Genomic DNA, 47,596 nt, shown 5'->3' with positions numbered 1-47,596 from the left:
TTTTGGGTTTTTTCCATCGGTGGGGGTTTCGGGCTTTTGCGGTAGGCTTTGCGGAGCCGTTTTGGGTGGATTGGGCTCGGGAACTGGATGGGGATCGTCCGTTTTCGGGCGAAGAATGTGCTCTTGGGATGGGTTTGGTTTGTACTGTATATAAATATACTTTGCTAAAATGGAATGTTGACTATACTATATATGGGGACCTGGTGGGTGGGAGCGTTAGGGATGGCAGTGGAAAGCCCACAGCGGGGCACCGCGAGGACTTGCAGCGGAAAGCCAGACCCGATAGGGAACGCCAAAAAAATTTTATAAAAAGAAATTCCAAACGAGACCAAAACGCACTGTAAAGTCGCGATATGGATTGTTGGGTGCTGAATAATAATCGTATCCTGTGAACGATGAATTGAAATGTTCTGCTTTTAAATACAGCCTAGTTTGACGTATTTTTGCATTTAAAAAGAAATCCAACCTTGGGAAGTTCCCAAATTCACGATCGGTTTGCACATAAAATTCTGCCAATAATGGATTGTATGCATTCATATAATACTTTGTAAAGTAATTCAAGGTTATACCCGTTTGCAGGTACATGGCTTTTTTGAATACGTGACTTGAAAAGTATAAGGTGTTTCGTGTTGTGAGTTGCGGTACATTTAAAACGCTGTTGCTGTCTTGCATGTTTTGATACAACACGGTGTTGTTTAAGGCAAACTTGCCTACTTTTATTTCATTCTCGAATTTAGCTCTTAAATAGGTAATGGTCGTATTGTTTTGAAATGGTTTTACTTGTTGTGATGTTTCATCTTTTTTAAAATAAACATAATCGTTTATAGTATTGAGGTCGACCGTTATATTGGCTAAGTTTTTATATTTTAAGTTAAATGCCAGTTGCTGGGTTTCGATATTATTAAAATTATTTCGCCAGTTATATGCTAAGTAATCACTTTGGTATAGTAAGGTATTGTAATTTGGTGCTTTTGAACTGTGATTTAATGATGCGGATGCTGCTATATCATTATTTAATTTGAACGTTGCTGTTCCTTTTAAAAAGTTACCTTCGAAATCTCCAGATATATTTATACCAAATTCTCCGTTTAGCTCAAAACCTTTGTATTGCTTGCGGTATTTCCCGCCTGTTGAAAAGATATCGCCTTTTAATCTATTTGTTATAGTGCTCCCATTCAATACTACCAGCTTATTGTAACCATAATTATAATTGTTGTTGCTTACATTGAATTGTAAATCACCTATTATATTGTTACTATAATTTAATTGAAATTGATTGTAAAAATTTTCGAGCGTTGCTCGATCTTTTATAATACTTTTAAATGAACTTCTAAAATAAGTAGTATCTGCCTTTGTTTGATCGTATTGATAGTATTTATCTTCAAAAGCTATGATATGTCCTATACTAAGTTTATTCTTAGATAATGAATCTCTTTTCCTTATTATATGATAGGTATGATCTAAATAAAAACGTTTTGCTCTCAACATGCTCTCAGCGTTTTCAAAATTAACCTCAAGGATAGAACGGTCTAAAAATTCGGGATCACCGGTTTCAAAATACTCCACATTATCATCTCGTAAACCACCGTTTTCTTGATTCAATAAATCTTGCGTTACAATATGTCCTTTTGCATGGTATCTATTATTTTTGGATTTATAGTTTGACGTAAACCTAAAATTACCACTGCTCGTTAATATGTGTTGGTATTTACCCAAAGAACGTAATCCTTTATATGCTATTGAAAAATTGAATTGCGGCGATGTGTTTACGGTAAAAAATGCATCTGTTTGTTGGCCTTGCTCGAAAGCAGTTTTAAAAAACAGTTCGGTAAAGGGTGTTGGTACACGATAATAGTTAATATCTTCAACTTCCATATAGAAAAAATGCTTTGCTTGCGCACCAAAACCTGGCATTAAACTAGTGTTTTGAAAGTTATAGGTAAGACTGTTATAGGTTTGTCCCATATTTGAGAAGGGCATCAATCCAAAATTATCTTTTCTTAAGTAATTAAATTTATACTCTTTTTTAATGGACAACGTTGTATCTACATAGGTTGTATCGTTAACATGCGAGATAATTAAGTAATCTTTTATTTTAGGGAGCTTATCTTTTGCAAGTGAGTCCTTAGGTTGTACTAAACCTAACTCTCTACCTAATCGATTAGACCTTTTGGGTTTGTCTTGAGCAAAAAGTTGGCTGCATTGTAGTATTAAAAAAAACACCAAAACCAAGTTTATTTTTAAATGATAGTTCTTTATTGCTTTAAAACCTAAATATAAAGTCATAGTAATACGTTTCGAAACTAAGTTAAATGATTAGAAATGTATAATCATTTTTAACGATGCAAATGTAAATACAAAATATGATAACGTTATAAAATGGAAAAATTATTTAATAAATAGTTTATATTTTCATCTGTTTATATTTATTATTTTAATTCGGTCTGATGGAATACTCTAAATAATCATCCTCAAGTGTGTGAATGCCTTTCTCAATGGGTGTTTCATAATCACAAAAGTTCATATAAGGAAGTCTTAAATTATTTTCATTCTTAGACAGTCTCTTAGAGACTATTTAGTTTTATCCTTTGGTTCTTTTATGTGTCTTTTTCCGCCATACTTTAGCTATTTTTCGGTTCGTAGCTATGTACCTCTCCCTCGCGGCAGCCTGGCTCCTTCGCTAAAAAGGTCTCCCAGACCTTTTTTATACGCTCGGCCCTGTCTGACGAAAAAATACCCTATAAAACATTCCAAAAACAAAATTTAAACAGGCTCTTAAAATGACAAAATAAAATTATAGATTTGACCATATTATTATTTAAATGTTATTAAAAAACTATTCGAATTTTGCTTTAGAATGTGGTACGGATGAGGCTGGTCGTGGTTGTTTAGCAGGTCCAGTTACTGCTGCTGCCGTTATGCTATCTTCAACTTTTAATAATTCCATTTTAAACGATTCCAAGCAACTAAGTGAACGTAAAAGAGATTTATTAAAGCCTATTATCGAATTGGAAGCCCTAACTTTTGGTGTATCACATGTGTTTCAAGATGAGATAGACCAAATAAATATTTTAAATGCTTCTATTTTGGCCATGCAACAATCTATCGCACAATTAACCTCCAAGCCAGAATTTATAATTGTTGATGGCAACAAGTTTAAACCTTACGGTGGTATTCCTTTTGAAACCATTATCAAAGGTGATGGTAAATATTTAAGTATTGCTGCTGCTTCGGTTTTAGCAAAAACGTATAGAGATGCATATATGAATACCATTCATGAAGAATTTCCTATGTATAATTGGAAACAAAACAAAGGCTACCCCACCAAAGAACACCGAGAAGCAATACGAAAATATGGAATCACTAAATATCATAGAAAGTCGTTTCGATTATTACCCGAACAATTAAAGTTAGATATTTGAGGGGTACTAGATTCTAGGTATTAGGTTCTGGGTTCTGGTTACTGATCACTGGTTACTGAGTTTTGGTGAAAAATAAAAAAATAGCAGATTACGTTGTTTTTTTAAGCTATGATTTCAAAAATATGTAGGTTTGTATAAATTAATTCGTTTTATGAGATTCTTTGGTTTCACACTCTTATTATTTGTTGCTTTTAGTTGTTCCAACGTTGAAAGAAATCGCACTAATCTTATCGATTTTGTTCCAAAAAATACATCTATCATCATAAAAACATCTAATCTTGAAGATTTAAAAAGCATTATTAAAAACAGTGGTTTTTTAGATAAGTTTACTAAAACCTCAGCTTATAAACATTTAGAAACCAATCTAGATCATTTAAAGCTTTTAAAACCAAGTGGCGAATTGCTTATTTGTTTTTCAAAAGACCAAAAAGACAGTCTTCAATTTACCATAATAACAAAATTCACCCCTCAACTATTCAAAAGAGATTCAATTAAAAATTATGTTGAAGAAACGCTTACTTACGAAAACCAAACACTCACAAAATCCACTTATAATAAAAACACCTTTTACAGTACGGTAATAGATAGCACTTTTTTTGCAGCATCATCTAAAGACATCATAAATACTGCTTTTACAAATTCTGTTATGAATGAAGAATTGGTAAAAATTTACAATTCTACCAGTAACGATAAAACGTTTTCTATTATTATAAATGCCAACTCACCTTTTATAAAATCATTTTTTATTGAAGAATCTTTAAACCTAAAGGCTTTTACCAATTATATAGCTATTGATGTGGAGGTGAACCAAGACGATATATATATTAATGGTATTGCAAAAGCGACAGATTCCACTAAAATTCTGAGCAATGTATTTAGAAATACTATTCCGCAGGAAAATCAAACCCAACATATAACCCCTTATGATAGTGATGGCTTTATGAGCTTCACTTTTAAGAATTTCAAAACTATTGAAGGTAATTTAAAAGCTTTTAAAAAGAAAGATTCTATTACTAACAGTTCACCTATTTTCGATAATATTGTAGAAGTTGGCATTATTTACCAAGCCGACAATCGTGCCCTTGTGTTAAACTCCACCGATTTTATTGCTACCGAAGATGCACTCATTAGCGAACAAACTGTTATCGAAACTTATAGAGGTATAGAAATATATAGTTTTAGCCAACCTGAATTATTTACCAATACGTTTTCGCCTTTAATTAAAGACATCAACCCTAGCAAGTATTGTATTTTAGATAACTTTTTTGTGTTTTCCAGTCATTCAGATTTATTACAAAACATAATTGCTAACTACCAAAACAAAACAACATTTAGTGAGTTAGAAACTTTTAAGAAAGTCAAAGAACAATTAAGCAATGCGTCTTCGTTATTGCTAGCCGTTAATAATACATCTTTAAAATCCATTATAAGTAAAAATTTTAAAGACGATTTAGACGATTCTTTTAATAGTTACAGCACTTCGGCATTACAATTTATTTACGATTCAAATTTTGCTCATGTAAATGCTATTATAAAAAAGAGTAAAACCAGAGCTTCTCAAAACTCGGTTTCAGAGGAATTAAACATTAAATTAGCTTCTGATATTTTAAACAAGCCTCAATTTGTAACCAATCATCTTACTAAAGAAAAAGAAATAGTGGTGCAAGACATTAAAAACAACCTCTATTTAATTTCCAATAAAGGAAAAGTTCTTTGGAAAAAACAACTTGAAGGTGCTGTTTTAGGAAACATTGAACAAATTGACATTTTTAAAAATGGGCGATTACAACTCGCTTTTGCAACTCCAAACCGTGTTTATATTATTGACAGAAATGGTAAGGATGTTGCTCCGTTTCCGGGTAAATTTAATGATAAGATTACCCAACCATTATCTGTTTTTGATTACGATAGAAATAAAAATTACCGCCTGTTAATTACACAAGGCAAAAACTTATTAATGTACGATGTTAATGCCAAAACAATTAATGGTTTCAATTTTAAATCGGCAAAAGAAGCTATTATTAGTCAGCCAAAACATTTTAGAATAAGCAGTAAAGACTATATTGTATTTAAAACCAAAAACACACTTCATATAATAGACAGAGTAGGAAATACACGCGTTACACCAAAAAGATCAAGTAATTTTTCAAATCAACCTGTCTTTTTATACAATAACACTTTCACAACAACAACATTAAATGGACAACTAATTTCCGTAGATACCAAAGGTGGTGTTTCAATCCTAAACCTAAATCTTTCAGAAAAACATGATATAGAAACTAGCAGTAAAACATTGGTAACACTAACCGAGAACAAATTAACCATTAAAAGCAATGCTGTGGAGTTGGATTTTGGTACTTATACTAGACCCGAACTGTTTTATATTAGGGATAAAATTTATGTTACCATTACCGATTTACAAGCTAAAAAAGTTTATATCTATGATAGTCAAGGAAATCTATTACCTAATTTCCCTGTGTATGGCAATTCAGAAATAGTATTAGATAATATTGATAAAGATAACAGCTTGGAATTTGTAACTAAAGGCGAAAACAATTCCATATTACTGTACCGTATTAACTAAACCTCAATCCATTCATTTACAATTTGATACATCGAATAATTTTTACATAACTCTTTGTATATGAAAAAGGAATTTTTATCTTTAGGCCTGCTATTATCAACTATTTACAATACAAATTTTTAAAAAATCAATTAAAGGGTACTTAATTAAGAGTTATAGTATCTACAAGATTTCATTAATTTTTATTGAAGGTAAAATTTTATTAACGAACGCGTTTAAACAATAAATGTATTAGAAAAACAATTAAAATATAACGATAACCAAATCGAAAGTCCCTAAATCTTGAGTGCCAAAGCAAAATACTTTGGCACTCTTTTTTATGACTATTCCAAGTTAATTTAATAGTATTGCAATCTCAATAAACAAACCATGATTTCAAGAAAAAACGCCTCTATTTCAAAATTCATCATTCATAAGGTTGGAAATAAATTCAACGACACAAAAAATGCCTTTTCAGAAAAACTGGTCGATTTTGACGAAGCCAGTTACGATTTAATGCTCCCTTTTTTATTACGCCCCTTTAGTTCGGTGGTACAAAGCTACCGGTTTAACCACCACGCCAATATTTCTTTAAACGAAATAAACAGTTACAGCAACCAAATATTTAGTGATGATGATGCTTTTATTGAAATTTCAAAACATATAGTAACCCATTTATACGAGCAATCCACATCGGCACAAATAAAAACAGGCGACGTACTAGTAGCTATGTTTGAAGGTATTGAGTTTAACGATATAACCACAAACGCCCTAGGTATATTTAAAATTGAAAGTAAAGTGAATTTCTTCCAAACCTATTTAGAAAATAACAGTTATGACGTATTGGTACAAAAAGGAATTTCATCTAAAAAAGTAGATAAAGGCTGCCTAATTTTAAACCAAACCGATACCGAAGGGAACATTATTTTAAGTGTAGATAACAACAGTTATGATGCCCAATATTGGATAAATCAATTTTTAAACATAAAATATGCCGATGACGCTAACAACCATACGCAACAATACATAACACTTTGTAAAGATTTCTCGACCGACATTTTAAAAACCACCTACGGCGCAAAAGAGCAAAATACCTTTTTAGCAAAAACCATCGACTTTTTTAAAGAAAACGAAGTCGTAAATATAGAACGTTTTAAAGATGAACTTTTTGAAGAAGACAAACACAAAAAACTGTTTGATGATTACAAAAAAAACTTTGAAGACGAACAAGACATCGTGTTAAGAAACCAATTTGATATTGCCGAAAGCGTTGTAAACAAAGAAAAGAAAAAATTCAAAACCGATATAAAACTTGACACCAACATACAAATAAAACTAGATATTGATGCACCTGATGCCTCGGCTGAATATTTAGAACGCGGTTATGATGATGAAAAGAAAATGCATTATTATAAGGCATTTTTTAATGTGGAGAGCTAGCTTTTTTTAAGTTCAATACTTCAAAAACCTACTTATTCGTCAGCACCCAAAGCTCTACTTCTTCAGAAGAACGCCAATGTTGATCTCGTTTTGTTTTATCTGAAGCTGCTTTTACTGTTTTCTTTAAACATGTTTCCAATTGAAATCTCCCACCTTCCAATAGCTCCTTCTCTACGGGGTGTTCTTTTGTAACATGCGTTATTTGAGCTAAATTCGAGAATATGATTACAAGCTTCCCTTCAGGCAATAGTCTTTTCTTTGCTTCAGTGAAAAAATCAGGGAATAGATTTTTATTATAATAAATAGCTTCATCTAATATATCTGTATTATTAGACTCCGGCAGCCAAGGCGGATTAAAAACAATCAACTCGGTCTGCTTTTCCCAAATCCCAAAAAGATGTCCAAAATCCAATCTTATCTTTCTAGACAATTTGGTATCACCCATAAATTCGGTTAGACCAACAATCGCGTTAGGATTGGTATCTGTACCAAAAACCTCCTGAAAACCATGCTTTATCATTAGAAAAGAAAGTACGCCACTTCCAATTCCAATATCCATTGCAGACTTTTTAAGTCCTTTATAACGTTTCATCCAATTATCAAAAAGTATCAGATGATCAAACCGCGTAGGGAAGTAAGTTCCATAATATGGATGCACTTTATTTCGTAATACAGGAATGGAAATTCCGTTTATATACCACTGCCAAGCACTATTTAATCCTTGAACTTGAGGAAACGTTAATAAAAAATCACTTGTTTCTGGATACAGTTTTTCTAACCAACCAATGAAAGGTGATTTTTTCACAATTAATTTATGGTCTACAATTTCTATCAAAATAAGATTTGATAACTTATGATATACTGACCGATATTCTCGTTGTTCCTGAAAAGACTTGTTTGGCAACTTTTTATTTAGATGTATGTGTAACTCCTTTAAAAACAACAATCCATTACTATAAAACGCTGTTATCAATACAGGTTTTCCTGCTTCTAGTATTTTAATGGTTTGTTTTACATCTGTAGCACTGTTAAACAACTCCAATTGTTTTCCAGATACTATAGGTTTCGGCTTGTTTATATCAATATCTGTAGTCATCAATGGGTTTTATTATATATTATGAAGAAAGCATCTATCTTGTTTTATAAATTTTTTCCGCTTATTAGGTGATTGGTAAAAATTAAAAAAGGCCATTAGCTCACAAGCTCATGAACTTTATGTGGATAGTTTGAATGGCGATTCTGGAATCTAAGAATCGTGTCTTTCACAATAACACCTTCATCAATATTTATGGCATTTTTGATGGTTTTATTATCATTCCAACTTTCTCTACCTGATACTACGGATGGTAAATGCGTAATTAATGCTGCAGAAATAGATCTAGAAGCGCTTTCCCAAAAATAACTGGGTGTATGATCTACCGCATAGTAATCAATAGTATCAATAGCAATAAGTGGGTTTTTAAAAGTAGTGGGTTTAGCAAAATAAAATCCCATACCTTCATCACAACTCACATCTATAATGAGCGCACCAGGTTTAAGCATGGATTTTTCATCCTCTTTCACATAGTCAATGGGATCGTCTGTGTCTTGATACGTTCCATTAACGATTATATCAGATTCATTTATCAAATCCAATAGAGATCGTTCTGAACCATCGTGTTCAACAACAATCAATCGAGGCTCGTTTTCATTTCCTTTTCTGAGTCTGGTATAATTTACATCTAATACTTCTTCTCTAACTTCATGATCGGGTCTTTGAATACAAATAGTAATATCTCTAAAACCATGTGCTTTTAAAGCATAAATAGCCCCTCTGCTTACTGCTCCAAAACTAAAAATGATGACTTTTCGTTGATTTCCATAATGACCATCTATTCCCTTGAGTTGAAGTGCATGTATAACCGCACTATATCCAGCCATTTCATTATTTTTATAAAACGTATGTCTTCCCATTTGCCCACTAGGATACCACACATACATATCTTCAAAAGCGATTAAGGTTAATTTTTTGTCTATAGCTGTTTGTGTTATTTGCATTTGTTGGGCACAATGAGGATACCCCCAAATAATACCACCATCCTTTAACTCTTCTAAATCAGACAAAATAGGTTTGGCTATAATGGCGGAACCAATAACAGATAATATATCACTTCGTGATGCAATTCCACCTGTTAAGCCATTAATTTCTTCATCACTTATATTAAAAGGTTTACCATATCCTTTTTCAAAAACAAGTTGTTTTCTAATCTGTTCCGGAAGTCTATTTAAATGTTCTGGATGAATAGGCACCCGCCTTTCATCTTCTTTTTTTGAAGTTCCAATAACTCCCATTTTTAAAAAAGCCATATGTCTTTTGAGTTGAAACGAATTGCAGACTAATGACATTAGCAAAGCGTAAGATTAAAATCACTATTAAATAGTTACTTACTAGCAATCAGGCATTAAGTTGGCCACTAGCGTTTCGTTAATCAAAATAAGAACTTAAAAAGAAAGTCTTAACAATTCGCTAAAGATGTGCGAAGGGATAATTAATATCAACAGATAAATAAAATAATACTATTGACAAAGATACTTTTTTTAAACCCATTATTAGGAATAATACCAAAGTAATCTCTTTTAACAAATAAACTTAAACAAAAATTCCGGAGAAATCCATTTATCGCAAACAACTGTTATACAGCTTATAATAGAACTCGTTTAAACTATTAACATACCAATACTTAAAAGAAAAAGATAGGTATCAATTATAATAACCTAGGAAAACCATTGTTATGAAAACTTCCCAACAGTAGGTATATAAAATAAAGCAATTACAACCTGTAGCCATATTTTAGGAAGAAACCATTTTCAAATAACCTTTAGAAACGTCAATAAAAAAACCTATCAGAAAATTTTTAATTTCTGATAGGGTTTAATTTAGAAAACAATGATACTATTCCTTATTCTTTAATAATAGTCTTATTTACAACACCATTTTCTGTAATTATCTTAATTACAAACACCCCTGTAGCATGGTTAATAGTCACTGTTGAATCCAATCATTAAGTTTATGAATTGGGTAATAAAAAATGATAAAGTATGTTCTCCATCAATCTATTTTGTATATAATTTTTTTTTAAGACGCAGCCTTTTACGACAATACACATCTAGTAAGTAAAATACTCAACATGAAAAAGAACATTTTAGTATTGACTCTTTTATTACTTACAATATCATCTTGCAAAGATGATGATGACAACCTAAGTAACTCCTGCCAAGTTTCCAACCCCATTGAAGATTTAGATTGGTTAAAGGAAAAAATTGAGGAGCTTGCCCAAACTGATTCAGAGCTTCTAAAATATTTTTATATTTCCCAAAATACCTATATGGGTAAAACTGTTTTCATTTTCCCTAATTGCTGTCCTACCTGCAATACTGTAGTTCCAGTTTATGATTGTGAAGGTAATCCTATTGGCTTCGTGGGAGACGATACTATAAGCATCAATATTTTAAATAACGATACTATTATTTGGAACCCAGAAAATTTCTCTTGTAATTAAGAGACTGTTTAAATTTTGTTTTTGAAATGTTTTATAGAGTGTTTTTTTTTGTCAGACGAAGGTATTTTGAGGTTCATAGCCATAGCTATGGACCTCAAAATAGCTGATGTATGGAGGAAAAAGGCACATAAAAGAGCCAAAGAATAAAATTTAAACAGTCTCTAAAAAAAGTCCGCTTCAAAAAGTACGCTAAAATGTTTTAACAGTTTTTCTTTAACTTCGGTTTCATCAACTTTATCAACACCAAGTTCTACATTTAAGGAAGTTACAGCTTTACCACGAATGCCGCAGGGTATAATGTTATCAAAATATCCCAAATCGGCATTCACATTCAATGCAAAACCATGCATAGTTACCCAACGGCTGGCACGCACGCCCATAGCACAAATTTTACGTGCAAACGGCGTACCTACATCTAGCCAAACACCTGTTTCACCATCGCTTCTTTCGGCTTTTAAGCCGTATTCGGCAAGCGTTAAAATAATCATTTCTTCTAAAAAACGCAGGTATTTATGAATATCGGTAAAGAAATTCTCTAAATCTAAAATAGGATAGCCAACAATTTGTCCAGGTCCATGGTAAGTAATATCACCGCCACGGTTTATTTTATAAAAGGAAGCCCCTTTTTGGGCAAGTTGTTGTTCGTTTAAAAGTAAGTTAGATAAATCGCCACTTTTACCCAAAGTATATACGTGTGGGTGCTCTACAAATAAAAAGTGATTCTTGGTTTCGATAGCCGTATTGTCGCGCCTATTTTTAATTTTAGCATCTACAATACTTTTAAACAGTTGCTCTTGGTAATCCCAAGTTTGTTTATAATCTTTAAGTCCTAAATCTTGTATTTCTATGGTTTTATTCAAAGCTTAATCCTCTAATACAACTTCTAAATTTAAGGCTTCGGGATTCGCTATATAATCCATAAAATCAAACTCAACCGTAAAGCTTTTTCTATCGCTACTAAACATAGCAGTTTCGTTTGAAACCGATTTTATAGGCTTAGGAAAATGGTAATTTAATTTATATGTTGAAGAGCCAAACATCATAGCCATTTGTCCCAAACTATCGGTGACTTGTTTATAGGCTTCTTTATCAATTATTCTGGCGGTACGCTTAAATATTTTGCCATCATAATTATAATCCAGCTCGGTAGTACCATCACCTCCGAAAGATGAAAACGGATTGTTTTCACCGCTCGCTTTCTCATTCCCTTTTAAATCTCCAAAGCTTTTCATGGCCTTAAACATATCTTGAAGCTCACTTACTTTTTTAAAATCGGTAAACATATCAAAAGTCATTTTAGAGGTTTTTGGATCCATTACCATGTGCATGTTAAACGGTTCCAAACTCTTTATTTTTTGCTGTTCTTCTTCTGATAGTTTAGAAATACTATCACGCATGGTATCAAATAATTCTTTAAAACTAAAGGTTGAATCAATGGCTTTTTCTTGATTTTCACCTATTTTATCACCCGCCATTTGCATAAGCTGACTACCATCAAACGAAAATTCCATTTTACCGGAACCGTCGGCGTTTATATAAATATTTTCAGAAAACTGGCAACTAAATAATGTTATAAATATTACCAAGCAAAAAAGGGCAAAAAAAGGTCTCATAAATTATATATGTTTAAAATTCCACAAGCAAATATAAGTTTAATTTTTTGGATTATTAAGAATAACCAAGGCCGCAATAACACCAGGAACCCATCCGCAAAGCCATAATAGGAACACAATAAATATAGAACCGCAACCTTTATCGATAACCGCTAAGGGCGGACAAATAATAGACAGTATAACTCTCCAGAAACTCATAATTATTTTTGATTTACGATTTTTGATTGATGATTTTCATAATAGGACGTAAACTTATGCTTTTTGTTACAAACACTTTAGAGGGGAATGGCAGCAAATAAAATAAATTATAGTAGATTAGTGGCATGAGAACAAACGCAGTCTTTTTGTTTTTTGTGGCCATATGCTTTTCATCTAAGGCCCAATATAGATTTACCGGACATGTAGATAACACCCAATGGCACAACAATGTTTACCTTTCTATAATTGAAGACTACAGAAAAATTTCGGGTGTTTACTTCGAACAAATTATTGCAAAAACAAAGACCGATAGCTTAGGGCACTTTAAGTTTACAGGTAATCAACTTGAAAATAAAAATAGAATTTACAGAATCCATGTTGACAATTGCATCGATGAAGTACAAAACCAAAATCATTTTGATGGGTATTGCGACGACAGCAAAGAAGTTCTTTTTATAGCAAAAAACACCGATTCTATAGAATTCCCATTTTCCTTTAATAAACAAATGTTTTGCAATATACTGTCCAGCAATGAAAAATCGATTGTTTTTTTTAAAATTGATTCTTTAAAAGAAGAAATGAAATTTGCATTTAGTGAGTTTAGAAGCGAAGCCAACAGAAAACTCAATAACAAAAAATGGTTTAAAACATTTCAAGATTTTGGAATACAACTTAACGAACCAATTGCCGAACTCTATATTTATTCGTTTTTGTCTGACAGACGAAACGATCTTCATGAACATTATTTAGAAGATCTTAAAGACAATGCCTACTATGGTAATTTGTTAAATCGCCTAACCGAACAATACCCAAACTCACCATATACCAAACAATATAAAGCTGAATTAACCTCGGATCAGTTTATAATAAACAACGATGCTGGCACAGGTTTTAATTGGAATTATTTAGTATATGCCCTTTTATCATTATCTTTAATTGGAAACCTTTGGTTTTGGCTTTCACGCAAAAAAGAACACGCCAAAATCATTAACAAAGCCAAGGAACAACTTACCAAGCAAGAACAAAATATTCTCAACCTTTTATTGGAAGAAAAATCGAATAAAGAAATCGCCAATATTCTTTTTGTTAGTTTAAGCACCGTAAAAACGCATGTTAATAATATTTACAAAAAACTTAATGTGCAATCTAGAGACGATATTAAATCACTATTTAACAGGTAGTTAATAAAAATAAACCTAGGTACTAGTACTTATTTCAACCTCAAATTCTCTAAATGCGTTCAATGTTTTTGCGATGTTTGCTTCATTATTAATCTATACTGAACTTGTTTCAGTTTATAAAACACAAATATCATGGAATTTTCAATGAACACATTACAATTGGTAAAATCTAAATTTTTATTAATTATCTGCTTATTTGCTTACGCTACAAGCTTTTCACAAGAACTTACACCCAATGCAAATGCTGGCATACTATCGTTTAAAACCGAAGAAATTAATTATGGAAAAATCCAACAAAACGAAAATGGCGAACGCACATTTACTTTTACCAATACAGGTAAGTCGCCAATTGCTATTTCTACAATAAAAACCTCCTGTGGCTGTACAGTACCCGCATATTCTAAAATACCAGTTTTACCAGGCGAAACAAGCGAAATTAAAGTAAAATATGCCACAAATAGAATTGGCGCATTCAGCAAAACAATCACTGTTATTTCAAATGCTTCTGAAAGCAATAAAACATTACGGATTAAAGGTGAAGTTTTAAATCTAGAAGTAGCACAAAACTAACTTCAAACCTGCTTTTATCATATTATAAAAATCTACTAAGAAGTTGTATGCTAATTTTTTGAAAATAATGTAATTTTGCACTCGTCTGTCACAAATGGCAGTATTCAAAACAAATTAGCATGCAGCTTTCGGAACAAGAATTAGTTAGAAGAGAAAAATTAGCAAAATTACGCACATTAGGCATTAACCCCTATCCTGCCGATTTATACCCAGTATCCCATACTTCAAAACAAATTAAAGACCATTTTGAAGATGGTAAAAAGGTGGTTATTGCTGGCCGTTTGATGATGATAAAAGTGCAAGGAAAGGCCAGTTTTGCCGATTTACAAGATGCCGACGGAAAGATACAAGTGTATTTTAACCGTGATGAAATTTGCCCTAGCGATGATAAAGAAAAATACAACGAGGTTTTTAAAAAGCTTTTGGATTTTGGTGATTTCGTTGGTATTGAAGGCGAATTGTTCACAACTAAGGTTGGTGAAAAAAGCGTGCGTGTAAAAGACTTTACCCTATTAAGTAAAGCCTTAAAACCACTACCACTACCTAAAGAAAAAGACGGTGTAGTTTATGATGCTTTTACCGACCCTGAGCAACGTTACAGACAACGTTATGCCGATTTAGTGGTTAACCCACAGGTGAAAAACGTATTTGTAAAACGCACCAAATTATTCAATGCCATGCGTCAATTCTTTAATGATGCCGGGTATTTTGAAGTAGAAACCCCTGTATTGCAACCTATTCCAGGGGGTGCTGCAGCGCGTCCGTTTGTGACACACCATAATGCTTTAGATATCCCATTGTACATGCGAATTGCTAATGAGTTATATTTAAAACGCTTGATTGTTGGTGGCTTTGATGGTGTTTACGAGTTTTCTAAAAACTTTAGAAATGAAGGGATGGATCGAACCCACAATCCTGAGTTTACCGCCATGGAAATTTATGTAGCTTATAAAGACTATAACTGGATGATGGATTTTTGTGAGCGCCTCCTTGAACATTGTGCTATCGCAGTAAACGGCACAACAAAAGCTACTTTTGGCAAACATGAAATAGATTTTAAAGCACCTTATGCCCGTGTAACCATGGCAGATTCTATAAAACAGTTTACAGGTTTTGATATTACTGAAAAAACCGAAGACGATATTAGAACTGCTGCAAAAAGCATGGGTATTGAAGTGGATGACACTATGGGTAAAGGCAAATTGATTGATGAAATTTTTGGCGAAAAATGCGAGGGCAACTACATTCAGCCTACCTACATTATAGACTACCCAAAAGAGATGAGTCCGTTATGTAAAGAACATAGAGAAAACCCAGAATTAACTGAGCGTTTCGAACTAATGGTTTGCGGCAAAGAAATTGCCAACGCATATTCCGAACTTAACGATCCCATAGACCAACGCGAACGTTTCGAGCACCAATTAGAGCTTTCTAAAAAAGGTGATGACGAGGCTACAGGAACTATAGATTACGACTTTTTACGTGCTTTAGAATACGGTATGCCTCCAACATCGGGTATGGGTATTGGTATGGATAGACTCATTATGTTTTTAACAAACAACCAATCGATACAAGAAGTATTGTTCTTTCCGCAAATGCGTCCAGAAAAAAAAGCGGTTGATTTAAGTGATGCTGAAAAAACCATATTCGAAATTTTAAAAACCCAAAAAAGCATAGCGTTAAACGAATTAAAATCGCAATCTGGTTTAAGCAACAAAGCATGGGACAAAGCCATTAAAGCTTTAACCAAACATCAATTGGCAAACGTTATCAAAACAGATGAAGTTCTAACTGTTGAATATATTTCTTAATATATTGAACCCTTATAGGGTGTAATTATTTTTTATTGTTAACTTTATACCAATGTCATATTTGTCACATTGAGTTTGTTGAATATATTTTCAGATGCTTTAACAAGCACTAACAGGCATTTGTTTCCTGATTGACTTTAAATTTTGATCTAAAATTCATTCTTGGTTAATTTTGGCGAATTACACCCAATGGATTATATTTATAAAAAATATTAGCCACATAATAAAATGGTAATAATTAATTATGGTTAAAAAACAATTAGATATTATAATTGCTATTACCACCTTTTTTGTACTCGTATCTCTCATCTTATCCATTTACTCTGCTTCTGTAAACAAGTATTACGCTGTTATAGAAGAAGACTTATACCATACTGGAAATTTAATTTCAAAGGAATTTAACAATATTGTACAAGCAGATATTGTTAAACTAGAAAACATTAAAAGTCGATTAGAATTTACCAATGGCAATTACTTTAAAAACTGGGAACACGATGCTAATTTAATACTAAATCAAGACGATTCTTTTAGGTTTATTGAATGGATAGACAGCTTAATGGTTATTAGAAAAATAAACCCTTTAAAAGGAAATGAACGTGCTTTAAACCTAGATATCTCTAAACTTGATTACAGACGGGACGAATGGGTCAACCATACTAAAAGTGGCAAAACCAATATTACTTCCTGGATAAAATTAACACAATCCGGACAGGCCTTTCTTGTAGATGTCCCTGTATATTTCAAAAATACGTTTCAAGGCACCATAAGTGCTGGCATGCACTTTAACAACGATTTTGACAGGCTTGTTAATTACCTAGAAAACCAATATGCTGTAGAACTTTATGACGACAAGAATACCCTTTTTTATCAAAAAAACAGTGATTTAAAACTTAAAACAAACCGTAACATAGTTTATACAAACACCTTACAAGTTGACGGGCAAGAAACACAAACATGGCGTTTAAACATCTACCCTTCAGAGAAATTAATACTTGCTGATGGTAAAATCATAATCAACATGGCATTAATAATTGGCGTGCTTTTAGCCTTTGTTGTCGCATTGCTTGTTTATTTTTATTTAAGGGCTAGAAAAGGCACTAAACAAGCTCTAGAGTCTAATCTATCTTTAATAAAACTAAACGAACAATTAAACAAAGAAAAGAATAGAGCCAATAAAGCCTCGCAGGCAAAAACCGATTTTCTGTCTAATATGAGCCATGAAATTAGAACTCCATTACATGCCATTATTGGCTTCATTGAAATTTTAAAAGATGAAAAACTAAATGATACCCACAAGGAGTATGTGGATTTAATGGACAAATCTTCAAACAATCTTTTAAACTTGGTTAATGATATTTTAGAAATAGACAAAATAGAATCCGGAAAAACAGAATTAGATAGAGTTGAATTCAACCCAATTAAGAAAATTAAAGAACTCGTTGAAGTTAATCAGTTTTTGTTTTTAAAAAAGGATCTTTATTTAAAGACCAATTTTGAAAACGTTTTTGACCTAACAGTTATTGGCGACTTAAACAAGTTTACTCAAGTTGTATATAACTTATTAAAAAACGCCTTAAAATTTACTAAAGAAGGAGGCGTTACCATTACCTGTTCTGAAACTGTTATAGAGAACAAATTAAAATTAATTATTAGTATCGAAGATACTGGCATAGGTATTCCAAAAGACAAGTTACACACTATTTTTAATAGGTTTACCCAAATTGATAACAGTGTAAAAAAACAACACGAAGGCAGTGGTCTTGGATTAGCGATTTGTGAAAATCTAGTAGCTATAATGGGTGGGGAAATTTCTGTTGAGAGCGACTATCAAGTAGGCTCTAAATTTACAGTATCGTTCTTATTCGATATCACAGAAGAAGTCGTAACGCATTCTGAAAACAAAAAAACAATTAAAACGACCGATATAAATGTATTAATTGTTGATGATAACAATCTTAATATTATTGTTTTAAAAAAATTCCTTGAAGATATAGACATAAAATCAGACACAGCAGTAAATGGTAAAGTAGCTTTAGATAAAGTCAAAGAGAAAAAATACCAGCTTATTTTCATGGATATTCACATGCCAGAAATAGATGGTTGGGAAGCTACACGTATTATTAGAGAAACAGATAAAGATGTGATTATTTTTGGGCTTTCGGCAAATGTAACAACCGAAGCAATAAACAAAGCTATCGAAAACGGTATGAACAACTACCTTACTAAACCTTTTAAAAAGGAACACCTATACAAACTTTTACAATTCCATTTTTATAATAGCGAGGAACAAACGCTTTAATACCACACTTATTTAAACTAATAAAAAGCCCAGTGATTTTAAAATCACTGGGCTTTTACAAACTAACCAACTAAACTTAATTTATTACTAAACTAAATAACAACTATTATGAGTATTATCTGTTTCAATAAATAACTATACAAATTGACGCATTTTATTCCATCTATTAAAACTATTTAGAAATGTTTAACATAAGAAATTAAAAATTTAAAACTTCCTTAAGACAAACGGTATTTAATGAACTCATCTTGACTTTTTCTATTTCTTAAAACCTGCCTGCCTGCTGGAATGGCTAAAATTCATCCATATTTCGTTGCTTTTTTTAGGCGTAGCGATGCTATGCCTTGCAAAAAGTGCCTCTTCTGTACAAATTTTATCTCATTTTCGGTTAAAAACAAAAAGTAAAGATGAGTTCATGTTAATTTTTTAAGAAAAAAGAGATATTACATAATATACAAAGCAATCCACTACAACCAAAAAACTTAACATCACAAATTTTAAAAATTTCTATATTTTTACTAAATGCTAAAAAACGCGATACTCATAATTACTTGTGGATTCAGCTCCATTTTGGCAGCGCAAAAGCAAGATAGTATATCATTTAAAAATGGCATTGAAAAACCTAGCATCTTAAGCACCCATCATTTCGGAATTTTTAGTTCTAGAATTAATACCAATTTCAAAACAGCTTCACAAAAAAATGTGACTATTACTTTTAGTTCCTCCAGTGGAAACAACTTTCATCCTTTTGTAGAAACCTATCTGCCAAAAGACCCCGAAGTAAGAAAAGAACAAAGCAAATTAATTTGGTATCATAGGAATTTTTATTTTAAAGATCAGGAAACGACACCGGCGGATTATATGAACATCGTTATTGATGCCGTAATTAAAGAGTTTAGACTGGGCGTTAATATCCCTTTAAATAAAAAAAACGAACTAGACGTTACGCTGCGCTCTTATTTAATTACCAAAGGGACACACCCTTTTTCATTTTTTACGAGCGATGAAAATCTAGAATGGTTTCACAGCAATATAGCCGGAGGAGAAGACCCTTTTGGGAGACGCTATTATGGATTGAATCAAGTAAATTTTAAATATACTGATAGAAACGGAAATACGCTCGAACTAAACAACAACGATTTCTTTTTAAGTGGCATAGAACTTAGTCATTTTTACTATCCAACATTTACAAAAAGCAACTCTAAAAATATTCACATTAATTTTGGGAACCATTTAGGTATTAATACTTCAAAATATAATAAGTCATTAGATTTTGGTTTATCTGCAAATGCTATTAAAAAAATTGAATTAAAAAACAACTACGAATTTAACGCAGGTGTTGGCATAAATGTATTGAGAAAAAACCTAATTAACTTTAAAGATGTTATCGATTTAGGCAACAACCCCTATTTGGCAACTATTGAAAGTCATCTTGAAATAGCAAAATTCACAAAACAAAAAAATTACAATGCCTTAAGCATTAACTATCAAATTCAATCTAGATATAACCAACGAAAAGAAGCCGATTATTACCGATTAATTGGTAAGTGGCAAGAAATAAACGGCGGTTGGCAACACGGTGTTTCTACGTTATATACCGCCTTATCCTATTGGACCTTTATTTACACTTATGGCAGACCAAACCTAACCCTATCACTATATTTTAAAGAAGATTTTCGTGTAAATAATGCTGCCGATTTCCAAACAGGCGTTAGTCTTAAAATACCCATTTTCAAATAATACTTTTTGAGAGTTATTATACCCTTCATCTCCGTTCAGGAGAAGCGGCCGTACTTGATGTTTGTCTTGATTTCATAAAATGATAAGCATGAGTAACCCCTAACGCAAATCCATAGCGTTAACTTTCTGTTAAAAACCGCACCCCATTTAAACCTTTTTAAATTCTTAAAGTCCTAATAGCAATAAACACAAAAAATTTAATAATGAAAAGACTTATAGTAATTGCACTAGCTTTAGTATCTATTCAAAGCTTTGCTCAAGAGGGTATGAAAGAACGCCCAAACCGCGAAGAAAGAGCTCAAAGAATGAGTGATTTGACCCCAGAAGAAACGGCAAATCTTCGAACAAAAAAAATGACCTTACATTTAGATTTAAATGAAGCACAGCAAAAAGAAATTTATGCCATAAATCTTGAAAATGCTACCAAGCGTAAAGAAATGATGGACACCTTTAGGGCAAAAAAAGAAAGTGACAACATGGAAAAACCTTCGGAAGAACAACGTCTTGCCATGAAAAATGCTAAGCTTGACCATCAAATTGCTATGAAAGCCAAAATGAAAAAAATTTTAAACGAAGAGCAATTTGATAAGTGGGAAAAATATCAAGCAAAAATGGCACAAAAAGCTAGTGGCATGAAAAAGCGTGATGGCAATAAGAGAAGCGATGGCCCAAAAAAGCAATAAAAACTTAGACAGTCTCTTAGTTTGGTTGGTTTAGTTAGTTTAGTTTGTTAATGTAAAGCGCATTTCATTTATTTAGAAATGCGCTTTCTTTTTTATAGTGTTTTTGCTACTTTCATTACAGCTTCTATAGTAAAATCTAAATCGCTATAAGACAAAGCATCGGTGATAAACCAAGTTTCAAAAGCACTTGGCGCAATGTAAACACCTTCCTGAAGCAAACCATGAAAGAATTTTTTAAACGTGTCGTTATTTCCTTTAGCAGCTGTTTCAAAATCTACCACAGGTGTTGCATCAAAATGCACCGAAATCATAGAACCGACTCTGTTTATCGTGTGAACAACCTTATTTTCATTTAAAACTTGTGCAATTCCCTTATGTAAATATTCTGTTTTTTCAGCTAAACGATTAAAAACATCTACATCGTTGTTCAATTCGGTTAACATAGCTAAACCTGCCGCCATGGCTAATGGATTTCCACTTAAAGTCCCTGCTTGATATACGGGCCCTACCGGAGCTAACTCGTTCATAATTTCATTTCTAGCTGCAAAAGCGCCGACTGGCAAGCCACCACCTATAACTTTTCCAAAGCAAACAATATCTGCGTTGATATCAAACAGCTCTTGCGCTCCACCTTTTGCCAAACGAAATCCCGTCATCACCTCATCAAAAATCAGTAATATATTATTGGCATCACATAAAGTTCTTAATGCTTTTAAAAAACCTTCCTTTGGTGGCACACAACCCATATTACCTGCTACAGGTTCTATAATGATACAGGCAATCTCATTTTTGTTAGCTTCTATTAATTGCTTAACATTTTCAATATCGTTATAACGTGCCAACAATGTGTCTTTTGCCGTACCCTGTGTTACACCTGGGCTGTTGGGGGTTCCAAAAGTGCTCGCACCACTACCCGCTTGAATTAAAAACGAATCGCTATGCCCATGATAACACCCTGCAAACTTTATAATTTTGTCTTTTTTAGAAAATCCTCTTGCCAAACGGACCGCACTCATACAAGCCTCGGTACCTGAGTTTACAAAACGAATTTTATCAATATTTGGCACCATGGAAACTGCTAATTCAGCAATCTGCGTTTCAATTTCGGTAGGCATTCCAAACGACGTCCCTTTTTTTGCTTTTTCAACAACCGCATCAACAACAGGTTGGTAAGCATGGCCTAGAATCATAGGTCCCCACGAATTTATATAGTCAATTAACCGGTTTCCATCTTCGTCATATAAATAGGCGCCTTTGGCTTCTTTTACAAAGATGGGCGTTCCGCCAACACCCTTAAATGCCCTAACAGGCGAGTTTACTCCTCCAGGAATCACCTTTTCGGCTTGTGCGAATAAAGCACTACTTCTTGTATAATTCATGTGTATTTTAATTTGCCGGTTTCACTTGAAGTTCTTGCCCAATATTTAAGGCGGTATTGCTTAAACCATTCATTTGTTGAAGTTCTGAAACAGTCATATTATATCGTTTTGAAATGGAATATAAGGTCTCCCCTTTTTCAACAATATGGGAACGATATGCTACCACTTCTTTTACTGCTGTTTTTTGATTTGAACCAACTGCAACAGTATTATTTGTATTTTTATTTATTCTTAATTTCTGACCAATACTAAGTGTTGTAGTTGTTAAATCATTCAACGCTTTGAGTTCATTTACAGAAATATTAAACTTTTTGGAAATGGAATACATTGAGTCTCCCTTTTCGACATAATATATTGAAAAATCACCTATTTCCTCTTCATATTTGACATAAACATCACCCAAAACTTCTTCATCATATTTATGTAAACTGTATCGGTTTATCAAGCTTATTATCTTATCTGGGTATTTTTTATCGGTCGCATACCCTGCTTTTTTTAATTCCCTTGCCCAACCTTTATAATCTTCTTTTTTAAGTTTGAATAACGCAGCGTAGCGGGATCGCTGTTTTAAAAACAACGAATGGTCTCTATATGAATATTTGGAATCGTTATATTTTCTGAAACATTCTTGTGAAGCATCATCATCATGATAAATCCTGTCTCCAGTCCAGTCATGGCATTTAATCCCAAAATGGTTATTGGCTTCAACAGCAAGTCTACCTTTCCCTGAATTCGACTCTAAAATACCCTGCGCCAAAGTTATACTTGCTGGTATACCATATAATCGCATTTCTTCTTGTGCGATGGATTTAAAAAGAGCAATATATTCGTCGGTTGATGTTATTTTAACTCCTACACCATTTACAACTTCCTCTTTACCCCCTTCTTCCGAATTGTTTTGAGGTTTCTTTTTTATAACAACTTGTTCCGTTTTTGATTTACTTGAAGTTTTCTTTTTAACCGCTGCTTTTCTAGCACCACAACTTAAAACCAAACTTGCTAACAAGCAAAAAACTATTATCTTCTTCATTAAATTATACTATTAATGGTAAATTCTTCTTTTTCAAAACAGTATTCATTCCTGTAATACCCTGCAAACCACCTGTATGAATTGCCAATATTTTTGATTCTTTTGGAAAATATCCTTTTTCAATTAAATCGAAAATACCAAACATCATTTTACCTGTATAAATGGGGTCTAAAGGAATGGCATAGTCTTTTTTAAACTGGTTGATAAACGTTATTAGCTTGGCATTTATTTTCGCATAACCTCCAAAATGATAATCGGTTTTCAATTCCCAATTGGTTTTCAATGCAAATTTACTAATATCTTGTGTTAAAAAGTCACCTTTTAACGCTGGAAATCCTAAAACTTGTTGACTAGGTTTTGAACAATTTATAAGTCCAGATATGGTGCCACCTGTTCCAACGGCGCAACATATATAATCGAAACCCCTATCATCTTCATTTAAAATTTCTTCGCAACCTTTAATAGCCAAGGTATTGGTACCACCTTCAGGAATTAAATAAAAGTCACCAAATTTTGTTTTCAATTTTTTGATAAATAGGTCTGATGTTTTTTCTCTATAGGATTCTCTAGAAACAAACTCAAATTGCATCCCACTTTGTTGTGCAAAATGCAAGGTTGTATTATCATTTACAGCTTCTTTTAACTCGTCACCCCTAATAACCCCAATAGTTTTAAACCCCATGAGCTGTCCTGCTGAAGCTACCGCTGCAATATGATTTGAAAAAGCGCCACCAAAAGTTAGCAGCGTTTTATAGCCTAATTTTTCGGCTTCAAGAAGGTTGTATTTAAGCTTTCGGTACTTATTGCCAGACACAAAAGGGTGAATGGCATCTTCCCTTTTAACATACAGCGTAACACCGCTATTATTAGGTACATTTATTTGCTGATTGACACTATGTTCTAGATTGAAATTCATTGCTGCGAAGATACTTTAAAAAACTCCAAAATTTCCGCTGTTTTAAATAATCTAAATGCGTTTCGTTAGCATAAGCTTCACGTTCAAAAGAGATATTTCTATAAGCAATATGCCAATTTTTATATTGGGTGAACCGTATTAAAAACTCAATAATATAAAGCAAATAGAAAAAAATCAATAGCATCTCAATCTGTTGTCTTAAATGAATGTTTTCATGGTTAAGCAATACAAAATCAGCCTTTAATTCTTTCGATTTTAAAAACACAAAAGGATAACAAACAAATCCTAAATAGCCTTTAGGAACTAAATATTTCGAAATAATAATCATGTTTTATATTATGAACTCATCTGGGCCTTCTATTTCAAAAATCAGTCCAAAAACATTATCTTTGTTATAGATGAAACAAGCATGTTAAAAATTTTATCATACACGGGAATGATTATATGCGAACAGTATGTGTCCTTTACAAAACTATAAATTATAGGTACATGAAAAAAATAATCCCCATTGAAGAAGGTGACTACTACCTAACGCCGGAAGGGTATCGCTGTTTTACTGAGCAATACTTATTAAAAAGAGGGTATTGTTGCGAAAATGGCTGTAGGCATTGTCCGTATGGATTTGATAATAAAACCAATAGGATAAAACACTCAAGGTAAGGACACCTTATTTTACATGCCCTTGGTATGATTATTGATGCTATTTAATAAAAAATATATTTATTTTTAAACTAATAAATTTTAAACGGCTATGAAAAAATTACTTAAAACATTACCATTTTTAGCTTTGCTTATTTTGGTAACATCATGCAGCTCGGTTAGGGTTGCAACCGATTATGATAAGAATGCTAATTTTTCAACATACAAAACCTTTGCCTTTTTTAAAACAGGTATAGACAAAGCTGAAATTAGCGATTTAGATAAACGTAGAATTCTTCGAGCCATTGAAGCTGAAATGCTAGCTAAAGGTTTTGCAAAATCCGAAAATCCCGATTTACTTATCAGCCTTTTTACCAAATCGAACCAACGTGTCGATGTCTACAACAACTACTGGGGCTACGGTGGCTGGGGCTGGGGAGGTTTCTACAGTCCGTGGGGATGGGGATGGAACCAACCTAACGTTTCAACTAGAACAGAAGGCGTGTTGTATATAGATCTAATTGATGCCAACAAAAAAGAATTGGTTTGGCAAGGAATGGGCACAGGCTACTTAACCCAAAACATGGAGAAAAAAGAAGAACGTATTAAAGAATTTGTCGCCGAAATTATGGCAAAATATCCTCCTGGATCACAACCATAAAACAGAATAAAAAAAGCAACTTTAACGGTTGCTTTTTTTATTTAACAATACTTTTTAAAAGCATTTTATATAGAATTTGTATTTTTACTAAAACACATTATACAAAACGCTTTATGCTCACTTCCATAGAATCAAACCCCATATTAAATCGCTTACCTAAACATTTATTACAGTTTATTAAGCCACAAAACTATGCCAATTATTCGGCAATAGACCAGGCGGTTTGGCGCTATGTGATGCGTAAAAATGTCGATTTTCTTAAAAAAGTGGCACACAAATCATATATAGAAGGCTTAAAACTAACCGGAATTTCTATTGATAGCATTCCCAATATGTATGGCATGAACCGTATTTTAAAAAAAATAGGTTGGGCAGCTGTGGCGGTTGATGGGTTTATTCCTCCTAATGCATTTATGGAATTTCAAGCATATAATGTACTGGTAATTGCGAGCGACATTAGGCAATTAGAGCATATTGAATACACGCCTGCTCCAGATATTATTCATGAAGGCGCAGGACATGCGCCTATTATTGCCAATCCTGAATATGCTGAATATTTACGCCGCTTTGGGGAAATAGGCTGTAAAGCTATTTCATCGGCCAAAGATTATGAGCTATATGAAGCTGTTAGACATTTATCCATCATCAAAGAAGCACCAAACTCCAACGAAACAGGCATCGCTTCCGCAGAAAAAAAGGTAGAGGACCTACAAAATAATATGGGCGAACCTAGTGAAATGGCACTTATAAGAAACTTGCATTGGTGGACGGTTGAGTATGGCTTAATTGGAACATTAGAAAACCCGAAAATTTACGGTGCCGGTTTATTGTCTTCTATTGGTGAAAGTGCTTGGTGCATGACCGATGCAGTAAAAAAACTACCTTATACTATTGAAGCCATTTATAAAGATTTCGACATAACAAAACCACAACCCCAGCTTTTTGTTACACCAAATTTTGCCCATTTAAGTTTGGTATTGGAAACATTTGCCAATACCATGGCATTGCGGAAAGGAGGACTTTCTGGTGTCACCAAATTAATTCAATCGAAAGCTTTGGGAACCATTGAGTTGAGTACAGGGCTTCAAATTTCAGGGGTTTTCTCTCATGTTATTGAAGATAGCGGCAACCCTATTTATATTCAAAGTACTGGCGAAACCGCTTTATCATATAGGGAAAAAGAACTGGTAGGTCACGGTATAAACACCCACAAAAAAGGATTTGGATCTCCTATCGGAAAATTAAAAGGCATTAATCTAGCGATTGAAGATATGAGTCCACGCGATTTAAGCGCTTATAATATTTTTGAAGAAAACACGGTAACCTTAGAGTTTGAAGGCGGTATTACGGTTTCAGGAGATATTATAACTGGTAAACGAAATCTGCAAGGAAAAATAATTCTTATCAGTTTTAATAATTGTACGGTAAAACACGGTGATACTGTTTTATTTAAACCCGAATGGGGTATTTACGACATGGCGGTTGGTAAAAACATTGTTTCGGCTTTCTCTGGACCTGCCGATTTGAACAGTTTCAATTTAATTACCCACATGCCTTCCTCTAAAACCATCCATGTTGAAAAATCTAACAAACAAATTAAATTAGAAGCGCTTTACCAACAAGTTAGAGACTATCGTGAAGGCAAAAACAAAACCATTTCCAGAACTAAAGTTTTAGAAGCGCTTATTGAAAGCCATCCTACCGATTGGTTGTTACCTGTGGAACTATACGAACTGGCTTTTGCAGGTAATGAAGCTAAACTATGTGAAGCTATCTTAAACCATTTAGAAACCATAAAACAAAACAAACCTGAAGTTGGACGATTGATTGATGATGGCCTAGGGATTGTGAAAAAAGAGGCTATTAGGCAGTAAAGCAGTTGACAGTAGCAGTTGGCAGTTGGCAAATTTAACAGCTATCTAAACCGCTTCAATGTGTTTTTAGTAAACTTACTTAACACCAAAGAACCACTAATTTTGGCGCGTTCGGCTAAAAGGGTGTCCCAATGTTGTGTGCCTTCCCAAAAAACTGACTTCATTTGTTTTAAAGCTTCAGGATTGTAAGTGCTTAATTTTTCGGCCAGTTCTTTAATAGCGCCATCCAAAGCTTCGGTGGTTTCAAAAACATCGGCATACAAGCCTTTTTCTTTTGCCCATTCCGCAGAAAAAAACGTTTCAGCGTCTATAGTCATTTGCGACATGGCCGCTAATCCAATTTTTCTTGTTACGGCTGGCTCTATGACAAAAGGCCCAATACCTATACTTAATTCACTTAACCTTATAGAGGCATATTTGGTTGCCAAACAATAGTCGGTTGCTGATGCTAAGCCTACACCACCGCCAACGGTTTTTCCTTGTACACGTCCAATAATAAGTTTTGGGCAAGTTCGCATAGCATTAATAACATTAGCAAAACCAGAGAAAAAAACCTTGCCTTCATCTGCTGTTTTAACCGCCATAACTTCGTTAAAACTAGCACCGGCACAAAACGTTCTGTCACCACCACTTTGTAATACAATAACGTTAATGATTTCGTTATTTCCCGCTTTTTCAATGGTTTCTTTTAACTTAATTAAAACATCACTGGGCATAGAATTTCTATTCGGGTGAAAAAACTCTATATAACCAACGTTGTTTTTTATGTTTAATGTTACATACGGTTCAGTCATTATTCAGCAATTTTACTAGTCAAACTCATCTTGACTTTTTAAAGGTTGAATATACATAAAACCAAGACAAAAAAAAACATTAGTTTGCTTCGACATAGAAGCCCTAACTAATGTAAATTTAACTAATTCTAACAAGTACAAAATTAACGCAGAAAATTCTAATTGGCATTAACAGAAAGTTACCAATATGTTATAAAAAAAAGAAACCTTAAATAAGCTCATAAAAAAACACCAACTACCAATCGTTTTGCCGATTGAAGTAGTTGACGTTTTTTATACGAACTGATTAATAGCAATATTAAATATAACTTAATAACCTGAACCTCAGATAATTTTTCGATAAAACGTTATAAAAAAAGATTAAACGTAATAATGTTATTTATCCCATCTAATCAAACAAACCCCAACAACAAGATTATTTTTGAGGGATAAGAACGTAAATAGTTTTGTCATATGTCTTATAATATAAAAAGACATGTAATCTCATCTACTAGGGCATTCTGGTTTTTTATTTTTTAAACACTTTTTTATCAACTTTATCAGTAGAATCGACACCTTGAGACACTACAATGTATGGCGAAGCAGTAATAAATCAGCATATTAGTAAACAGAAAAGGCTGTACTTAATTAAGACAGCCTTACCTACACGTATTAGAATCACTTCCTTAAAAAATTATTGCCCTCAATAATCGATTCTAATACAAAATATATAAATAAAAAACTCCTATAAATAGAGCAAGCTTTACTAATTGCTTTTACAATAATATCAATGTAAACTTATGCATAAAAACACATATAATTTAACTAAACAATTGCTTAAGGATGAGATTTAAATAAATCAATAAGAATTTAAGCAAATCAGTAAATGTAAAATTGAATTAGTAAAATCATTTTAATTGGAACAACTCTTACTTTTCATACATATGAAATAGCTTTCAAGAAAACTCATGTAAAAGAAAAAGAAAAGGCTGCCCTTATTAGAACAACCTTTTCAACAACTTAGAATTTCTTCTTTAAAAATTAAACCCTCAACTATTCAAATTCTATCATAATTTACAAAAAAGATTGAATTTAAACAACTTAAGTTTATTAAATCAATTTCCTATCTTATCCAAGTAGAAAACCATGCATCCCTTAGTTTTCTTGTTAATGATGCTTGCTATATATCCGATTCATATTTATTACTGCCGTACTAATAATTAATGAAGTAGTTTAAACTTTTTCAATCTTTTATTCCCCCAAAAGTTTACCGTTTTTATTCACCCCATTTCCAGAACCTATCTCCCCTTTTTCATTTACTGCTTCGGAATATTCAATGGAAATCCCTCCATTTTTATTAATTATTGCATACAATACATTTGTTGACGTAGATGATGTTGCTTCAGATGCCGAACAATTATTGGAATTGGTATAATTGACCGTAATAATTTTACTCCCAATTGTCAACCATTTTAAGACAACGGAATGATCTGTAATTGTTCCTCCGGAAGTGATTGAATAATCGGTATTTAAAACGCCTGGAATTGTCCAAACATAATTTGATTGACCGGATTCCGTTGTATAAGTCACATTCGAATTAATCGCTGTTGTTAATTCTGCTTGTGTGGTAAAAGTTGGTGCAGGAAGCGGATTTACGGTTACCAATTGTGAAGTACAATCCGTATTGGCATACGGCCCTTTTCTTTTAACATAATATGAGGTATCTGCGTTAGGAGTTACGGTAATTGTTGATCCTGTTCCCACAATGGGACTGGATCCTAATTCGATAAAATCAATATCTAAAGTTGCGCCACTAGCGGTTGCATAGTCAAATCGCCAACCTGTTATATTACTGTCCGTCCAATTGGCATGTGCCGACATATCAAGGGTTGCAATATGCCAAGTATTATCGGATATCAACGTTGTGTTTAAATAATATCCACCATTAGGAGTGGTTATTGCTGAATTTAAAAAGAAAATCTGAGCTTCCCCAGCAGTTCCTGAGACCACCTTATACCTAATATTTATGTAGCTATATACTGAAGGGTCGAAACTCCCTAGATTAAACATATTGATCATTGGATCTGTTGAAGTCGTAGTTACATTTAATATACCGTTGACTACGGAATTAACTGTAGTAGCCACTGTGTCATAAGACTGTGTGTCCCAACCTTGTGAAAAAGCTTCCCCGCCACATGTATCAGCATACCATACATCAACTACATTTATATCTGTACTACCTCCAGAAGATGTTAATATTGTACTGCTTCCATTGCAAATCTCAGTGGTTCCTGAGATTGTAGTAGGCGCAGATACTGTTGGATAAATTGTATTATTAAATTCCATTGCAGGACTACCAGTCCAATTGGCACCATTACTTGCAAAAATATTATTAGATATAGTCGTTTTACTCTGTTCATTTGTGGTTCCCGTATTAATAACCGTACCTATATTTCCCGTAAAAGTATTACCATCAAACAAATGATGATTCGTGCCCAAAGTAGCTAAACCCCAACCTGATGAAATATTTGATGAAAATGTAAACAAAGTAGACCCTGTATTATTAGAAAATGTTGAATTTAATACTTGATATCTGTTTAATCCTCTAAATTCCCCTATTCGACCTGTATTATTATTAAAAATACAATCATCAATTTTAACAAATCTTTCTGTTCTAAAAATAGTTCCTGTATTATTTGAGAATGTAGATCCTGTAACAATTATTCTATTGGTATAATCAGTCTCTGTATCTGATGTTGTACTTGGAGTGGAGCCATAATCACTTCCAAATAACATTCCGTTATTATTAGTAAATGTAGAATTTGTAATTGTTATGGTAGAAGGATTATTAGTATAAAACGCATAACTATTTGAATTTCCCGTTACATTTATAGAATCGGCAATTACCGAAGAATTATTATTATCAGCTCTAAAAATCGAACCATTATAGCTTTTATTATTACTAAAGGTAATACCTAAAATAGTTAATTGAGCACCCCCAGAAACTTGAAACATATTATATAATCCCACACCTGAGATAGTCAAATTACCAACTCCATTACCAATTATTGTTAAATTTTGAGTAATGTTTGGCAAATCTGCTGTTAACGTAAGTGTTCCTCCATCAACACTAGAATCGAAAACAATTGTACCACCTGCGGCAGTATTCAGAATAGCATACCTAAGCGTTCCTGAGCTTCCATCATCACTCAAACTAGTAACAATAGTTTGTGAAAAACTGCTTAGCGTTATAAAGAAAGCTATAATAATATATTTATTCATCATAGAAAGTTCTATTGTTTTTAATAGTAATAGTCAAATTGAATTCTATCATTTAAAGATAGATTATATCCTCCATTATTTGCCGGCATGTAAGTTAAAGCGGTCCCACTCACACTGTAAGCAGTATTACTTATTCTAATTCCATTTACAAACATTTTAACCTTACTATTAACTGATGGAGTTTGTGTTAAAGTAAAACTAGTTTGAGATGCTGTTGCTGTAAATTCATCGGCTACTTCTCTCATGGTATTAGAAATTGCAGTCGTCACAAAAGCGGTAGTTGCTAGTTGAGTGGTATTCGTTCCTGTTGTTGCTGTTGGTGCTAATGGTGTTCCAGTAAAGGTTGGAGAAGCTAATGGTGCATATGAAGTTGCATCAACCGATCCATCTGCTTTCAAGAATTGAGAAGCTGTTCCTCCAGACTTAATGAAGCCCGTAGTCGTTATTGCACCTAAATAATTACTTGTTACAACGTTAGAATCAATTGACAATGTTGTACCAATCAAAGTAAGTCCTGTTCCTGCACTATACGTTGTATCTGTATCTTCTCCTGGAATACCCAATCCTTCGATGTCCGATTTTGATATATTCAATTTAGAAAAAGCTATGGCTGCCGAAGCATTAATATCTGCATTTACAATGGTTCCATCAGCTATTTTTGCAGAAGTTACGGCATCATTAGCTATTGATGGTAAGGCAGCCGTTCCTGACAAATCACCCGCTAATTGAATCTTCCCTTTTACCGTTGCACTTGCATCCGGTGTGCTAGCAGTTGTGATAGCACCTGTTACAAATGCAGTTGTTGCTATCTGTGTCGTACTGGTTCCTGCTGTGGCAGTAGGCGCCAATGGCGTTCCCGTTAACATTGGTGAAGCTAAAGGCGCTTTTAAATCTAATGCCGTTTGGGTCGCCGTTGAAACTGGTTTATTGGCATCACTGGTATTGTCCACATTGCCCAATCCGACCATCGTAGCACTTATCCCTGATACAGTGCCCGTAAAGGTTGGGGAAGCGATGTCTGCCTTTAAAGCCAAATTCGAGTTTGTAGCATAGCTGCTCAAATCCTGATCGCCAGTATTGGTTCCCGATTGATTGGAAAGTTTGGTGATTTCAGCGGCATTAATAAGACGCTCCCCAGTAACTTTATCCACCTTTAAATCCAAAGCCGTTTGGGTCGCCGTTGAAACTGGTTTATTGGCATCACTGGTGTTGTCCACATTGCCCAACCCGACCATCGTTTTATCAATTCCAGAAACAGTACCCGTAAAGGTTGGGGAGGCAATATTCGCCTTTAAAGCCAAATTCGAGTTTGTAGCATAGCTGCTCAAATCCTGGTCGCCTGTATTGGTTCCCGATTGATTGGAAAGTTTGGTGATTTCAGCGGCATTAATAAGACGCTCCCCAGTAACTTTATCCACCTTTAAATCCAAAGCCGTTTGGGTCGCCGTTGAAACCGGTTTATTGGCATCGCTGGTATTGTCCACATTGCCTAAACCTACCATCGTTTTATCGATTCCCGAAACAGTACCTGTAAATGTTGGGGAGGCGATATTCGCCTTTAAAGCCAAAGCATTATTAGTAGCAGTTTCATTAGCATCAACATCGGCCTGAACCGTATTGATATTCGTTTGCAAAACCGTATCTGCTGCCAAGCTTGTGGCTTCATTGGCATCCACGTCCGTTTGCACCGCCGCTATGGCATTGTTTGCTGCTGTTTCGTTTGCATCAACGTCTGACTGAACAGCGGCAATGGCCGTGTTAGCGGCTGTTTCGTTGGCATCGACATCAGCCTGTACAGCATTGATATTCGTTTGTAAAGTAGCATCGGCCGTATTTGAAGCTGTCTCATTAGCATCAACATCGGATTGAACCGCATTGATATTTGTTTGCAAAACTGTATCTGCCGTATTTGAAGCGGCTTCGTTTGCATCAACGTCCGTTTGCACCGCCGCTATGGCATTGTTTGCTGCTGTTTCGTTTGCATCTACGTCTGACTGAACAGCGGCAATGGCCGTGTTAGCGGCTGTTTCGTTGGCATCGATATCAGCCTGTACCGCATTGATATTCGTTTGCAAAGCAGCATCGGCCGTATTTGAAGCTGTCTCATTAGCATCAACATCGGATTGAACCGCATTGATATTTGTTTGTAAAACTGTATCTGCGGTTAAACTTGCGGCTTCATTAGTATCTACGTCTAATTGAACAGTGGCAATGGCCGTGTTAGCGGCTGTTTCATTGGCATCGACATCAGCCTGTACCGCATTGATATTCGTTTGCAAAGTTGCGTCTGCGGCACTTGAAGCGGCTTCGTTTGCATCAACGTCCGTTTGCACCGCCGCTATGGCATTGTTTGCTGCTGTTTCGTTTGCATCTACGTCTGACTGAACAGTGGCAATGGCCGTGTTAACGGCTGTTTCATTGGCATCCACATCAGCCTGTACCACATTGATATTCGTTTGTAAAGTAGCATCGGCCGTATTTGAAGCTGTCTCATTAGCATCAACATCGGATTGAACCGCATTGATATTTGTTTGTAAAACTATATCCGCTGCCAAGCTTGTGCCTTCATTGGCATCCACGTCTGTTTGCACCGCCGCTATGGCATTGTTTGCTGCTGTTTCGTTGGCATTGACATCGGACTGTACCGCATTAATGTTCGTTTGCAAAGTAGCATCGGCCGTATTTGAAGCGGCTTCGTTTGCATCTACGTCCGTTTGCACCGCCGCTATGGCATTGTTTGCTGCTGTTTCGTTCGCATCTACGTCTGACTGAACTACATCAATATTTGTTTGTAAAGTGGCATTAGCAATTGTAAGGTTACTAACTTCCGTAACCAACTTACTGTCTATAGCTGCTTCTGCATTAGTGGCTCTCATTACTTCTGCAGCTAAGGCATTAGAATTTATAGCTATGGCTGCTTCAGCGCTTGTTTTGTTTTCATCTATTGCTACTTGTAAAAATGACTCCGCTAAAATTGCTCTATTCTGTTCATCTATAATATCTTCTGCATTTTTAAGGATTGCTTCTACATCTTCTACAAGAGCTGGTTGCGGCATGAAGGTTAATTCTTGCTCACTTAACAGTGTGTAGGCATTACCTTTTCCCGAAAAATCAATGTCTACTTTCAACTTTTTTGAAAAACCGTTCCAACTAACATCTTCAAAGTTATTAGAACCTTTTTTTGTACCATGTCCTATAAGTAGATTTACCATGCCATAGATATCTGTGGTTGTTTGATGGTATTCTTGATATTCTTGGTTGTTAAAATCATCAATAATCGTAAACTGCACAAAAATTTTACTGTTGGCTAAAATATTGGTTTGGGCATTTGCTCCTGGAAGCTCTTTGGTATTTCGATTTAAAATGACGGCTTGGTAACTAATTCCAGCCGTTTGCGAAAAACCTTGAAACCCAACTAGGATCAACAAGAGTAATTGTAGTGTTTTTTTCATAAGATATCGGTTAGTTTTTTATAACTTGAGGTTTAATTGAATTGTACCATTATTGGTTCATTATAAACCTTAAGATGTAGTATTCGTTTTGAACAGTTTAATTAACACTCCAAAACCCACACTATGACTTTTAATTTTTAAAGATTCATCATCTCCTCTATTCGTTTGATCTAAACTCTTTCCATAGAAATATTGCATATAAAAAGATATGTTATTTGAAACGGGATATAAAATACCTGCACCAGCCTTAAAGCTTACCATGGTCTTATTAAAATCATCCGTTTTTTTAAGATTGATAATTTTATTGTTTAAACTTTGGTATCCTTCAATTAAAAACCCGTTGGCTATGCCCCCTTTGGCATAGAATTCTGCTTTATTAATATGAAATAATTTATAATCTAGACCAAAGCTAAATTCTAAATAATTAGCATGCCATGCCATGATACCCTCAATGGCATCGTCACTTCCGATGGCACCATACCCAGTATAAGCAACACCTAAAGCCGCCTTTATTTTTTCATTAAACACCTTGGTTCTATAACCCATCGCCATAAAGCCATTAGTTGTAGCTTGTAAGTTGTCTAATCTTGCTCCTGAAGAATCCCTATAATCAAATGAGGAAGATATTTTTCCTGTTTCTAAATAGAGCTCTTGTGCCGATGCTATTGTTGTTACAATAAAGAGCAGTAATAGTTGAGTAGTTTTTTTAACATTCATTTTGATTAGGTTCGTTTGGTTATTTTTTTATAATTTTTTCTATAAATTGCTTTTTATTAGCTACAGCCTTGAGAATATATTCTCCCGAAGACAACATATTCAATCTTACATCAATTTGCTCTTTAGATTTATAGCTACTAACAAATACTTGTACTCCAAGTATGTTATAAACCGTTACCTTTATTTCACCTTTAATTATTTCTTTAAAAACCAATGAAATCTGTTCATCAAAAGGATTTGGATAAACATTTAACTGAAGATTTAAAGGTGTATGCTTATCTACAATTTTAGATAAAACATTGGGCTGAATAAATCCTTGTCGAATACTATAACCTGCACTATTTGTATAAGTTCCAATAACACTTGGCTGACCAACACTTTGTTGAACAATATAAGTATCACTACCTTGTACAATAATATTGGAAGCTCCTGATGCACCGATTGTAGACCTTACTAAATTTGATTGTGATAAAAGTTGTAGTTGACAAACACAACATAAGCATATTAATAGAAATCGTTTCATAATAAAGGTTAAGTATTTGGGTAAATATTAGCTCAAATTGAAAATGATATTCTTAATCATTGCTAAAAACAACCGCATGATTATCATTAACAATAATGTAAACATAATCATAAAAATGCATTTCGTCTTAAAAACAAGTCTTTTTATCGATTTTTTTATTAAAACAATAACGATTTAAGCAAATCAGTAAGAAAAAAATGCATATAAAATCGTAAGATAATAGAGAATTTAACTGTCTGTTTTCCAAACAAAGCCTAACAAACTATTTTATTTCATCATTTTTATGAACTCATTTAAACTTTTTGGATTGCAGCGAAAATTATTCATTTTGTGTCCATTTGAAGGCTTTTTTGAGTTGCATAGCAGGGCTACGGAAGGAAAAAAAGATAAAGAATGGGAGCAAAAGGACAATTTTTTAGCCAATTGAAAAAGTTTAAATGAGTTCAACAATAAAAACATCTGTTAATTTGCTATTATTGCAAATAAATTCCCTCGTATTAAGTGATAGAATCATTTTTATTTTTATTCACTGGCATAGTTGGCATAGTGACCATAGCCATAATGATAACTTCTTATAGGTCCAATCCGTTTTATAATGCATTCTTATTATTAGTCATTACCATAATTTCCATTCGTTTTTTAATTCATGGAAGTTATGTGTTAGGCTTGCAAGACTATTTTACTCCCGATAGAGGCATATATTCCATATACTATCTCATTGTTGTACCAAGTTTTTATTTGTATTACAAAAATTTGGTGCTTCAAAACAAAACATATGACCTTAGAAGCTTAAAACACTTAATTTTTATTGGCTTTCTATATTTTATAAACACCAACCCTTACATTACTGAAAGTTCTATATTTCAATTTCTTCCCATAATCAATTTTAGTCTTATAGGAATCTTTATTCTTTTCTATTTAATACTAATCGTTAGGCTTTTAAGTAAAAACATTTGGTTTAAAAAAGACCTTCTTATAAATAATACACAGTTTAGGTTAGTAAAAAACTGGACCATTTATCTATTTACCCAAAACTTATTAGCTTCAATTACGCTATTAGCCTCCATTTATGCTGAAGTATGCTCAAAATCCAGTCTTTCTGGAAAATCTATGGCAGTATTGCTACTCTTGTATTGGTTATTTATCTATTTTAAAATTTTAACCGCTCCAGAAATTTTATACGGGCTTCCTATTCTTAATAAAAAAATATTGAAGTTCAGTTCGCCCATTGAAGACAGCAAACAAACGCCATTATTAAAAAGTGACCATTGGGTTTTAGAAATAAGCAACCAAAAAAACGACCAAGATTTAAAACTACAAGAAAAAATGATGTCTAACATTGTTAGTTACACGCAAGAAGTTGACAGGTTAAGTATTGAGGAACATATTTTTAGAAATCCAAAAGCATCCCCTACAGATATTGCCAATAAATTAGGTGTACCAACAAGCCATATTGTTTATTTGTTTAAATACCACTCCAGTATCTCTTTTTCTGAGTACCGCATGCATTCTAGAATAAAAGACAGTATCTATTTAATAGAACAGGGTTATTTAAAAACCAACACTTTGGAGTCTTTGGCCTACAAAACAGGTTTTGCTTCATACAATCCCTTTTTTAGTGCCTTTAAAAAAGTAACATCGTATTCGCCACAAGATTACATAAAGTCTATAAAACCTTAATTTAGCTTACAAATGCGAGTTTGATATGATGTAATCTGATATCCAAGTGTTTAAACAGTTAAATCAAAAAAAACGACATCTTTACAAAACCTTAGTTCAGGTTGCTAAACATACCCTGTAACTTTTAACTGTTTAACCGTGTAATCGTTGAATTGTATATCACAAACTTCATCGGCACATCAAACTCTGAACTTTGAACTTTGAACTTTGAATTTCTAATATTGTACTTTTAACATCTAACTTCGTTAAAATTTACATAGACTCACGTTAGAATTTAATATGCGGGTATTCTTTTTTAAGTTGAAATTGTTTTTCCTTAATTCCTAAAAGAAATTTTTGATGTGCTTCAGAATTTGGATTGAAAGGTTTATGCTGAAGTTCTTTTTGAACCTCATCTATAAATTTCATGGTTTTTATTGCTTCAGAAGAAACCCAAACTTCTTGAAACTTTTCCCAAATGTAATTGATGGCTGTTTGATTGGGGTGCAACATATCTTCGGCATAAAAACGATAATCTCGAAGTTCATCCATCATAATTTCAAAAGAAGGAAAGTAAGTCCCAAAAACTCCCAAAGAGGATTTTTTAATGATAATTTGATGAATTGCGGTAATTAAATGCGCCTTGCTTTGGGTGTTTTCAACAAAACCGTCTTTAATATGTCGTACAGGCGATACCGTAAAAATAATAGATGCTTTGGAATTGATGCTTTTAATTGAATTTACAATTTTTTCTAATGATTGCGTAATCGTTTCAACCGATAACAATTCTTTAGCAAACTGTTTTTGTGGCACTTTATGACAATTGGCTACAAGTCGATTGGACTCTAAAAATCGATATACCCAAGCGGTTCCTAATGTGATTATAATATGTGTTGATTCGTGGACTTGTTTATTTGTTGATTCGATGGCTCCATTCAAATTATGTAACAACGCTTCTTTTGAAGGATGACTCAGTTTTGAATGCGCATCAAAACAATGCCATTGTTCATTATAAAAAAAAATATCTTTTTCTGAGTATGACGTTTTATTTATAGTTTTTGTAATGAAGGTTTCAATAGCTTTTGGATGAAATAAGATACCTAATGGATTGATACTATTTTGAAACTTGAAATATGATAATTTTTCACCCATATTTTCCACAAAACAGGATCCCAACAAAAGAACATTAGAATGATAATCTATTAGATTTTTAGACTGTTTCGTTAATGGTATTTGAGTTTGTAATTTCATTTTTATATCACTAAGATACTAAGGATCAGAGTTGTAACGGTCAAATATTATAAACCATTTACCATTCTTGTTATTCCCTTTTTTATTAATGGACTAATTAAATTTATTAAAGGACCCAACTTCAAACACTTAATTTTAAACAAAAAACATGCACCATTTCCATCCATTTCTCTTTGAGTCTTTGCACCTTTGTGAGACTAACTTATATACTTTTTCGCAGTTTCTTAAGTTTTCAGATTGTTTTTTGTGTGGTACCTGTTTTTTTTATTGCTCGCAAAGTCGCAAAGGCACAAAGTTAAAGCAGTTAAATATTATAAACCATTTACTATTCTTGTTATTCCCGTTTTTATTAATGGACTATTGAAATTTATTAAAAGACCTAGCTTCAAACCACTTAACTTTAAATAAGTCAGCAATTGTTTTGGGTAAACTGGATGAATTTCTAAAACAGACTTAATTTCAATAATCACCTTATTCTCAACAATCAAATCGGTTCTAAATCCTAAGTCCAATGTTTTATTTTTCCAAATTACAGGCAATTGCTTTTGGCGTTCAACTTTAAAGCCCCGCTCTGTTAATTCAGAAAATAAAATTTCCTCATAAACAGATTCCAATAAACCTGGACCTAGAGAAACATGGATATGATAACAGCAATCAACAATTATTGAAGCTAAATAATTCTCAAAACATGCATCATTCTTATCCATTTCTCTTTGCGTTTTTGCGCCTTTGCGAGACTAACTTATATATTTTTTCGCAGTTTCTTAAGTTTTCAGATTGTTTTTTGTTGTGCACCTGTTTTTTTTATTGCTCGCAAAGTCGCAAAGGCACAAAGTTAAAGCAGTTAAATATTATAAACCATTTACTATTCTTGTTATTCCCATTTTTATTAATGGACTATTGAAATTTAACAGTAAACCTAATTTTAAACCTGTCGGGATTCATTATGATCTATAAAAAACATCATTCTTTCATTTCTTTTTTTTCTTCTTTCTCTAGTTTTTTTAATTCTTTTTCTTTCTTTTTTTCTTCTAACTTTATTTTAGTTTTCTCAATATTATTTTTAAGATCTTCAATTACTTTATTTGAAACTTGTAGCTTTTCAGTATTTTTTTCAATCGCTTTATTAGTTTTATCTACCTTTTTATTCAAATTATCTTCCTGTTTTTGAAGCTCTTTATTAGGTTGGACGTTTGCCTTTTTTGTTTTTAACAATTCATCATTTAATTTTAATAAAACATCATTTAAGCTCTTAATCTTTTCTTCAATCTTATTTTTTTTATTTTCCTCTCTAATTAATTTTTGTTCATCCGTTTGAATATTATTTTGCATCATTCGCATCATCATTTGTTGTTGTTGCATCACCCGTTGTTGTTGCATAATTTGATTATTGATTTGGCTCATAGGTGGAGGGCTTGGAAATTGTTGAGCTAAAAAAATAGTTGGAAAAAATAACATTAAAAAAATTATAATCTTTGCTTTCATGGTTATCTATACTTAAATAAATTGTTTTACTTTTTCTAATGCATCCTGAATTCCAGCAACATTTTTCCCTTTTCCTGATGCAAAGAACGGTTGTCCGCCTCCATTTCCATCGATATATTTACCTAATTCCCTAATGATGTTTCCTGCATTTAATCCTTTTTCTGTAACTAAATCTTTTGAAATATAGCAATGAATATTTGGCATATTATCTTCAACCGAAGCTAAAAACACAAATGAATTTGGTTTTGAACTTCCAATAGCCTGCGTCAAATCTTTGGTTGAACTCATTGATAAATCAACTTGTTTTGCTAAAAAGTTAATGCCGTTTATTTCTTGAAATTCTGAAACAAAGCTATTTTTTAAACCATCCACTTTCTCTTTTAATAATTGCTCAAGTTGTTTTTTCAACTTAGCATTATCGTCTTGCAAACTAGTAACCGATTTTAAAATATCTTGTGGATTTTTCAACGTTTCTTTAATTTCAGCCAATGTATTTTCTTGATTTTGATAAAAACTCTTGACAGCATCGCCAGTAATCGCTTCTATACGACGAATTCCTGCTGCAACGGCTCCTTCTGAAATGATTTTAAAATGCCAAATATCTGCTGTGTTTTTTACATGAATGCCGCCACAAAGTTCTTTGCTTTCTCCAAATTCAATCATACGAACATGATCTCCATATTTTTCACCAAACAACGCCATGGCGCCTTGCTCCATCGCTTGCTGAATGGGAATACTTCTGTGTTCTACTAATTGCAATTGAGATTCAATTTGAGCATTCACACTTGCTTCTACTTGACGTAATTCTTCATCAGAAACTTTAGAAAAATGCGAAAAGTCAAAACGTAAATAATTTGGACTTACCAACGACCCTTTTTGTTCCACATGTGTTCCTAAAATGGTTCTCAAAGCTAAATGCATCAAATGCGTAGCCGAGTGGTTTTTAGAGGTTGATGTTCTTAAATCGGTGTTTACTTTTGCCACAAAATTCGCAGTAACATTCTCTGGTAATTGTTTAGCAAAATGTAGAATTAAATTATTTTCTTTTTTGGTGTCGATGATTTCGATGGTTTCGTTAGCAGAAACCAAAATTCCTTTATCGCCTACTTGTCCACCGCCTTCTGGGTAAAAAGGGGTCTTATCTAAAACGATTTGATATAAAATGCCGTCTTTTTTAGAATCAACTTTACGAATTCTAGTGATTTTCACATCATTTTCAGTTTGGTCATAACCTACAAACGTTTCCACATTGCCTTCAATTAGAACTTTCCAATCATCCGTAGTTACTTGAGACGCTGCTCGCGAACGATCCTTTTGCTCCTTCATAGCTACACTAAAGCCTGCTTCATCTAAAACTATTTCATTTTCCCTCAAAATTAAAGCAGTTAAATCCATAGGAAAACCATGAGTATCATATAAAACAAAAGCGATTTTACCATCTAAAACTAATTTAAAATTTAAATCATTATTATCTATAGCTATAATTTCATCAGCTTTCAGTTTTAACATCTCTTGTTCCAAAAGTTTCAATCCTTGATCCAAAGTCCTTAAAAACGATACTTCTTCTTCACGAATCACATTGGTTACCAATTGTTGTTGCGATTTCATTTCTGGGAAAGCAGTTCCCATTTTTGCACTTAAAACATCAACCAATTTGTAAATAAAGGGTTCTTTTTTATCTAAAAATGTAAACCCATAACGAATCGCACGACGTAAAATTCTTCGAATAACATATCCAGCCCCTGTGTTACTTGGCAATTGTCCATCGGCTATTGAAAAAGCTACGGCACGCACGTGGTCCGCAATCACACGAATGGCAACATCAATCTTTTCATCTTCACTATATTTTTTATCGGTGATGGTTTCTATTTCACGAATAATTGGTGTAAACACATCGGTATCGTAATTAGACTGCACCCCTTGCAACACCATGCACAAACGCTCGAAGCCCATACCGGTATCGATATGTTTATCCGGCAAACTTTTTAAGCTACCATCGGCTTTTCGGTTGTATTGCATGAATACCAAATTCCAAATCTCTACCACTTGCGGATGGTCTTGGTTCACTAAATCTTTACCAGAAACTTTGGCTTTTTCTTCCGCAGAACGGATATCTACATGTATTTCACTGCAGGGTCCACAGGGCCCTTGATCGCCCATTTCCCAGAAGTTATCTTTTTTATTTCCTTTTAAAATACGGTCTTCTGAAATGAATTGTTTCCACAAATCGTAAGCCTCCGTATCCATAGGCAACTTATCTTCTTCACTCCCCTCAAAAACCGTTACGTATAAAATATCTTTATCAATACCGTAAACTTCGGTTAACAATTCCCAAGCCCAGGCAATGGCTTCTTTCTTAAAATAATCGCCAAAACTCCAGTTTCCCAACATTTCGAAAAGCGTATGGTGGTAGGTATCATAACCAACTTCTTCCAAATCGTTATGCTTCCCAGAAACACGCAAGCATTTTTGAGTATCAGTAATACGGCTATTTTTTGGCACTGCATTTCCTAAAAAGTATTCTTTGAAAGGCGCCATCCCCGAATTTACAAACATTAAGGTAGGGTCGTCTTTAAGAACCATAGGTGCAGATGGCACAATACTGTGCTTTTTATCTTCAAAAAAACTTAAAAATTTAGAACGAATATCTTGTGATTTCATGTATAATACTTACTGTTTTTAAACGGTCGCATGCAGTTCGCTATGAATTATTTGGTAAAGCGATAAACTTTTGTGCTTGCGTGTTTCATTTATATAAAATGGTTACTATGTTGTTAAAATGGTATTAATTGCGAAACAATTTTTTATATTTACTCTTTGAACTCATTTAAACTTTTTACAATTGGCTAAAAAAGTTTAAACGCGTTCTTTTCAAAATATTTTAAACTTAATAAATAACGATTTTAATCTTAATTATCAAACAACTAAATGATACTATTTAGCAAATTTGGTCGTTAGTTATTAAAATTCAATAGATATATGGCATTTAATAAAGTGCAAAAATAGCATAAATTAGGAAATGAGTAAGGTAAAATATTATTACGATGCAGAATCGCTGTCTTACAAGAAAATACAGCGCAAAAAAAGAAACACTATCAAGTACGCCTCGGTGTTTATTTTAGGCTCTGCTTTATTTGGTTTTCTATTTGTTTTTATAGCGAGTCAATATGTAGAATCGCCTAAAGAACGTGCTCTTAAGCGCGAGCTTCAAAATGCCCAGTTACAGTTTGAATTGTTGAACAAAAAAATGAAGGAAGCTGAAACTGTTTTAGCTGATGTAGCAGATCGGGACAACAACATTTACCGTGTTTATTTTGAAGCAAACCCCATACCCGAAGAACAACGTAAAGCTGGTTTTGGAGGTGTTAACCGTTATAAAAACTTAGAAGGCTTTGATAATTCTAAATTAATTATTGAAAGCAACAGACGTTTAGACATACTTCAAAAGCAGATAGTGGTGCAATCTAAATCGTTAGATGAAATCGCAAAACTCGCCGAAGAAAAAGAAAAATTACTAGCTGCAATACCCGCCATTCAACCCGTTAGAAATGAAGACCTCAAAAGAATGGCTTCTGGTTATGGGATACGTTCAGATCCATTTACCAAAGTTAGAAAAATGCATTATGGCATGGATTTTTCTGCACCCAGAGGCACACCTATCTACGCAACTGGTGATGGTATTGTAGAACGTGCAGACAATAGGGCTACTGGTTACGGAAACCATATAAAAATAAATCATGGCTATGGATACGAAAGTTTATATGCTCACTTATATAAATACAATGTTAGAAAAAACCAAAAGGTAGTACGAGGCGACCTTATTGGGTTTGTTGGTAGCACAGGGCGTTCTGAAGCGCCCCATTGCCATTATGAAGTTATTAAAGATGGTGAGCGCATCAACCCTATAAACTTTTACTACGGAAGCTTAACTGCCGAAGAGTTTAATGAACTATTGGAGCATGCTTCATTAGAAAACCAATCTTTAGATTAATGCATATAGAACTACCCGAAAAACGATACTACAATATTGGCGAAGTAGCCAAAGCATTTGGTGTAAACACTTCTTTAATTCGCTTTTGGGAAAAAGAATTTGATGCCCTTAAACCAAAAAAGAATGCTAAAGGCAACAGAAAATTCACTCCTGAAGATATCAAGAACCTCAAATTTATTTATCATTTGGTTAAAGAACGTGGTTTCACGCTTGAAGGTGCCAAAATTCATTTAAAAGAAGAAAAAAAAGAGACACTTTCTAATTTTGAAATAATCAGTAAATTAGAAGATGTAAAAAATCAGCTTATAAAAATTAAAAATCAGATGTAACATTTAATTGAATTTGCATACTAATACCCTGATTGCATTTTATAAATAACTTTAACACTAAACAACTTTCGAAATGAAAAAATGGCTTATTCCTGTAATTATTATTGCTGTAATTGTATTCGGATTTTACTCTTGGGCAAAAGGATTTAATAACACCGCTGTAAATTTAAAAGAAACGGCTACTAAAACTTGGGGCGATGTAGAAAGTAGTTACCAACGTAGAAACGACCTTATTGGAAATCTAGTAAAAACAGTACAAGGAGCAGCCGATTTTGAAAAAAGCACTTTAGAAGCCGTTATAAAGGCAAGAAGTGAAGCTACCAAAACAACCATTGATGCCAACAATTTAACACCAGAAAACATGGCACAATTTCAACAAGCCCAACAAGGCTTAACTGGTGCTTTATCAAGGTTATTGTTGGTTGTTGAAAGGTATCCCGACCTTAAGGCAAATCAAAACTTTTTGGAGTTACAATCGCAACTAGAAGGTACCGAAAACCGAATTAACGTAGCCAGAGACCGTTTTAATGAGGCTGTAGAACCATACAATAAGCATATTAAGATATTTCCGAATTCATTATTAGCAGGCATTTTTAACTTCGATCAAATGAATTATTATAAAGCGGATGCTGGAAGTGAAAAAGCACCCGATGTAGATTTTAATTTTAAATAAAAACTACCGAAACACATCATTATGTCCGACCATGTTGAAGATTTTTTAACACCTAGTGAAGAACAAGAGGTTATTGAAGCCATAAGAATAGCTGAACTAAACACATCTGGTGAAATACGAGTTCATATTGAAAAAACATCCAAAGGTGACGCCACAAATCGTGCTTTAGAGCTTTTCCATGTACTAAAAATGGATAACACTAAACTACAAAATGCCGTATTAATTTATGTGGCTGTCGATGACAAAACCTTTGTTATTTATGGAGATAAGGGCATCAACGATGTTGTTTCAAATAACTTTTGGGACAGCACTAAAGACATCATACAATCGCATTTTAAAATCGGTAATTTCAAACAAGGGTTGGTTGAGGGTATTATAAAATCCGGAGAACAGCTCAAGAAGTATTTTCCTTATACAGATTTAGATACTAACGAACTCACTAATGAAATTTCTAAAGGGTGAAATCAAGTATGCAGTATTCCGTTTCCAGTTTTCACTCATTAGAAAGAATAAAAAAACGCTGTTTTTTTATTGCTCTTATTATAATTAATTTTTCTTCAAACCTTTCTTTTGCTCAATTTGATATTCCAAAAAAACCAGAATTTCAAACAAGTGTTTACGATTATATCAATCTGTTATCGCCTACTGAAAAAAGTGCTTTAGAAGAAAAACTTGTTAAATATTCCGATACCACTTCAACCCAAATTGTTATTGCTACCATAAATTCCACCGAAGGTGAAAACATTGATTATTTAGGCACAAAATGGGCACACGAATGGGGTATTGGACAAGCCAAAGAAGACAACGGCGTTTTTATTTTATTAGCAAAAGGTGATAGAAAAATAACTATAAAAACAGGCTACGGTGTTGAACATTTGCTTACAGATGCCATGTCTAAGCGTATTATTGAGCTTGACATTATCCCCTATTTTAAACAAGAGGACTATTACGGTGGTTTAAACAGAGGTACCGATGCGATTTTTGAAGTTTTAACTGGTGAATATCAAGGCACCCGCAAAGCCACAAATAAAAATAAATTCCCTGTAGAATTTGTTATCATTCTTATTTTCATATTCATCATCATCCTGATTTCAATTTCAAAAAACAGGCGTGGTGGTAACGGTGGAAACCGAGGCAACAAATCGGGTGGTTTTAGTCTTTTAGACGCTATTATTTTAAGCAGTATGGGACGTTCTTCCGGAGGTGGTGGCTTTGGTAGCGGAAGCTCTGGCGGCGGATTTGGAGGTGGCGGATTTGGAGGCGGTTTCGGCGGCGGCGGATTTGGCGGCGGCGGTGCTTCTGGTGGTTGGTAGATTTATAAATATTTTTTTCATATCTTACTATGATTAAAAGTGCTACCAATTATGAAATATAATTATCCATTATTTATATGTTTTTTCACGGTTTTTCTTTCTAAAGCACAAACAGTCGTTACTTCAGACAAATTTAATTTACCGGAAACTGTTGAAGAGACCTCTGGACTTATTTATTATGACAACAAATTAATTACTCATAATGATAGCGGAAATGCTGCCGAATTATATGAAATAGACACCTCTAATGGTTCTATAGTAAGAACTGTTTTTATTACAAATGCAACGAATGTAGACTGGGAAGATATAGCCCAAGATAACACATATATCTATGTTGGAGACATTGGAAACAATTATGGCAACAGAACCAATTTAAAATTTTATAGGATTTTAAAAACCGATTTCGATTCTAGCACGAACGTTACGGCAGATATTATTAATTATTCGTATACAGATCAAACTGATTTCACTTCCAATCTTAACAATAATAACTGGGATTCAGAAGCTTTTGTGGTTTACGACAATTACTTATTAATCTTTTCCAAAAACTGGGCAAATAATGAAGTTGATGTATATACCATACCAAATAC

At 33.5% G+C, this 47,596-nt stretch carries 39 protein-coding genes (1 of these 39 cut by a window edge); 20 read left to right on the top strand and 19 right to left on the bottom strand.

Annotation, left to right across the window (positions count from 1 at the left end):
- Positions 1 to 303: 303 nt before the first annotated feature.
- Complete coding sequence (locus ACGLWY_RS13690; RefSeq protein WP_396620226.1) at positions 304 to 2,286, bottom strand: putative porin; 1,983 nt, start codon at positions 2,284 to 2,286, stop codon at positions 304 to 306.
- 536 nt (positions 2,287 to 2,822) lie between these two features.
- Here ACGLWY_RS13690 and ACGLWY_RS13685 point away from each other — a divergent pair.
- The 3 genes from ACGLWY_RS13685 to ACGLWY_RS13675 all read left to right on the top strand — a co-directional run bounded on the left by ACGLWY_RS13685 (position 2,823) and on the right by ACGLWY_RS13675 (position 7,425).
- Positions 2,823 to 3,422 (top strand): ribonuclease HII, encoded by a 600-nt coding sequence (locus ACGLWY_RS13685; RefSeq protein WP_396620225.1) that lies wholly within the window; start codon positions 2,823 to 2,825, stop codon positions 3,420 to 3,422.
- 151 nt (positions 3,423 to 3,573) lie between these two features.
- On the top strand, positions 3,574 to 6,006 hold the full coding sequence (locus tag ACGLWY_RS13680) for a ribonuclease HII (protein ID WP_396620224.1): 2,433 nt from the start codon (positions 3,574 to 3,576) through the stop codon (positions 6,004 to 6,006).
- Positions 6,007 to 6,375: 369 nt separating this feature from the next.
- Complete coding sequence (locus tag ACGLWY_RS13675) at positions 6,376 to 7,425, top strand: nucleoid-associated protein (protein WP_396620223.1); 1,050 nt, start codon at positions 6,376 to 6,378, stop codon at positions 7,423 to 7,425.
- Between the two features lie 28 nt (positions 7,426 to 7,453).
- On the opposite strand, the gene ACGLWY_RS13670 is transcribed toward ACGLWY_RS13675, so the two are convergent.
- Positions 7,454 to 8,521, bottom strand: coding sequence for a methyltransferase (locus tag ACGLWY_RS13670; RefSeq protein WP_396620222.1), 1,068 nt, complete (start codon positions 8,519 to 8,521; stop codon positions 7,454 to 7,456).
- Positions 8,522 to 8,616: 95 nt separating this feature from the next.
- Entirely contained in the window at positions 8,617 to 9,771 is a 1,155-nt protein-coding gene (locus tag ACGLWY_RS13665) for a N(5)-(carboxyethyl)ornithine synthase (protein ID WP_396620221.1), read from the bottom strand.
- 821 nt (positions 9,772 to 10,592) lie between these two features.
- On the opposite strand from ACGLWY_RS13665, the gene ACGLWY_RS13660 reads away from it, so the two are divergent.
- Entirely contained in the window at positions 10,593 to 10,964 is a 372-nt protein-coding gene (locus tag ACGLWY_RS13660; RefSeq protein ID WP_396620220.1) for a hypothetical protein, read from the top strand.
- Positions 10,965 to 11,125: 161 nt separating this feature from the next.
- On the opposite strand, the gene lipB is transcribed toward ACGLWY_RS13660, so the two are convergent.
- The 3 genes from lipB to ACGLWY_RS13645 are packed head-to-tail and all read right to left on the bottom strand — an operon-like array spanning position 11,126 to position 12,775.
- Complete coding sequence (lipB, locus tag ACGLWY_RS13655; protein WP_396620219.1) at positions 11,126 to 11,824, bottom strand: lipoyl(octanoyl) transferase LipB; 699 nt, start codon at positions 11,822 to 11,824, stop codon at positions 11,126 to 11,128.
- 3 nt (positions 11,825 to 11,827) lie between these two features.
- The gene (locus ACGLWY_RS13650; RefSeq protein ID WP_396620218.1) at positions 11,828 to 12,577 is read right to left on the bottom strand and encodes a hypothetical protein; all 750 of its coding nucleotides are present in this window, start codon (positions 12,575 to 12,577) and stop codon (positions 11,828 to 11,830) included.
- 39 nt (positions 12,578 to 12,616) lie between these two features.
- Positions 12,617 to 12,775 (bottom strand): YqaE/Pmp3 family membrane protein, encoded by a 159-nt coding sequence (locus ACGLWY_RS13645; protein ID WP_396620217.1) that lies wholly within the window; start codon positions 12,773 to 12,775, stop codon positions 12,617 to 12,619.
- Positions 12,776 to 12,900: 125 nt separating this feature from the next.
- Between ACGLWY_RS13645 and ACGLWY_RS13640 the strand changes: the two genes are divergently transcribed.
- The 6 genes from ACGLWY_RS13640 (at position 12,901) to ACGLWY_RS13615 (ending at position 21,059) form a co-directional block, all read left to right on the top strand.
- Positions 12,901 to 13,956: a LuxR C-terminal-related transcriptional regulator gene (locus tag ACGLWY_RS13640; RefSeq protein WP_396620216.1), complete on the top strand. Its 1,056-nt coding sequence runs from the start codon at positions 12,901 to 12,903 to the stop codon at positions 13,954 to 13,956.
- A gap of 132 nt (positions 13,957 to 14,088) precedes the next feature.
- Entirely contained in the window at positions 14,089 to 14,526 is a 438-nt protein-coding gene (locus tag ACGLWY_RS13635; RefSeq protein ID WP_396620215.1) for a DUF1573 domain-containing protein, read from the top strand.
- 119 nt (positions 14,527 to 14,645) lie between these two features.
- A complete protein-coding gene (gene lysS, locus ACGLWY_RS13630) occupies positions 14,646 to 16,337 on the top strand; it encodes a lysine--tRNA ligase (protein WP_396620214.1) in 1,692 nt (563 codons plus the stop codon).
- A 244-nt stretch (positions 16,338 to 16,581) separates the two neighbouring features.
- Complete coding sequence (locus ACGLWY_RS13625) at positions 16,582 to 18,636, top strand: ATP-binding protein (RefSeq protein ID WP_396620213.1); 2,055 nt, start codon at positions 16,582 to 16,584, stop codon at positions 18,634 to 18,636.
- A 522-nt stretch (positions 18,637 to 19,158) separates the two neighbouring features.
- Positions 19,159 to 20,376: a hypothetical protein gene (locus ACGLWY_RS13620; RefSeq protein ID WP_396620212.1), complete on the top strand. Its 1,218-nt coding sequence runs from the start codon at positions 19,159 to 19,161 to the stop codon at positions 20,374 to 20,376.
- A 203-nt stretch (positions 20,377 to 20,579) separates the two neighbouring features.
- Positions 20,580 to 21,059 (top strand): hypothetical protein, encoded by a 480-nt coding sequence (locus tag ACGLWY_RS13615; RefSeq protein ID WP_396620211.1) that lies wholly within the window; start codon positions 20,580 to 20,582, stop codon positions 21,057 to 21,059.
- A gap of 92 nt (positions 21,060 to 21,151) precedes the next feature.
- On the opposite strand, the gene hemL is transcribed toward ACGLWY_RS13615, so the two are convergent.
- The 4 genes from hemL to ACGLWY_RS13595 are packed head-to-tail and all read right to left on the bottom strand — an operon-like array spanning position 21,152 to position 24,712.
- On the bottom strand, positions 21,152 to 22,438 hold the full coding sequence (gene hemL, locus ACGLWY_RS13610) for a glutamate-1-semialdehyde 2,1-aminomutase (protein ID WP_396620210.1): 1,287 nt from the start codon (positions 22,436 to 22,438) through the stop codon (positions 21,152 to 21,154).
- Between the two features lie 7 nt (positions 22,439 to 22,445).
- Entirely contained in the window at positions 22,446 to 23,468 is a 1,023-nt protein-coding gene (locus ACGLWY_RS13605; protein WP_396620209.1) for a glucosaminidase domain-containing protein, read from the bottom strand.
- A gap of 4 nt (positions 23,469 to 23,472) precedes the next feature.
- Entirely contained in the window at positions 23,473 to 24,384 is a 912-nt protein-coding gene (locus ACGLWY_RS13600; protein ID WP_396620208.1) for a 1-aminocyclopropane-1-carboxylate deaminase/D-cysteine desulfhydrase, read from the bottom strand.
- Positions 24,362 to 24,712 carry a hypothetical protein gene (locus ACGLWY_RS13595; RefSeq protein ID WP_396620207.1) on the bottom strand — a complete coding sequence of 117 codons (351 nt, stop codon included), beginning with the start codon at positions 24,710 to 24,712 and terminating at the stop codon, positions 24,362 to 24,364. The genes ACGLWY_RS13600 and ACGLWY_RS13595 overlap by 23 nt, the downstream gene beginning before the upstream one ends.
- A 161-nt stretch (positions 24,713 to 24,873) precedes the next feature.
- On the opposite strand from ACGLWY_RS13595, the gene ACGLWY_RS13590 reads away from it, so the two are divergent.
- From ACGLWY_RS13590 to ACGLWY_RS13580, 3 genes are all read left to right on the top strand, one after another.
- Complete coding sequence (locus ACGLWY_RS13590; protein WP_396620206.1) at positions 24,874 to 25,044, top strand: DUF5522 domain-containing protein; 171 nt, start codon at positions 24,874 to 24,876, stop codon at positions 25,042 to 25,044.
- A gap of 91 nt (positions 25,045 to 25,135) precedes the next feature.
- Entirely contained in the window at positions 25,136 to 25,684 is a 549-nt protein-coding gene (locus ACGLWY_RS13585; protein WP_396620205.1) for a DUF4136 domain-containing protein, read from the top strand.
- A 113-nt stretch (positions 25,685 to 25,797) separates the two neighbouring features.
- Positions 25,798 to 27,558 (top strand): aromatic amino acid hydroxylase, encoded by a 1,761-nt coding sequence (locus tag ACGLWY_RS13580; RefSeq protein WP_396620204.1) that lies wholly within the window; start codon positions 25,798 to 25,800, stop codon positions 27,556 to 27,558.
- A 41-nt stretch (positions 27,559 to 27,599) separates the two neighbouring features.
- Here the strand turns inward: ACGLWY_RS13580 and ACGLWY_RS13575 are convergent, their stop codons facing one another.
- The 5 genes from ACGLWY_RS13575 to ACGLWY_RS13555 form a co-directional block, all read right to left on the bottom strand.
- The gene (locus ACGLWY_RS13575; RefSeq protein WP_396620203.1) at positions 27,600 to 28,352 is read right to left on the bottom strand and encodes an enoyl-CoA hydratase/isomerase family protein; all 753 of its coding nucleotides are present in this window, start codon (positions 28,350 to 28,352) and stop codon (positions 27,600 to 27,602) included.
- A 1,230-nt stretch (positions 28,353 to 29,582) separates the two neighbouring features.
- Positions 29,583 to 31,616: a hypothetical protein gene (locus ACGLWY_RS13570; RefSeq protein ID WP_396620202.1), complete on the bottom strand. Its 2,034-nt coding sequence runs from the start codon at positions 31,614 to 31,616 to the stop codon at positions 29,583 to 29,585.
- A gap of 17 nt (positions 31,617 to 31,633) precedes the next feature.
- Positions 31,634 to 35,065: a beta strand repeat-containing protein gene (locus ACGLWY_RS13565; protein WP_396620201.1), complete on the bottom strand. Its 3,432-nt coding sequence runs from the start codon at positions 35,063 to 35,065 to the stop codon at positions 31,634 to 31,636.
- A gap of 69 nt (positions 35,066 to 35,134) precedes the next feature.
- Positions 35,135 to 35,782: a hypothetical protein gene (locus ACGLWY_RS13560; protein ID WP_396620200.1), complete on the bottom strand. Its 648-nt coding sequence runs from the start codon at positions 35,780 to 35,782 to the stop codon at positions 35,135 to 35,137.
- Between the two features lie 19 nt (positions 35,783 to 35,801).
- Positions 35,802 to 36,305, bottom strand: coding sequence for a T9SS type A sorting domain-containing protein (locus tag ACGLWY_RS13555; protein WP_396620199.1), 504 nt, complete (start codon positions 36,303 to 36,305; stop codon positions 35,802 to 35,804).
- 501 nt (positions 36,306 to 36,806) lie between these two features.
- Here ACGLWY_RS13555 and ACGLWY_RS13550 point away from each other — a divergent pair.
- Positions 36,807 to 37,985 (top strand): helix-turn-helix domain-containing protein, encoded by a 1,179-nt coding sequence (locus ACGLWY_RS13550; RefSeq protein ID WP_396620198.1) that lies wholly within the window; start codon positions 36,807 to 36,809, stop codon positions 37,983 to 37,985.
- A gap of 267 nt (positions 37,986 to 38,252) precedes the next feature.
- On the opposite strand, the gene ACGLWY_RS13545 is transcribed toward ACGLWY_RS13550, so the two are convergent.
- From ACGLWY_RS13545 to alaS, 4 genes are all read right to left on the bottom strand, one after another.
- Positions 38,253 to 39,215 (bottom strand): GSCFA domain-containing protein, encoded by a 963-nt coding sequence (locus ACGLWY_RS13545; protein WP_396620197.1) that lies wholly within the window; start codon positions 39,213 to 39,215, stop codon positions 38,253 to 38,255.
- A gap of 311 nt (positions 39,216 to 39,526) precedes the next feature.
- Positions 39,527 to 39,922 carry a GxxExxY protein gene (locus ACGLWY_RS13540; RefSeq protein WP_396620196.1) on the bottom strand — a complete coding sequence of 132 codons (396 nt, stop codon included), beginning with the start codon at positions 39,920 to 39,922 and terminating at the stop codon, positions 39,527 to 39,529.
- Positions 39,923 to 40,178: 256 nt separating this feature from the next.
- The gene (locus tag ACGLWY_RS13535; RefSeq protein ID WP_396620195.1) at positions 40,179 to 40,700 is read right to left on the bottom strand and encodes a hypothetical protein; all 522 of its coding nucleotides are present in this window, start codon (positions 40,698 to 40,700) and stop codon (positions 40,179 to 40,181) included.
- Positions 40,701 to 40,712: 12 nt separating this feature from the next.
- Entirely contained in the window at positions 40,713 to 43,361 is a 2,649-nt protein-coding gene (alaS, locus tag ACGLWY_RS13530) for an alanine--tRNA ligase (RefSeq protein WP_396620194.1), read from the bottom strand.
- 358 nt (positions 43,362 to 43,719) lie between these two features.
- Here alaS and ACGLWY_RS13525 point away from each other — a divergent pair, with 358 nt between their 5' ends.
- The 6 genes from ACGLWY_RS13525 to ACGLWY_RS13500 form a co-directional block, all read left to right on the top strand.
- Entirely contained in the window at positions 43,720 to 44,691 is a 972-nt protein-coding gene (locus ACGLWY_RS13525) for a M23 family metallopeptidase (RefSeq protein WP_396620193.1), read from the top strand.
- Positions 44,691 to 45,020, top strand: a complete 330-nt coding sequence (locus tag ACGLWY_RS13520) for a MerR family transcriptional regulator (protein WP_117175237.1) — start codon at positions 44,691 to 44,693, stop codon at positions 45,018 to 45,020. Before ACGLWY_RS13525 ends, ACGLWY_RS13520 begins: the two co-directional genes overlap by 1 nt.
- 73 nt (positions 45,021 to 45,093) lie before the next feature.
- Positions 45,094 to 45,693: a LemA family protein gene (locus ACGLWY_RS13515; protein ID WP_396620192.1), complete on the top strand. Its 600-nt coding sequence runs from the start codon at positions 45,094 to 45,096 to the stop codon at positions 45,691 to 45,693.
- A gap of 21 nt (positions 45,694 to 45,714) precedes the next feature.
- Positions 45,715 to 46,155, top strand: a complete 441-nt coding sequence (locus tag ACGLWY_RS13510; protein ID WP_396620191.1) for a TPM domain-containing protein — start codon at positions 45,715 to 45,717, stop codon at positions 46,153 to 46,155.
- Positions 46,156 to 46,163: 8 nt separating this feature from the next.
- Positions 46,164 to 47,006 (top strand): TPM domain-containing protein, encoded by an 843-nt coding sequence (locus ACGLWY_RS13505; RefSeq protein WP_396620233.1) that lies wholly within the window; start codon positions 46,164 to 46,166, stop codon positions 47,004 to 47,006.
- Positions 47,007 to 47,057: 51 nt separating this feature from the next.
- A protein-coding gene (locus ACGLWY_RS13500) for a T9SS type A sorting domain-containing protein (RefSeq protein WP_396620190.1) crosses the window boundary here: on the top strand, positions 47,058 to 47,596 show its beginning. It continues 598 nt past the right edge of the window; the window shows 539 of its 1,137 coding nt (coding positions 1-539); it begins with the start codon at positions 47,058 to 47,060; its stop codon lies off the right edge, out of view.

It is taken from the genome of Mariniflexile sp. HMF6888, from assembly GCF_044335535.1.
Taxonomy (GTDB): domain Bacteria; phylum Bacteroidota; class Bacteroidia; order Flavobacteriales; family Flavobacteriaceae; genus Mariniflexile.
This window is presented reverse-complemented; position numbering and strand designations above follow the sequence as displayed.

Coding starts and splice junctions, on each gene's coding strand:
- ACGLWY_RS13565 (WP_396620201.1), bottom strand. CDS start 35,065: ATGAAAAAAACACTACAATTACTCTTGTTGATCCTAGTTGGGTTTCAA.
- ACGLWY_RS13590 (WP_396620206.1), top strand. CDS start 24,874: ATGAAAAAAATAATCCCCATTGAAGAAGGTGACTACTACCTAACGCCG.
- ACGLWY_RS13660 (WP_396620220.1), top strand. CDS start 10,593: ATGAAAAAGAACATTTTAGTATTGACTCTTTTATTACTTACAATATCA.
- ACGLWY_RS13685 (WP_396620225.1), top strand. CDS start 2,823: ATGTTATTAAAAAACTATTCGAATTTTGCTTTAGAATGTGGTACGGAT.
- ACGLWY_RS13555 (WP_396620199.1), bottom strand. CDS start 36,305: ATGAAACGATTTCTATTAATATGCTTATGTTGTGTTTGTCAACTACAA.
- ACGLWY_RS13545 (WP_396620197.1), bottom strand. CDS start 39,215: ATGAAATTACAAACTCAAATACCATTAACGAAACAGTCTAAAAATCTA.
- ACGLWY_RS13620 (WP_396620212.1), top strand. CDS start 19,159: ATGCTAAAAAACGCGATACTCATAATTACTTGTGGATTCAGCTCCATT.
- lysS (WP_396620214.1), top strand. CDS start 14,646: ATGCAGCTTTCGGAACAAGAATTAGTTAGAAGAGAAAAATTAGCAAAA.
- ACGLWY_RS13520 (WP_117175237.1), top strand. CDS start 44,691: ATGCATATAGAACTACCCGAAAAACGATACTACAATATTGGCGAAGTA.
- hemL (WP_396620210.1), bottom strand. CDS start 22,438: ATGAATTATACAAGAAGTAGTGCTTTATTCGCACAAGCCGAAAAGGTG.
- ACGLWY_RS13635 (WP_396620215.1), top strand. CDS start 14,089: ATGGAATTTTCAATGAACACATTACAATTGGTAAAATCTAAATTTTTA.
- ACGLWY_RS13615 (WP_396620211.1), top strand. CDS start 20,580: ATGAAAAGACTTATAGTAATTGCACTAGCTTTAGTATCTATTCAAAGC.
- ACGLWY_RS13645 (WP_396620217.1), bottom strand. CDS start 12,775: ATGAGTTTCTGGAGAGTTATACTGTCTATTATTTGTCCGCCCTTAGCG.
- ACGLWY_RS13540 (WP_396620196.1), bottom strand. CDS start 39,922: ATGGATAAGAATGATGCATGTTTTGAGAATTATTTAGCTTCAATAATT.
- ACGLWY_RS13505 (WP_396620233.1), top strand. CDS start 46,164: ATGCAGTATTCCGTTTCCAGTTTTCACTCATTAGAAAGAATAAAAAAA.
- ACGLWY_RS13585 (WP_396620205.1), top strand. CDS start 25,136: ATGAAAAAATTACTTAAAACATTACCATTTTTAGCTTTGCTTATTTTG.
- ACGLWY_RS13570 (WP_396620202.1), bottom strand. CDS start 31,616: ATGATGAATAAATATATTATTATAGCTTTCTTTATAACGCTAAGCAGT.
- ACGLWY_RS13515 (WP_396620192.1), top strand. CDS start 45,094: ATGAAAAAATGGCTTATTCCTGTAATTATTATTGCTGTAATTGTATTC.
- ACGLWY_RS13525 (WP_396620193.1), top strand. CDS start 43,720: ATGAGTAAGGTAAAATATTATTACGATGCAGAATCGCTGTCTTACAAG.
- ACGLWY_RS13665 (WP_396620221.1), bottom strand. CDS start 9,771: ATGGCTTTTTTAAAAATGGGAGTTATTGGAACTTCAAAAAAAGAAGAT.
- ACGLWY_RS13675 (WP_396620223.1), top strand. CDS start 6,376: ATGATTTCAAGAAAAAACGCCTCTATTTCAAAATTCATCATTCATAAG.
- ACGLWY_RS13605 (WP_396620209.1), bottom strand. CDS start 23,468: ATGAAGAAGATAATAGTTTTTTGCTTGTTAGCAAGTTTGGTTTTAAGT.
- ACGLWY_RS13510 (WP_396620191.1), top strand. CDS start 45,715: ATGTCCGACCATGTTGAAGATTTTTTAACACCTAGTGAAGAACAAGAG.
- ACGLWY_RS13650 (WP_396620218.1), bottom strand. CDS start 12,577: ATGAGACCTTTTTTTGCCCTTTTTTGCTTGGTAATATTTATAACATTA.
- alaS (WP_396620194.1), bottom strand. CDS start 43,361: ATGAAATCACAAGATATTCGTTCTAAATTTTTAAGTTTTTTTGAAGAT.
- ACGLWY_RS13680 (WP_396620224.1), top strand. CDS start 3,574: ATGAGATTCTTTGGTTTCACACTCTTATTATTTGTTGCTTTTAGTTGT.
- ACGLWY_RS13625 (WP_396620213.1), top strand. CDS start 16,582: ATGGTTAAAAAACAATTAGATATTATAATTGCTATTACCACCTTTTTT.
- ACGLWY_RS13595 (WP_396620207.1), bottom strand. CDS start 24,712: ATGATTATTATTTCGAAATATTTAGTTCCTAAAGGCTATTTAGGATTT.
- ACGLWY_RS13670 (WP_396620222.1), bottom strand. CDS start 8,521: ATGACTACAGATATTGATATAAACAAGCCGAAACCTATAGTATCTGGA.
- ACGLWY_RS13535 (WP_396620195.1), bottom strand. CDS start 40,700: ATGAAAGCAAAGATTATAATTTTTTTAATGTTATTTTTTCCAACTATT.
- ACGLWY_RS13600 (WP_396620208.1), bottom strand. CDS start 24,384: ATGAATTTCAATCTAGAACATAGTGTCAATCAGCAAATAAATGTACCT.
- ACGLWY_RS13640 (WP_396620216.1), top strand. CDS start 12,901: ATGAGAACAAACGCAGTCTTTTTGTTTTTTGTGGCCATATGCTTTTCA.
- ACGLWY_RS13575 (WP_396620203.1), bottom strand. CDS start 28,352: ATGACTGAACCGTATGTAACATTAAACATAAAAAACAACGTTGGTTAT.
- ACGLWY_RS13690 (WP_396620226.1), bottom strand. CDS start 2,286: ATGACTTTATATTTAGGTTTTAAAGCAATAAAGAACTATCATTTAAAA.
- ACGLWY_RS13580 (WP_396620204.1), top strand. CDS start 25,798: ATGCTCACTTCCATAGAATCAAACCCCATATTAAATCGCTTACCTAAA.
- ACGLWY_RS13560 (WP_396620200.1), bottom strand. CDS start 35,782: ATGAATGTTAAAAAAACTACTCAACTATTACTGCTCTTTATTGTAACA.